The sequence below is a fragment of the Marivibrio sp. genome (genome assembly GCF_040218065.1).
Classification (GTDB): Bacteria; Pseudomonadota; Alphaproteobacteria; order UBA8366; family Aestuariispiraceae; genus Marivibrio.
The window spans coordinates 738901-794179 of record NZ_JAVJQE010000013.1 but is presented as its reverse complement, the minus strand read 5'-3'; the positions used below and the strand labels follow the sequence as shown (position 1 = coordinate 794179).

56 protein-coding genes, 1 tRNA gene and 1 pseudogene (2 of these 58 running past the window's edge) are annotated in these 55279 nt (G+C 69.4%); 38 read left to right on the top strand and 20 right to left on the bottom strand.

What is annotated here, in order from left to right; genetic code table 11:
* The 3 genes from putA to RIB45_RS15645 all read left to right on the top strand — a co-directional run.
* Window positions 1-3029, top strand: the 3' portion of a protein-coding gene (gene putA, locus RIB45_RS15655; protein ID WP_350051377.1) for a bifunctional proline dehydrogenase/L-glutamate gamma-semialdehyde dehydrogenase PutA. The gene continues 934 nt to the left of window position 1, outside the view; 3029 of the gene's 3963 nt are visible here — the last part of the coding sequence; its start codon lies beyond the left edge, outside the window; it ends in the stop codon at window positions 3027-3029.
* Window positions 3030-3155: 126 nt separating this feature from the next.
* A complete protein-coding gene (locus RIB45_RS15650; RefSeq protein ID WP_350051376.1) occupies window positions 3156-3728 on the top strand; it encodes a hypothetical protein in 573 nt (190 codons plus the stop codon).
* Window positions 3729-3755: 27 nt separating this feature from the next.
* Complete coding sequence (locus RIB45_RS15645; protein ID WP_350051374.1) at window positions 3756-4286, top strand: hypothetical protein; 531 nt, start codon at window positions 3756-3758, stop codon at window positions 4284-4286.
* Between the two features lies 1 nt (window position 4287).
* Here RIB45_RS15645 and RIB45_RS15640 read toward each other — a convergent pair whose 3' ends face one another.
* The gene (locus tag RIB45_RS15640; protein WP_350051373.1) at window positions 4288-5244 is read right to left on the bottom strand and encodes a response regulator; all 957 of its coding nucleotides are present in this window, start codon (window positions 5242-5244) and stop codon (window positions 4288-4290) included.
* Between the two features lie 133 nt (window positions 5245-5377).
* On the opposite strand from RIB45_RS15640, the gene RIB45_RS15635 reads away from it, so the two are divergent.
* The 5 genes from RIB45_RS15635 (at window position 5378) to RIB45_RS15615 (ending at window position 11607) form a co-directional block, all read left to right on the top strand.
* On the top strand, window positions 5378-6610 hold the full coding sequence (locus tag RIB45_RS15635; RefSeq protein WP_350051372.1) for an HDOD domain-containing protein: 1233 nt from the start codon (window positions 5378-5380) through the stop codon (window positions 6608-6610).
* Window positions 6607-8397 (top strand): ATP-binding protein, encoded by a 1791-nt coding sequence (locus tag RIB45_RS15630; RefSeq protein ID WP_350051370.1) that lies wholly within the window; start codon window positions 6607-6609, stop codon window positions 8395-8397. Before RIB45_RS15635 ends, RIB45_RS15630 begins: the two co-directional genes overlap by 4 nt.
* A 200-nt stretch (window positions 8398-8597) precedes the next feature.
* On the top strand, window positions 8598-9611 hold the full coding sequence (locus RIB45_RS15625) for a TRAP transporter substrate-binding protein (protein WP_350051369.1): 1014 nt from the start codon (window positions 8598-8600) through the stop codon (window positions 9609-9611).
* Between the two features lie 104 nt (window positions 9612-9715).
* A complete protein-coding gene (locus RIB45_RS15620) occupies window positions 9716-10309 on the top strand; it encodes a TRAP transporter small permease (RefSeq protein WP_350051368.1) in 594 nt (197 codons plus the stop codon).
* Window positions 10306-11607 (top strand): TRAP transporter large permease, encoded by a 1302-nt coding sequence (locus RIB45_RS15615; RefSeq protein WP_350051367.1) that lies wholly within the window; start codon window positions 10306-10308, stop codon window positions 11605-11607. Before RIB45_RS15620 ends, RIB45_RS15615 begins: the two co-directional genes overlap by 4 nt.
* Window positions 11608-11632: 25 nt before the next feature.
* On the opposite strand, the gene RIB45_RS15610 is transcribed toward RIB45_RS15615, so the two are convergent.
* Complete coding sequence (locus RIB45_RS15610; RefSeq protein WP_350051366.1) at window positions 11633-12853, bottom strand: threonine synthase; 1221 nt, start codon at window positions 12851-12853, stop codon at window positions 11633-11635.
* 225 nt (window positions 12854-13078) lie between these two features.
* On the opposite strand from RIB45_RS15610, the gene RIB45_RS15605 reads away from it, so the two are divergent.
* Window positions 13079-14020, top strand: a complete 942-nt coding sequence (locus RIB45_RS15605) for an NAD(P)H-dependent flavin oxidoreductase (RefSeq protein WP_350051364.1) — start codon at window positions 13079-13081, stop codon at window positions 14018-14020.
* A complete protein-coding gene (locus RIB45_RS15600) occupies window positions 14017-14820 on the top strand; it encodes an SDR family oxidoreductase (protein ID WP_350051363.1) in 804 nt (267 codons plus the stop codon). The genes RIB45_RS15605 and RIB45_RS15600 overlap by 4 nt, the downstream gene beginning before the upstream one ends.
* A gap of 273 nt (window positions 14821-15093) precedes the next feature.
* Here RIB45_RS15600 and RIB45_RS15595 read toward each other — a convergent pair.
* The 3 genes and pseudogenes from RIB45_RS15595 to RIB45_RS15585 all read right to left on the bottom strand — a co-directional run.
* Window positions 15094-15198 (bottom strand): annotated as a pseudogene (locus RIB45_RS15595) (TadE/TadG family type IV pilus assembly protein); the annotation flags it as partial.
* 42 nt (window positions 15199-15240) lie between these two features.
* Window positions 15241-16107, bottom strand: coding sequence for a hypothetical protein (locus RIB45_RS15590; protein WP_350051361.1), 867 nt, complete (start codon window positions 16105-16107; stop codon window positions 15241-15243).
* Complete coding sequence (locus RIB45_RS15585; RefSeq protein ID WP_350051360.1) at window positions 16104-16406, bottom strand: hypothetical protein; 303 nt, start codon at window positions 16404-16406, stop codon at window positions 16104-16106. The genes RIB45_RS15590 and RIB45_RS15585 overlap by 4 nt, the downstream gene beginning before the upstream one ends.
* 420 nt (window positions 16407-16826) lie before the next feature.
* On the opposite strand from RIB45_RS15585, the gene RIB45_RS15580 reads away from it, so the two are divergent.
* The 9 genes from RIB45_RS15580 (at window position 16827) to RIB45_RS15540 (ending at window position 25655) form a co-directional block, all read left to right on the top strand.
* Window positions 16827-17057 (top strand): Flp family type IVb pilin, encoded by a 231-nt coding sequence (locus tag RIB45_RS15580; RefSeq protein WP_350051358.1) that lies wholly within the window; start codon window positions 16827-16829, stop codon window positions 17055-17057.
* A 190-nt stretch (window positions 17058-17247) separates the two neighbouring features.
* Entirely contained in the window at window positions 17248-17766 is a 519-nt protein-coding gene (locus RIB45_RS15575) for an A24 family peptidase (RefSeq protein ID WP_350051357.1), read from the top strand.
* Window positions 17767-17784: 18 nt separating this feature from the next.
* Entirely contained in the window at window positions 17785-18747 is a 963-nt protein-coding gene (cpaB, locus tag RIB45_RS15570) for a Flp pilus assembly protein CpaB (RefSeq protein WP_350051355.1), read from the top strand.
* Entirely contained in the window at window positions 18744-20105 is a 1362-nt protein-coding gene (locus RIB45_RS15565; protein WP_350051354.1) for a type II and III secretion system protein family protein, read from the top strand. The genes cpaB and RIB45_RS15565 overlap by 4 nt, the downstream gene beginning before the upstream one ends.
* An 11-nt stretch (window positions 20106-20116) precedes the next feature.
* Window positions 20117-20728, top strand: a complete 612-nt coding sequence (locus tag RIB45_RS15560; protein ID WP_350051352.1) for a CpaD family pilus assembly lipoprotein — start codon at window positions 20117-20119, stop codon at window positions 20726-20728.
* A 16-nt stretch (window positions 20729-20744) separates the two neighbouring features.
* Window positions 20745-21968 carry a CpaE/TadZ family protein gene (locus RIB45_RS15555; RefSeq protein WP_350051351.1) on the top strand — a complete coding sequence of 408 codons (1224 nt, stop codon included), beginning with the start codon at window positions 20745-20747 and terminating at the stop codon, window positions 21966-21968.
* On the top strand, window positions 21956-23641 hold the full coding sequence (locus RIB45_RS15550; RefSeq protein ID WP_350051350.1) for a TadA family conjugal transfer-associated ATPase: 1686 nt from the start codon (window positions 21956-21958) through the stop codon (window positions 23639-23641). The genes RIB45_RS15555 and RIB45_RS15550 overlap by 13 nt, the downstream gene beginning before the upstream one ends.
* A gap of 15 nt (window positions 23642-23656) precedes the next feature.
* Window positions 23657-24670, top strand: coding sequence for a type II secretion system F family protein (locus RIB45_RS15545; protein WP_350051349.1), 1014 nt, complete (start codon window positions 23657-23659; stop codon window positions 24668-24670).
* 19 nt (window positions 24671-24689) lie between these two features.
* On the top strand, window positions 24690-25655 hold the full coding sequence (locus tag RIB45_RS15540; protein WP_350051348.1) for a type II secretion system F family protein: 966 nt from the start codon (window positions 24690-24692) through the stop codon (window positions 25653-25655).
* Between the two features lie 59 nt (window positions 25656-25714).
* Here RIB45_RS15540 and RIB45_RS15535 read toward each other — a convergent pair whose 3' ends face one another.
* The 3 genes from RIB45_RS15535 to RIB45_RS15525 form a co-directional block, all read right to left on the bottom strand.
* Window positions 25715-26503, bottom strand: a complete 789-nt coding sequence (locus RIB45_RS15535) for a tetratricopeptide repeat protein (protein ID WP_350051347.1) — start codon at window positions 26501-26503, stop codon at window positions 25715-25717.
* A 166-nt stretch (window positions 26504-26669) separates the two neighbouring features.
* Window positions 26670-27278 (bottom strand): YceI family protein, encoded by a 609-nt coding sequence (locus tag RIB45_RS15530; protein ID WP_350051346.1) that lies wholly within the window; start codon window positions 27276-27278, stop codon window positions 26670-26672.
* Window positions 27275-28090, bottom strand: coding sequence for a CDP-alcohol phosphatidyltransferase family protein (locus RIB45_RS15525; RefSeq protein WP_350051345.1), 816 nt, complete (start codon window positions 28088-28090; stop codon window positions 27275-27277). The genes RIB45_RS15530 and RIB45_RS15525 overlap by 4 nt, the downstream gene beginning before the upstream one ends.
* A gap of 99 nt (window positions 28091-28189) precedes the next feature.
* On the opposite strand from RIB45_RS15525, the gene RIB45_RS15520 reads away from it, so the two are divergent.
* Genes RIB45_RS15520 through RIB45_RS15500 form a run of 5 tightly spaced genes read left to right on the top strand, consistent with a single transcriptional unit; the run spans window position 28190 to window position 32104 of the window.
* Window positions 28190-29176: a zinc-dependent alcohol dehydrogenase gene (locus tag RIB45_RS15520; RefSeq protein WP_350051344.1), complete on the top strand. Its 987-nt coding sequence runs from the start codon at window positions 28190-28192 to the stop codon at window positions 29174-29176.
* 31 nt (window positions 29177-29207) lie between these two features.
* Window positions 29208-29621 carry a 6-pyruvoyl trahydropterin synthase family protein gene (locus RIB45_RS15515; RefSeq protein ID WP_350051343.1) on the top strand — a complete coding sequence of 138 codons (414 nt, stop codon included), beginning with the start codon at window positions 29208-29210 and terminating at the stop codon, window positions 29619-29621.
* Window positions 29618-30688, top strand: coding sequence for a glycosyltransferase family 4 protein (locus RIB45_RS15510; RefSeq protein WP_350051341.1), 1071 nt, complete (start codon window positions 29618-29620; stop codon window positions 30686-30688). The genes RIB45_RS15515 and RIB45_RS15510 overlap by 4 nt, the downstream gene beginning before the upstream one ends.
* On the top strand, window positions 30688-31515 hold the full coding sequence (locus RIB45_RS15505; RefSeq protein WP_350051340.1) for a hypothetical protein: 828 nt from the start codon (window positions 30688-30690) through the stop codon (window positions 31513-31515). The genes RIB45_RS15510 and RIB45_RS15505 overlap by 1 nt, the downstream gene beginning before the upstream one ends.
* 43 nt (window positions 31516-31558) lie before the next feature.
* Window positions 31559-32104 (top strand): GNAT family N-acetyltransferase, encoded by a 546-nt coding sequence (locus RIB45_RS15500; RefSeq protein WP_350051339.1) that lies wholly within the window; start codon window positions 31559-31561, stop codon window positions 32102-32104.
* 32 nt (window positions 32105-32136) lie between these two features.
* On the opposite strand, the gene RIB45_RS15495 is transcribed toward RIB45_RS15500, so the two are convergent.
* The 4 genes from RIB45_RS15495 to RIB45_RS15480 are packed head-to-tail and all read right to left on the bottom strand — an operon-like array spanning window position 32137 to window position 35661.
* On the bottom strand, window positions 32137-32856 hold the full coding sequence (locus RIB45_RS15495) for an endonuclease/exonuclease/phosphatase family protein (protein WP_350051337.1): 720 nt from the start codon (window positions 32854-32856) through the stop codon (window positions 32137-32139).
* On the bottom strand, window positions 32853-33629 hold the full coding sequence (locus RIB45_RS15490; RefSeq protein ID WP_350051336.1) for a RibD family protein: 777 nt from the start codon (window positions 33627-33629) through the stop codon (window positions 32853-32855). Before RIB45_RS15490 ends, RIB45_RS15495 begins: the two co-directional genes overlap by 4 nt.
* A complete protein-coding gene (locus tag RIB45_RS15485) occupies window positions 33626-34438 on the bottom strand; it encodes a creatininase family protein (RefSeq protein WP_350051335.1) in 813 nt (270 codons plus the stop codon). Before RIB45_RS15485 ends, RIB45_RS15490 begins: the two co-directional genes overlap by 4 nt.
* Complete coding sequence (locus RIB45_RS15480) at window positions 34435-35661, bottom strand: hypothetical protein (protein ID WP_350051333.1); 1227 nt, start codon at window positions 35659-35661, stop codon at window positions 34435-34437. The genes RIB45_RS15485 and RIB45_RS15480 overlap by 4 nt, the downstream gene beginning before the upstream one ends.
* Window positions 35662-35774: 113 nt before the next feature.
* Between RIB45_RS15480 and RIB45_RS15475 the strand changes: the two genes are divergently transcribed.
* From RIB45_RS15475 to RIB45_RS15430, 10 genes are all read left to right on the top strand, one after another.
* Window positions 35775-36731, top strand: a complete 957-nt coding sequence (locus RIB45_RS15475) for an aldo/keto reductase (protein ID WP_350051332.1) — start codon at window positions 35775-35777, stop codon at window positions 36729-36731.
* Between the two features lie 3 nt (window positions 36732-36734).
* Window positions 36735-37385 carry a DUF6064 family protein gene (locus RIB45_RS15470; RefSeq protein WP_350051331.1) on the top strand — a complete coding sequence of 217 codons (651 nt, stop codon included), beginning with the start codon at window positions 36735-36737 and terminating at the stop codon, window positions 37383-37385.
* 73 nt (window positions 37386-37458) lie between these two features.
* Window positions 37459-38013: a hemerythrin domain-containing protein gene (locus RIB45_RS15465; protein WP_350051330.1), complete on the top strand. Its 555-nt coding sequence runs from the start codon at window positions 37459-37461 to the stop codon at window positions 38011-38013.
* A gap of 350 nt (window positions 38014-38363) precedes the next feature.
* Window positions 38364-39224 (top strand): FAD binding domain-containing protein, encoded by an 861-nt coding sequence (locus RIB45_RS15460; protein ID WP_350051329.1) that lies wholly within the window; start codon window positions 38364-38366, stop codon window positions 39222-39224.
* Between the two features lie 2 nt (window positions 39225-39226).
* Entirely contained in the window at window positions 39227-39715 is a 489-nt protein-coding gene (locus tag RIB45_RS15455) for a (2Fe-2S)-binding protein (RefSeq protein ID WP_350051328.1), read from the top strand.
* Window positions 39705-41993, top strand: a complete 2289-nt coding sequence (locus tag RIB45_RS15450) for a xanthine dehydrogenase family protein molybdopterin-binding subunit (protein ID WP_350051327.1) — start codon at window positions 39705-39707, stop codon at window positions 41991-41993. The genes RIB45_RS15455 and RIB45_RS15450 overlap by 11 nt, the downstream gene beginning before the upstream one ends.
* Window positions 41994-41995: 2 nt before the next feature.
* Entirely contained in the window at window positions 41996-42241 is a 246-nt protein-coding gene (locus RIB45_RS15445; RefSeq protein WP_350051326.1) for a MoaD/ThiS family protein, read from the top strand.
* Between the two features lie 418 nt (window positions 42242-42659).
* Window positions 42660-42929 (top strand): hypothetical protein, encoded by a 270-nt coding sequence (locus tag RIB45_RS15440; RefSeq protein ID WP_350051324.1) that lies wholly within the window; start codon window positions 42660-42662, stop codon window positions 42927-42929.
* On the top strand, window positions 42926-44101 hold the full coding sequence (locus tag RIB45_RS15435) for a M24 family metallopeptidase (RefSeq protein ID WP_350051323.1): 1176 nt from the start codon (window positions 42926-42928) through the stop codon (window positions 44099-44101). Before RIB45_RS15440 ends, RIB45_RS15435 begins: the two co-directional genes overlap by 4 nt.
* Complete coding sequence (locus RIB45_RS15430) at window positions 44098-44934, top strand: carbon-nitrogen hydrolase family protein (protein WP_350051322.1); 837 nt, start codon at window positions 44098-44100, stop codon at window positions 44932-44934. Before RIB45_RS15435 ends, RIB45_RS15430 begins: the two co-directional genes overlap by 4 nt.
* On the opposite strand, the gene RIB45_RS15425 is transcribed toward RIB45_RS15430, so the two are convergent.
* From RIB45_RS15425 to RIB45_RS15410, 4 genes are all read right to left on the bottom strand, one after another.
* Entirely contained in the window at window positions 44931-45785 is an 855-nt protein-coding gene (locus tag RIB45_RS15425; protein ID WP_350051320.1) for a universal stress protein, read from the bottom strand. The two genes, RIB45_RS15430 and RIB45_RS15425, sit on opposite strands and share 4 nt — an antisense overlap.
* 9 nt (window positions 45786-45794) lie before the next feature.
* Window positions 45795-47279, bottom strand: coding sequence for a SulP family inorganic anion transporter (locus RIB45_RS15420; protein ID WP_350051318.1), 1485 nt, complete (start codon window positions 47277-47279; stop codon window positions 45795-45797).
* Window positions 47280-47493: 214 nt separating this feature from the next.
* Window positions 47494-48927: an aldehyde dehydrogenase family protein gene (locus tag RIB45_RS15415; protein ID WP_350051316.1), complete on the bottom strand. Its 1434-nt coding sequence runs from the start codon at window positions 48925-48927 to the stop codon at window positions 47494-47496.
* A gap of 350 nt (window positions 48928-49277) precedes the next feature.
* Window positions 49278-49547: a hypothetical protein gene (locus tag RIB45_RS15410; protein ID WP_350051315.1), complete on the bottom strand. Its 270-nt coding sequence runs from the start codon at window positions 49545-49547 to the stop codon at window positions 49278-49280.
* A 236-nt stretch (window positions 49548-49783) separates the two neighbouring features.
* Here RIB45_RS15410 and RIB45_RS15405 point away from each other — a divergent pair, with 236 nt between their 5' ends.
* Window positions 49784-50575, top strand: a complete 792-nt coding sequence (locus tag RIB45_RS15405) for a Crp/Fnr family transcriptional regulator (RefSeq protein WP_350051314.1) — start codon at window positions 49784-49786, stop codon at window positions 50573-50575.
* Window positions 50576-50615: 40 nt separating this feature from the next.
* Here the strand turns inward: RIB45_RS15405 and RIB45_RS15400 are convergent, their stop codons facing one another.
* Window positions 50616-51482 (bottom strand): transglutaminase family protein, encoded by an 867-nt coding sequence (locus RIB45_RS15400; RefSeq protein ID WP_350051312.1) that lies wholly within the window; start codon window positions 51480-51482, stop codon window positions 50616-50618.
* Window positions 51483-51878: 396 nt separating this feature from the next.
* On the opposite strand from RIB45_RS15400, the gene RIB45_RS15395 reads away from it, so the two are divergent.
* Complete coding sequence (locus tag RIB45_RS15395; RefSeq protein WP_350051311.1) at window positions 51879-52871, top strand: TauD/TfdA dioxygenase family protein; 993 nt, start codon at window positions 51879-51881, stop codon at window positions 52869-52871.
* A 21-nt stretch (window positions 52872-52892) separates the two neighbouring features.
* Here RIB45_RS15395 and tspO read toward each other — a convergent pair whose 3' ends face one another.
* Together tspO and RIB45_RS15385 are read right to left on the bottom strand one after the other, a co-directional pair.
* Complete coding sequence (gene tspO, locus RIB45_RS15390) at window positions 52893-53345, bottom strand: tryptophan-rich sensory protein TspO (protein ID WP_350051310.1); 453 nt, start codon at window positions 53343-53345, stop codon at window positions 52893-52895.
* A 174-nt stretch (window positions 53346-53519) separates the two neighbouring features.
* A tRNA-Pro gene (locus RIB45_RS15385) sits at window positions 53520-53596 on the bottom strand.
* A 246-nt stretch (window positions 53597-53842) separates the two neighbouring features.
* Between RIB45_RS15385 and RIB45_RS15380 the strand changes: the two genes are divergently transcribed.
* A complete protein-coding gene (locus RIB45_RS15380; protein WP_350051309.1) occupies window positions 53843-54505 on the top strand; it encodes a DUF924 family protein in 663 nt (220 codons plus the stop codon).
* A 135-nt stretch (window positions 54506-54640) separates the two neighbouring features.
* Complete coding sequence (locus tag RIB45_RS15375; protein ID WP_350051308.1) at window positions 54641-55069, top strand: CBS domain-containing protein; 429 nt, start codon at window positions 54641-54643, stop codon at window positions 55067-55069.
* 19 nt (window positions 55070-55088) lie between these two features.
* On the opposite strand, the gene RIB45_RS15370 is transcribed toward RIB45_RS15375, so the two are convergent.
* Window positions 55089-55279 carry the 3' portion of a polyprenyl synthetase family protein gene (locus tag RIB45_RS15370; protein ID WP_350051413.1) on the bottom strand. 841 nt of this gene lie beyond the right edge of the window, so only the last 191 of its 1032 coding nucleotides appear in the window; its start codon lies off the right edge, out of view; it ends in the stop codon at window positions 55089-55091.

The window sequence follows — 55279 nt, the reverse complement described above, 5'->3', positions numbered from 1 at the left end:
TCTCGGAGGATCCGGAGCTGAAGGACTGGCAGGGCTTCGGGGTTGTGGTTCAGGCCTATCAGAAGCGCGCGCCCTTCGTGCTCGATTATCTCGCCGACATGGCGGCGCGCCACGGTCGGCGCTTCATGGTGCGCCTGGTGAAAGGCGCCTACTGGGACATGGAGATCAAGCGCGCCCAGGAGATGGGCGTCGAGGGCTATCCGGTCTTCACGCGCAAGGCCAACACCGACGTCTCTTATCTCGCCTGCGCGCGCAAGCTGTTCGCCAACACCGACGCTTTCTTCCCGCAGCTCGCCACGCACAACGCGCATTCGATCGCCGCCGTGCTGGAGTTCGCGGGCAACAGCCGCGACTTCGAATTCCAGCGCCTGCACGGCATGGGCGAGGAGCTCTACGAGCAGGTCGTCGAGACCGACGAGGTCGGGGCCGGCTGCCGGATCTACGCGCCGGTCGGCCAGCACGAGGATCTGCTGGCCTATCTGGTGCGCCGCCTGTTGGAGAACGGGGCCAACAGCTCCTTTGTGAACCGCATGCAGGATGTGCAGACGCCGGTCGAGGAGATCATCGCCGATCCGATCAAGACCGTCGCCGCCTATCGCCGCAAGCCGCACCCGCGCATCCCGCTGCCGGTCGACATCTACGGATCCGACCGCCCGAACGCGATGGGCGTCGATTTGAGCGATCTCACAGTGCTCGACCGCCTGCGCGAGGCGATGACGCCGGTGGCTGAGGAAAGCCATCGCGCCCGGCCGATCGTCGCCGGCCAGGAGGCCGACGGGCAGGACGACAAGCAGGTCGTCGCGCCGCAGAACCATTCGCGCGCCATCGGCGAGACCAGCGAAGCCACGCCGGAGCAGATCGAAAAGGCGCTCGACACGGCGGCGAAGGCCGCGCCCGAATGGGCCGCCCGGCCGGCCGAAGAGCGCGCAGCCTGTCTTGAGGCGGCCGCCGATCTGATGGAACAGGACATGGCGCGCCTGATGGGCTTGTGCGTCGTGGAGGCCGGCAAGACGATGAACGACGCGGTCGCCGAGATTCGCGAGGCGATCGATTTCTGCCGCTACTACGCCCAACGCGCCCGGACCGATCTGGCCAAGGGCGTGCGTCTGCGCGCCCCGGACGGGCAGGGCGGGGACTTGGCGCTGAAGGGCGGCGGGGTCTTCACCTGCATCAGCCCCTGGAACTTCCCCTTCGCCATCTTCAACGGCCAAGTGACGGCGGCGCTGGTCGCCGGCAACGCCGTCATCGCCAAGCCGGCGGAACAGACGCCCCTGATCGCGGCCGAAGCCGTGCGCCTGCTGCACCGCGCGGGCGTGCCGGGCGAGGTGCTGCACCTGCTGCCCGGAGACGGCGCGCGGGTCGGCGGCGCGCTGGTGCAGGATCCGCGCGTGACCGGCGTCTGTTTCACCGGCTCGACCGAGGTGGCGAAGCTGATCAACCGAACGCTGGCCAAACGCCCGGGCGAAACGCCGCCGCTGATCGCCGAGACGGGCGGGCAGAATGCGATGATCGTGGATTCCACCGCGCTCACCGAACAGGTCACCCGCGACGTTGTGATCTCCGCCTTCCAGAGCGCGGGCCAGCGCTGTTCGGCCCTGCGCGTGCTCTACGTCCAGGACGACGTGGCCAAGCGCACGATGGAGATGATCGCCGGCGCGATGGAGGAGCTGACGATCAGCGACCCGGCCTTCGTGTCCACCGATATCGGCCCGGTGATCGACGAGGAAGCCCAGTCGATGCTGAACAGCCATATCAAGCGCATGATCGGCGAGGGCAATGAGATCAAGCGCGCCCGCCTGGGCGCCGGGACGGACGCCGGCAGCTTCGTCCCGCCGGCCGCCTTCGAGATCGACGATATCTCCGTCCTGCAGCGCGAGGTCTTCGGCCCGATCCTGCACGTGGTGCGCTACAAGGCCGACAAGCTGGACAAGGTCGTGGACGCGATCAACGCGACCGGCTACGGGCTGACGCTCGGGGTCCACACGCGCATCGACGAGACCTGGCGTCAGATCTTCGCCAAGGCGCGGGTCGGCAACACCTACGTCAACCGCAACCAGATCGGCGCCATCGTCGGCGTGCAGCCGTTCGGCGGTCAGGGGCTCTCCGGCACCGGCCCGAAAGCGGGCGGGCCGCACTATCTGCACCGCTTCTCGGCTGAGGTGAACGGCGGGGGCGAAGCGTCCGACGGCGGTTGGGAAGGGGGCCTCGATCCCTCCGCCAAGCTCGTCTCCGCGGACGGCCTGAAGGCGGCGATGACGCTGCTCCAACGCGAGGGCGGCGAGTGGCTGGAAGAGGTTGAAGACCGCGCGGAGACGCTTGAGGACGCCGCCGATGCGCTCGAGAAGAACGGCGGCGCCGTCAAGGCGCTCGCCGGCGCGAGCGAAGCGGAACTGACGCGCGCCGCCGGCTTCCTGCGCGCCTACGCCGCGCAGGTGACGGCCGAGTTCGCCGAGCCGATGGCGTTGCCCGGCCCGACCGGCGAGCGCAACGAGATGGACCTCTGGCCGCGCGGCCCGGTGGCCTGTCTGGCGGGCGAGGGGCCGCGGGCGGTCAGCGCGCTGATCGCGCAAGCCGGCGCGGCGCTTGCGGCCGGCAATGCGGCGCTGATCTGGCACCCGACCGACGGGGTGGCGGAAGCCGTTGCGGCGCTTTTCCAGAAGGCCGGCGCGCCGAAATCTGCGGCGATTGCGGTGGCGGCTGGAAAGGATCGCGCGCTGACCGACCTCGCCGCGGCCGGTCAGGTGGAGGCGGTCGCCTTCGCGGGGCCGTTTGACGCGGCCTGCGCGATCAACGCCGCTTTGGCCGAGGGCGACGGTCCGATCCGGCCGCTGATCTTGTTCCGCGAAAGCCCGACGGAAGCGCCGGGCGAAGAAGCAGGCCTCGGCCTGCCGCTGGCGGGCGGTCCGCACTACCTCCATCGCTTCGTGCACGAACGCTCGCTCAGCATCGATACGACCGCCTCCGGCGGCAATGCGTCGCTGCTGTCGATGGAGGAGGGCGGCGGTCGCTCGCTCCCCGGCGAACAGTAGATCCATCGCCGGATCGGCGCGTGAAAAACGCCCGCCCCCCCAAATGCGGGGGGCGGGCGTTTTCGTTTCGGCGCATATCCGTGTCCGCGAGCGTCAGCGCGCCGCCGATCTTGGAGACCTGCGACCATGAGCCTTTCGGAAATCGCCGCCGGCTATACGGCGGCCTCTCCCATCGCGCGAAGCGCCGCCCCGGTCGAGGCGGGGCGACTCGCCCCTCCGGCGGACGACCAGTTCGACGTTCAACTCGCCAAGAAGCGCCGGCCCGGCTTTGTCGAAGACACGCCCGCCCTGATCTTCGAGCCGCTGCGTCAGGGCTTGGCCGCTGAAACCGCTCTGGCCGCCGGCGCGCAGCAGCGGCGGCCGAGCGCGCAGACGCCCCCCGGCGCTCAAGCTCTGCAGGACGTCGCAAGCCAGGCGCTGCAAGCCCGGCGCGCCTACGGCGGGGGCGACGGCGGAGCGACCCCCGCGCGTGCGGACCGGTCCGAGGCCGTCGATCAGTCGGCGGCGGGCGGCTCCGTCGATCAGCCCGCCGGCGGGTCTGACGGAGGAGGCGCTCTCGCCGGCCCCGCGATCGGGCGCGCGACGGTCGCCGCGCTGTCGGACGGGACGGCGCCGGCCGGCGCCTCGGAGCCCGCGCGCGCAGCGAGCGGCGCGAGCGCGATCAGACCCTTGGGAAGCCAATTGGACCTCGCGGCGTAAGGGCGCCGCGCGCGAAGGAGAACGACTGTGCAGATTGACCTCCACGACGCGAGCTCGTTGGCGCAAATTTGGGAATACGGCCTACTCGGCGCATCCGCCGACGGCGCTGACGCGTTTGCGCGACGGGCGGTGCGGCTCGTCCCGGGCGTTAGCGCCGCGCTGGCCCTGACGACGGTCGGCGAGCGCCCGTGGATCGTCGCGGCGGCGGGACGGGCCGAGGCCCGCGTCCGCGAGGCCGCGCCGTTTATGACGCGGCTTGCCGAAGCGCGACGGGCGCTGGTCGTGCCGGATGTCGCGATCGCCTCAGCGTCGGTGTCGCGGACAACGGTGCGCCCACGCGCCGCTCTTCGGTTTCTGGCCGGCGCGCCGCTGTTCGACGAGCGCGCAGCGGTCGTCGGCGCGCTGTGTCTGTTCGACGAGAGGCCGGGCGCGCCTTTGGCCCCGGACACCGCGGACGCTCTGTGCGCCTTGGCCAAAGAGGCGGGCGACTGGCTGATCCGGCGGCGCGCCGAGCGTAGGGGCCTCGTCGACATCGGCGTCGCGCGCGCGGCGGCCTGACCTAACGCGCGGCCGCCGCGCTCAGCACCGCTTGGACCAACTCGGCTTGGCGGCTGACGCCGACCTTCATGAAGATCTGTTTCAGGTAGCTGCGCGCCGTGGTCTTCGTCACGCTGCAAGCCTCGGCCGCCTCAGTCAGGTCAAGCCCCCCCGCCAGCGCCGCGGTCAAGCGCGCCTCCGAGGGCGTCAGCCCGAACATCTGGGCGATCAACTCGGGCGACAGCGGCGCCGGCGCGTCCGGATCGGTGACGAAAAGCAAAATACGGCCCGCCTCGTCGAACGGCATCAGGACGAGCCGGAGCGGCGTCGCCGCCTCGGTCCGTTCGATCGACAATGCGACGCTCTCCTGCTGCGCGACAGCCTCGCGCCGGGCCGCCGCCAAAGCCTCCGAATCGGCGCGACGTTCGGCCCGGCAGACGCCGGCCGAATCCAGCATCAACCCGTCGCGTGCGGCCAGCAACGCGCCGCCGCGTTGGTTTGCGAAGACGACCGCGCCGCCCTGGTCGATGACGACCACGCCGACCGCCAAGCGGTCCAACGCCTGGTCCCCGACGCCGGCGGTCCCCTGGCCTGCCGGGCGGCTTTGCGCCAGCGCCTCCTCCACCCCCGCGATGAGATCGTCGGTCGGGCAGGGCTTCACATAATAGCGAAACGCCTTGGCCCGGTTGATCGCGGCCTGTGCGGCGGCGAAATCGTTGCAGCCTGAGAGGATGAGAATCGGACAATCGACGCCGGCCGCGCGCATCTTCTCCGCCAGCGCCAGCCCGTCGAGCTCGGGCATCAGCAGGTCCAGGACGGCCACCGCAGGCGGCGAGCGCGTCGCCTGCGCCAAGGCGGCGCGCGGGTCCTGCTGGAAGGCGGGAGTCCACGATATCTGGCGGCGACGGAGATTTCGAGCCAGCGCCTCGTGAACCGCCGGCTCGTCGTCAACGAATAGAACGGTGGGCGGATCGCTCATTAACCTTTCGCCCGCATTTTTGCGCTATGCCAGAATGGCAGACTAACGAAGGCGTGCGCCCCGCGAAAGCGCGGAGGCCGCGCGTCGCGCGTTTTCGGGCGCTCGGGGGCGGGATTTGATCGACATACTTTTTGTGGATGACGAAGAGAACGTTCTGCGGGGGCTGGCGCGCATGCTGCACGGCCAACGCGGGGTTTGGCGCATGCGCTTCGCCCCGGGGGCGAAAGAGGCGCTGGCCATGCTTGAGGAGACGCCCGCCGACGTGGTGGTCAGCGACATGCGCATGCCGGACGCCGACGGGGCTACCTTGCTGCACGTCGTCCGGCGGCGCTGGCCGGCGGCGGTGCGCATCGTTTTGTCCGGTCATGCGGAGGACTCGGCGATGATCCGCGCCCTCGGCGCGGCCCATCAGTATCTCGCGAAACCTTGCCCGAAGGAGACGTTGATCGCGGTGATCGAGCGGGCGGTCGCGCTCCGCCGGCGCCTTCCGGTCGACAAGGAGCCGCTGCTGCTTGCGGCTGCGGGCGATCTGTCGGGACCTGGGCCGGTCTACACGGCGCTCTTGGACGTGCTGGCGCGACCGTCCTTTCACAAGAACGCGCTGGTCGCCGTCGTCAAGCGGAGCGACAGTCTTTGCGTCAAGCTGCTGCACGCCGCGAACAGCGGCGTCGTCGCCGCGCGCTCGCCGGTCTCCACCGTGGAGCGCGCGGTGGATCTGCTGGGCGTCGTCACGCTTAAGGCTCTCGCGGCCGAGGATGCGGTGGAGAGCCGGCTGCCGCGCGGCCTTGCGGCGCGCGCCGGCCTCGCGGACGAGCAGGCCGTCGTGGCCTGCGCGCAGAGCCTGATCGGGGCTTGGAGCAAAGCGCCCGAGCTGTCGGCGCAGGATTGCGAGACGGCCTCGACCATCGTCATCCTGTCCGGCGTCGGCTACGCGGCCGCCTGCGCCGCCATGCCGCCGAACGCGGTGAGCGAGGCCCTGGCCCGCGCCGAACGCGACGGCGCGCCGCGCCCGCTCGCGCTCTCCGCGCTTCTGGGAACGTCCGTCGGCGCGTTCGGCGCCTTGCTGCTGGCGCTCTGGGGATTGCCGGACGTTCTGGTGGAGGGCGTTCTGGGCGTCGACGACCCCGGCGCGAACGACGCGCCCGACTTGCGGGCCGTCGGCCTCGCCCACCTCGCACTGGCCGCCGCCCGCGCGACCCGGGACGGGGCCTGCGCGACGGCTCCGTGCGAGGCCGAGCCGCTTTCGGCGCTGGGCGAAGGGCTCGACCGGGCGTATCTTGAGCGGCTCGGCCTCACCCCGTTGGCCGAAGCCGCCGCGCGCCAAGCGGCGAGCGCGGCGCCAGATGAGGAGCGCGGCCTCGCATGACGAATCGAACCGCCTCGCCCGCCGAAAGCGAACCCGAACTGCCAGAGGTCGGCGATCGATGGGTGGAAGGGGCCGTGGAGACCGCGCCCGTTCCGGAGAACGAAGCCGAGCGTCTGCACACGCTCGAGAGTCTCGACATCCTCGACACCCAGCCGGAGGAGGCTTACGACCGGGTCGTTCGCTTGGCGGCGCAGCTGTTCGGCGCGCCCACCGCGCTGCTGACCTTCATCGATCGCGATCGCCAATGGTTCAAGGCGCGCGTCGGCTTCGAAGCGCCTCAGTCCAAGCGCTGCATCTCGTTCTGCCAATTTGTGGCGGCCACGGGCGAGCCGTTGGTGGTCCCGGACGTGACCGGCGATCCGATCTTTAGGGACAACCCGTTCGTGGTGGGGGCGCCCGGCATCCGCTTTTACGCCGGCGCGCCGATCACGCTGGACGGCGATCATACGCTCGGGTCGCTCTGCGTCATCGATTACACGCCGCGCGAGCCGGTGCCCGAGGAGCTTCTGGCGCGGTTGAAGGATCTGGCGGCGATCGTGATCACGACGCTCGAGCGGCGGCGCGAGGAGCGCGAGACCGCACGCAACCGCGAACGGGAGTTGGCGATCCTCGGCGCGGCGCTCGACAAGGCGACGGACGGCGTCGCCGTCACCGACGAAGTCGGACAGTTCGTGTACATGAACGACGCGCACGCCCGCGTCTTCGGCTATCAGCACGGGGCGGAGCTGATCGGTGAATCATGGAGCCGCCTTTACGAACCGGCGGAGCGCCGGCGCATGCAGGACGGACCTTTGGCGGAGGTTTTCTCGAAGGGCGCCTGGACCGGATCGGCCGAAGGGCTGAAGAAAAACGGCGACACGTTTCCCCAGGAAATCAGCCTGACCTATCTCGAGACCACCGGCGGCCTGCTGTGCGTCACCCGCGACGTCACCGAACGCAAGGCGATGGAGGCGCGCACGCAGACGCTCGAGCGCGAACTGCTCGAGCGCGGACGCATGGAGGCGCTGGGCGCCCTGGCCGGCGGGCTTGCGCACGAGATCAACACGCCCGCGCAATATATCGGCGACAACATCGATTTCCTGCAGGACAGTCTCGGCGACGTGATGCCGCTGGTCGCAGACATTCGCGCCGCGCTGCAAGAGGCGGAGCCGGTCAAGGCGGCCGCGCTGGAGGAGCGCGCCCGGGCGATGGATTTCGACTATCTGGCCGACGAGGTGCTGCCCGCGGTCGCCCAATGCAAGCAAGGCGTCGGACGCATCCGCGACATCGTCACGGCGATCAAGCGCTACGCCCATCCCGGCGGGGCCGAGCTCGCCTATTGCGAGCTGAACGAGGCGGTGGAGCTCGCCGTCGCGATCTCCGTCAACCAATGGAAATACGCCGCCGCGTTGGAGAAGCGTCTGCCCCAGGACCTGCCGCACGTGCGCTGCAACAGCTCCGACGTTACGCAGGTGTTGCTCAATCTGATCGTCAACGCCGCCCATGCGATCGAGGATCAGCGCCGTGGGACGCGGGGCCTTATCGTGATCGAAGCGACGGTCGAGGGCGACGAGGTCGTCGTCGCCGTCAACGACGACGGCCCGGGCGTGCCGGAAGAGCTGCGCGCCAAGATCTTCGATCCGTTCTTCACCACCAAAGACGTCGGGCGCGGGATGGGGCAAGGGCTGGCGCTGTGCCGGTCGATCGTCGAAGTGCGCCATCAGGGCGCCCTGCTGGTGAAGGACGCGGAGCAGGGCGGTGCGCGCTTCGAGATCCGTCTGCCGATTGACGGCGCGCGGCAGGGCTGAGGCCGCACGTCCGGACCTGAGGTCCCATCCGCTCGCGCGTCCCGCCCTGCCGCGCCGATTGCGGTCCGGGGTTGCGCTCGCGCGCGTCGCCCCCACGTCCAACGGGATCGTCCGACGCCCGCGACCGCGCGTCGCGGGGTCGCCGTCCTCAATAAGATCGGCGGGCGCTCGGTGCGCCCCCCTCGAACAGGAGGCGTAGAATGTTTGAAGCCTTTAAACCCAAGATCGCCGGCGGCTGCGCCGCGCTGGCCGTGGCCGCGATGGCCGGCGGCGCGTTCGCCCCCGCCCCAGCCGGGGCCCAGACGTGGGACATGCCCACGCCCTATCCCGACGCCACCTTCCATACCCAAAACATCATGGAGTTCGCCGAGGACGTGAAGGCGGCGACCGACGGGGCGCTCGAGATTGAGGTGCACTCGGCGGGCTCGCTGTTCAAGCACCCGGAAATCAAGAACGCCGTGCGCAGCCGTCAGGTGCCGATCGGCGAGTTCTTCCTGTCGCTGTTGACCAACGAGAACGCCGCTTTCGGCATCGACAGCCAGCCGTTCCTCGCCACCACCTACGAGCAGGCGGAGGCGCTGTGGGCGGCCCAGAAGCCGGTGATCACCGAGCTTCTGGCCGAACAGGATCTGATGCCGCTTTACGCCGTTCCGTGGCCGCCGCAGGGTCTCTACACCCAGGAGCCGGTCGAGAGCGTCGAGGACCTGAAGGGCGTCAAGTTCCGCTCCTACAACGCCGCGCTGGAGCGTTTCGCACAGCTCGCCGGCGCCGCGCCGACGCAGGTCGAGGTGCCGGACATCCCGCAGGCCTTCGCGACCGGCCGGGTCGAGGCGATGATCACCTCGCCCTCCACCGGCGCCAACTCCAAGGCGTGGGATTTCGTCGACCACTATTACGACATCAAGGCGTGGGTTCCGAAGAACATCGTCGTGGTCAACAAGCGCAGCTTCGCGGCGCTGGACGAAAGCGTTCAGACCGCCATCCTCAACGCCGCCCAGCAGGCGCAGGGCCGCGGCTGGCAGATGAGCCAGGAGGAGACGGCCGAGAAGACGCAGGTTCTGGCCGATAACGGCATGGAGGTGCATCAGCCTTCCGACGCGCTGATGCAGGGCCTCAAGGAGATCGGCGACAAGATGATCGCCGAATGGAAGCAAGAGGCCGGCCCGGCCGGGGAGGAAATCCTTGAGGATTATCGCAGCCGGATTTCCGACTGAACGGCCGATCGGCCGCGAACGGGCCGCTTGACGGGTTCGGGCGGCGCGCGCCGCAGCGCGCCGCCCGACCGCCCGCTCGTTGGGCGGTCTTGAGGGGGACTCCCATGCGCAGAGCGCTTGATCGCCTGTATGAGGTGAGCGGCCTGATCGCCGCCTTCTTCCTCATTCTGATCTGCACGGTCGTCACCGCGCAGGTCGTCCTGAATACGATCGACCGGATCGCCGGCCTGCTGACGGGCTCGGCGATCGGTCTTGTGATCCCGTCCTATTCCACCTTCGCCGGCCTGTTCCTGGCGGCGTCGACCTTCTTCGCGCTGCCCTACGCCTTTCGGCGCGGCGCGCATATTCGGGTCTCGCTGGTGCTGCAGGCGCTGCCGCCGACGGCGCAGCGCGGCTGCGACGTCGCGGCCGCGCTGATCGCGACGCTCTTCAGCGCCTTTTTCACCTGGTACATGGGCGGGCTGGTGCAGGAATCGCTGCAGTTCGGCGACGTCACCTCCGGCATCGTGCCGGTGCCGCTCTGGATTCCGCAGAGCGCGATGACGCTGGGGCTCGCGATCCTGACGATCGCTTGCCTCGACGATTTCCTGACTCTTATGCGCGGCGGCGAGGCGGCGTTCAACGAAGGGGGGCAACAGCTGCTGAAACAGGCGGATGAGGGTGAGATACCGCGCGACGCGACGGATGACGGCCGATGACCGAAATTCTCCTGTCGCTGGCCGTCATGGCCTTGCTGTTCGGCCTGCTGGCTATGGGCGTGTGGGTCGCCTTCGCGCTGTTCCTCGTCGGCGCGGCCTCGCTGCTGATCTTCTCCAACGCGCCGCTAGGGACGGTGCTCGCCACCTCCAGCTGGGGGGCGAGCAACAGTTGGGCGCTCGCCGCCCTGCCGCTCTTCATCTGGATGGGCGAAATCCTGTTCCGATCGAAGCTCTCCGACAGCCTTTTCTCGGGCCTGGCGCCCTGGATGACGCGGCTGCCGGGGCGCCTGCTTCACGTCAACGTCTTCGCCTGCGCGGTGTTCGCGGCGGTCTCCGGCTCTTCGGCCGCGACGGCGGCGACGGTCGGCAAGATCTCGATCCCCGAACTCACCAAGCGCGGCTATTCGGAACGGATGATGATCGGGACGCTGGCGGGCTCCGCCACATTGGGGCTGCTGATCCCGCCCTCGATCATCCTCATCGTCTACGGCGTGGCGACGGAGCAGTCGATCGCGCGCCTATTCATCGCCGGGATTCTGCCGGGCGCGCTTCTGGTGGCGCTGTTCTCGGGCTTCATCATGCTCTGGGCGCTGTTCAACCGCGAGAAGACGCCCGGTCAGGCGGAACGCATCCCGCTGCGCGAAAAGCTGGCGGCTGGGCGCGATCTCATGCCGGTGCTGCTGCTGATCCTGGGCATCATCGGCTCGGTCTATCTCGGCGTCGCCTCGCCGACGGATGCGGCCGCAGTCGGCGTGGTGATCGCGCTGCTGCTGGCCTGGCGAGCCGGCGACCTGACCAAGGAAAGCTTCCGCGAAGGGCTGATGGGCGCCGTGCGCACCAGCTGCATGATCGCCTTCATCCTGGCGGGCGCCGCGTTCCTGACGACGGCGATGGGTTTCGCCGGCATCCCGCGGATGCTGGCCGCCTGGATCGGCGATATGGGGCTCAGCCATTACGAATTGCTGATCGCGTTGACGATCTTCTTCGTGGTGATGGGCTGCTTTCTCGACGGCATTTCAATCATCGTGCTGACGACCTCGATCATCATGCCGATCGTGGAGCAGGCGGGCGTCGACCCGATCTGGTTCGGAATCTATCTCGTTTTCGTAGTGGAGATGTCGCAGATCACGCCGCCGGTCGGCTTCAACCTCTTCGTGCTGCAGTCGCTGACGGGCCGGAACATCCTGCGGGTGGCCTGGGCGGCCTTGCCCTTCTTTCTGTTGATGGGGCTCGCGATCGCGCTGCTGGCGGCCTTCCCCGGCATCGCGCTTTATCTGCCGAGCTTGATGGGGTCGTGACGGGCTTGAGGCCGGCGCCGCGGCCTCAACCGAACGCCGCATAGTCGATCGGCTGATCCTTGTCGATCTCGGACGTCACCTCCGCCATCGGGTATTTGAGCCCCGTGGCGCAGTTGAAGAGGATCGCGCGCTCCTCCGCGCCGACCCACCCTTCGGCCAGCGCGCGTTGATAGGCGGCGGCGGTGGCGGCGCCCTCGGGGCAGAGCAGCAGGCCCTCGTCCGCGGCGATTCGGTCGCGCGTCGCCATGATCTCGGCGTCGGGGACGGCGACGGCCCGCCCGCCGGACTCCCTGACTGCGCGCAGGATCAGGAAGTCGCCGACCGCGACCGGCACGCGGATGCCGGCGGCGACCGTGGCGGCGTTCTCCCAAAGCGGGGCGTGCTCCTCCCCCGCCTCATAGGCCTTCACGATCGGCGCGCAGCCCTCCGCCTGCACGGCGATCATGCGCGGAAGCGGGCCGTCCAACCAGCCCATCGCCGTGAGTTCGTGAAACGCCTTCCACATGCCGATCAGGCCGGTGCCGCCGCCGGTGGGATAGAAGATCACCTCGGGCAGGCGCCAGGCGAACTGCTCGGCCAGCTCCAGGCCCATCGTCTTCTTGCCTTCGATCCGGTAGGGCTCCTTCAGGGTCGAGACGTCGAACCAGCCCACATGCTCCTTGCCGCCGCCGACGATCTTGCCGCAGTCGTTGATCAGGCCGTTCACCTTGTAGGTCGCGGCGCCCTGCTGGCGGATTTCGCGGATGTTGATGTCCGGCGTGTCCTCCGGGCAGAAGACGGTGGCGCGGATCCCGGCGCGCCGCGCGTAGGCGGCCAGCGCCGCACCGGCGTTGCCGTTGGTCGGGATCGCCATGTGATCGATCCCGAACTGCTTCGCCATCGAGACGGCGAGCGCCAGCCCCCGCGCCTTGAAGGAGCCGGTCGGAAGCCGTCCTTCGTCCTTCACGATCGCCGATCCGGCGGCGGCGCCGATCGACGCGCCCCAGCGGTCGATCCCGATCAGCGGGGTGACGACTTCGCCCAGCGAGATTCGATCTTCCGATCGCTCCACGGGAAGGAAATCGGCGTAGCGCCAGAAGCCCGCGGCGATCGAGGCGGCGAGCCTTTCCTTGGACAACTCCGCCGCCATCCGCTCCAGATCGTAGCGCACCAGCAGCGGCCGCCCGGCCGCCGACAGGCCGTGCACCTGGCCGGCGGGATAGGTCTCGCCCGTGAGCGAGCACTCAAGATGTGTCACGTAGGTCATGACGCGCATGGTTCACCGTCGGGGACGGCTTGGCAATCCGTTGCGGCGGAGATCCCGGCGCCCCCGCGAAGGCGGAGGCCTCTCAAAGCGTCGCTCCGCAACGGGAGCGCGATCGAAAAGGTCCCCGCGTGCGCGGGGACTCCGCGCTTGCACCGTTTTCCCTTTCAACGCCCCTCTCCCCTCCGCCATAGTGCGTTTGTCCGACAATCAGACGAGAGTGTGTTCATGCGCCCCGACGAGTTGCTGGCCCGACTGAGGCTTCCCGCGATCGCCGCTCCGATGTTCCTGGTCTCCGGGCCGGATCTGGTGGTGGAGGCGTGTCGCGGCGGAGTCTTGGGGAGCTTTCCCGCCCTCAATCAACGCACCAGCGAGGGCTTCGAGGCCTGGCTCGTCGAGATCGAGGAGAGGCTGGAGGCCGCCCGCGCTGCGGGGGAGGCGCCCGCCCCCTACGCCGTCAATCTGATCGTCCACAAGTCGAACGAGCGGGTGGAGCGCGACTTGGAGATCGCCGTCGCGCACAAGGTTCCGGTCATCATCACCTCGCTCGGCATCCGGCCGGAGGTGATCGAGGCGGTGCACGGCTATGGCGGCCTCGTCTTTCACGACGTCGTGCAGGCGCGCCACGCCCGCAAGGCGGCGGACGCCGGGGTCGACGGGCTGATCGCCGTCTCGGCCGGGGCGGGCGGGCATGCCGGGACGCTGAATCCCTTCGCCCTCGTCGACGAGATCCGCGGCTTCTACGACGGGCTGGTTATTCTGGCGGGCGCGATTTCGACCGGCGCGCAGATCGCGGCCGCCCGGCTGATGGGCGCCGATCTCGCCTATCTCGGCACCCGCTTTATCGCGACGGAGGAGAGCTTGGCCGATCCCGCCTACAAACAGATGATCCTTGAGGCGGCGGCCGGCGACATCGTCTATACGCCCGAGATCAGCGGCGTGCCGGCCAACTTCCTGAAGGCGAGCCTCGAGAGGAACGGTCTTGACGGCGCCGGCAAGCCGCCGGAGACGCTCGACTTCGGAGAGCGGGAAGCCAAGGCCTGGCGCGACGTTTGGTCGGCCGGGCAGGGCGTCGGCGCCGTCCGCGACGCGCCGGGGGCGCGCGCCCTGTGCGAGCGCTTGGCGCGGGAGTATGCGCAAGCGACCGAGCGCTTGCGGGCCGGCTCATGACGGGGAGCCCGTTCGACGGCGCGCGCTGTCTCGTCACCGGGGCGGGTCGCGGTATCGGCCGCGCGCTGGCCGACGAACTGCTGGCGCGCGGCGCCGCAGGCGTCCTGTTGATCGACCGCGATGAGACCGCCCTGGCGGAGGCGGCGGCGGCGTTGGACGGGAGGGCCCGGGTCTTCGCCTGCGATCTGACCGAGCCGAGCGCGCCCGGCTCGGCGGTCGACGCCGCGATCGAGGCCTTCGGCGGTCTTGATCTGGTCTGCTCCAACGCAGGCGTGCTGGTCGAGGATCCGGACTTTGCGAATGCGGCCAGCGCCGACGACGCGCTCTGGGCGCTCAGCTGGGATCTCAACGTCATGGCGCATGTGCGCCTCGCGCGCGCGGCGCTGCCGGCGTTTCGGGCGGCCGGCGGCGGTCGTTTCCTGATGACGGTGTCCGCCGCGGGCCTGCTGACCATGATCGGCCACGCGCCGTACGCTGCGACGAAGGCGGCGGCGCTGGCCTTCGCGCAGAACCTGGCGATCACGCACGCAGACGAGGGGGTGCAGGTCGCGGCGCTGTGCCCCCAGGCGGTGACGACGGACATGTTGCAGGCGACCCGCCGTCCGGAGGCGGCGATGGCCTCCGCCGCGCTGGGCGCGCAGGAGACGGCGGACGCGGCGCTCGACGGCCTCGCCGTCGGGCGATTCCTGATTCTGCCGCACCCCGAGGTCGCGGATTACGCGCGTCGTCGGGCCGAGGATATGGATCGCTGGATCGGCGGCATGCGCAAGCTGCGTCGCGGGCTGGCGGAGGGCGGCTGAGCGGCGGCCGCCTCGATGAATGGTCATGCCGGCCCGCTGCGCCAGGGTGAACTCGACGCGTTCCGCCATAGGGGCGATCATGTAGTCGAACGGACGCTGCGCCAACACGAAGACGGTGGAGCCCGAACTGGCGTTGGGGCTGTAAGTCACCGTCACGCTCACGTCAGGCCCGTCGAGCCATGTGGCCCGTTGACGTACGAATGTCTCAACCTCCGCCGCGGAGCGGGGGTTCAGGCTTTCCGCCCCGTGAACGGCGGCGAAGCGGGCGCCTTCGCGCACCGCATGGCCCAGCGTCGCGTTCATCGCCACCGCGCGCGCCACGTCCAAAGCGCCCAACAGCAGCAGCAGAATGATCGGCAGCGCCAGCGCGAACTCGGCAAGCGCCGATCCGTCGGAGGCGCGAAGAGCGGATCATCGGCGTCACTCCACCAGCCTGACCGAGACGAGGTCGGGGTTTGACTGCTCCACCGAGCCGGAAATATTCCCGACCGAGGTGTTGCCGGTGAAGGTGACCGTATCGGCGATGATCATCGTCTCGTTCAGCGACAGCGAGGCGCCGCCCGCCACCTTCGCGTTGTGGTTCGGGAAATAGACGATCCCCTCCAACGTCATGCCGACGCCGCCGGTCAGATCGTGGCTGACGTTGGTCGGGGCGTTGCGGTCGTGATAGAAAAGCACGCCCGGCGTCGGCCCGCCGGCGGGGGCCGTCAAGTCGACGCTCGCGCCGGCCGAGATGCTGACGTTGTCGGAGGTCCCGCTGCTCGGCGACAGATAGAAGCTGACGTCCGAGCCCTGGATCGTCGCCTGGGCGCCGATGTTGAGGCCGGCCCCGTCAAGCACGTAGACGTCGAGTTCGAAGATGACGGTTGCGTCTGAGGAGACCACGATCGACCCGCAATAGACGCCGGGCGAGAGAATATAGGCGCCGGACCCTGTGATCTTGGTCTTGCCCGTGTGATCGCAGCCGCCGTAGGAGGGGGCCTGCAGGTCCGCCAACGGGTCCGGCCGCGGCGCGACGTTCTCACGCGGCTGCGGATTGATGCAGGTTCCGTCGGCGCCGCCTGCGCTTTTCACCACGGCGGCGGTCAGGCGCGAACGTCCCGATTGGTCGACCGCCGAGGCGTTGGTCGAATTGGCGATCATGCCGCAGCCGATCGAAACGCTCGCCCCGCCCGCGACGGTGATCGCCCCCGAGACCGACGGGTTGAGCGCCCACACGCAATTTTGGGTCACGTCCGCCAGCGCCACGGCGCGCGCGCGCGCCGTCGTCGGGGCGCCGTCGATCATGCCGGAGAAGAAACTGGCGACCGGGCTTCGACCGCCACTTCAACGGCGTCGCCCGCGCCGACCATCGATCCGCTAGCCGGCGGATAGGCCACTGTGACGACGCCGCCCGCATCGGCGGCGTCTTGCAGCAACCGCTTCTCGGCGTACCAAACGGCTTGATCGACCGACAGCGCGGCCGCGCCCATCAGCACCGGCAAGGCCGGCGCGTTGAGCGCCATCACGCCGCCGGCGGTCTCCCGCGTGAACGCCTTAAGGCGCTGAAGCGCCGACGCCCCGACCCTGGCCGCGTCATAAGGCATGGAATGGGGCCTCCTCGTCCGGGCGGCGCGATCAGTCGACGGACGTCGACCGGGCGCGCGCGCCTTTTTGTCCGATGACGGCATTTTAGAGGCGACAGTCGGAAGGCGCCGTGATTATCGCGCGGGCTTCGTTCGGAAATCGAGTAAAATTATTGGTATAATTTGAAACAATCACCAAAAACTTTAACAATATATAGAGTGATCGGAACAAAATGCTCAGAGGGGTTGTGGATAAACTCCTTTAATTGAAATTTTTACAAAAATTATAATGACGAACACTTGAAAACTAAAACGTTTCCCGAACGAAACTTGTTGTGACGGACGTCACTTTGCCCCGATGGTCCGGCCAGGGCGACCGGCCCATCCGCGCGTCATCCGAGATCGAGAGCGCGCATCGCATAAAGAGAGGGAGTGTCAGTCATGTCCGTTCTTAAAACCTTCAAGTCCTTCCTGCGGGAAGAAGAGGGCGCCACCGCGATCGAGTACGGCCTGATCGCAGCGCTCGTCTCCGTGGCGGCCATCGCCGCGCTCGAAGCCATGGGCACGTCCCTGGTCAGCATCTTCGGCGTCGTCGACACCGAGCTTCAGAACGCCGCCGGGTCGGCGGGCGGTTCGACGGACACCACCACAACGACCAGCGGCGGAACCTGATCGCGCGTCTCCCGGACGGCGGGGGCGCGGACGGTCTCGAAGAATCGACCGCCGCCGCGCTCCCGCCGGCCCCCTGTTCCATCGGGTCGAGGATGGCGACCCTAAGGGGGGCATGCTTTAGGGGCGTTCGTTCCAGAAGGAGGGTCGAAGCGGCGCTGGGTCTGCGCCCCTTCGGCGGAGGACGCGAGCGATGGAGAGTTTCACCTGGATGAGCCCGCGCACGGCCGAGCTGATTATCGGCCCGGCCTTGCCGCTCTCGTTGCTGGCGGCGCTGCTGATCGCGGCGGCGGTAAGCGACCTCCGACGGTTTCTCATTCCCAATGCGATCGCGCTTGCAGTCGGCGCGCTCGGTCTGGTTTTCCAACTCCAGACCGGCGGGCCGATCGGCGCGGCTGCGCTCGTCGCAGGCGTACTGCTGCTCGTCGGCTTCGTCGCCTACGCCGTACGTCTGATCGGCGCCGGCGACGTCAAGTTGTTCGCGGCGCTCGCCTTGTGGGCGGGGCCCGGCGAGATCGCGCCGCTGCTGCTCCAGACGGCGCTCCTCGGGGGCGCGCTGTCGATCCTCTGGGTTCTGTCCGGGCCGCTGCGCCAAGGGCTGATGGTCGCCGGCTTCGATGTGGCGGTCGAGCCGCCGCGGCGCATTCCCTACGGCCTGGCCATCGCCGGCGGCGGCCTGCTGCTGATCGCGCGTCTTTGGCCCCCGCTTTGAGACGATAAGGAGCGCCCCATGTTGCGTCCCAAGACATTGCTGCTCGGCTTCCTGGCGCTCGCCGCGGCGATCGGCGCGGGGTTCCTGGCTCAGAACTGGCTGGCGGCCCAACGCGCGCACTTCGAAGCCGCGCTCGCCGCCCGGCAGACCGAGGCGCCCGAACCGCGCCCCGCCGTCGAAGTCCTGGTCGCGGCCGAGAGCCTGCCGACCGGATCCTTCCTCAAGCCGGAGCACGTCGACTGGGTCGCCTTCCCGGACGCGGCGGTCCCGGACAGCTACATCCTGCGCAACGCATTCGAGGAGGGGCAGTTGGACGGCGCCGTCGCCCGTCAGCCCTTGGCGGCCGGCGAGCCGATTACGCAACCCAAACTGGTGCGTCCCGGCGACCGCGGCTTCCTGGCCGCGGTGCTGGCGCCGGGCATGCGCGCAGTCTCCGTTCCGATCAACGCGACCACGGGCATCTCGGGTTTCGTCTTTCCCGGCGATTCCGTGGATCTGCTGGTGACCGTCTCCCTCGATGTCGCCGGCCGCGAGCGTCGCGCCTCCCAGACCGTGTTGCGCGCCGTGCGCGTGTTGGCCGTCGATCAACGGACCAATGATCAGGAGGGTGAGCCCGAGCTCGCCAAGACAGCGACGTTGGAAGTCGCGCCGAAAGAGGCGGAGGTGATCGCGGTCGCGATGACCATGGGCGTGTTGTCGCTGTCGCTGCGCGCGCTGGCCCAGGAGATCCCGGAGGAGGAGGAGGAGCTGGCGCCTGAGACCGCGATCGCCCGCCTCGCCGCGCTGGAGACCGCCGCGGGGCCGGGCGCCGCGGAGGAGACCGTCCCGAGCCTCACCTGGGACGACGAGGCGACGCTGTTCTTCCATCGCGGCCGCACGCCGCCCAAGGCCGACGCCCCGGCGCCCCCGCCGCCGATCGAAGTCAGCATCGTGCGGGGCGGCGCGCGCGAGGTCAAAAGCTTCAAGGGAGCCGGCTGGTGAGCCCCCGGTCGACCGTCCGCACGGCGCTCGCCGCGTTGGCGCTTGCGCTTGCCGATCCGATCGGGCCGAGCGCAGCGGCCCAGGAGGCGCTCTTCCTGGAGGTCGGCGGCGGCCGGATGGTCAGCCTTAGCCGTCCCGCCAGCGCCGTCTATGTCGCCAATCCCGAGATCGCCGACGTCGAGTTGAAGTCGCCGCGGCTCGTCTATCTGTTCGCCAAACGGACCGGCGAGACCGCGATCTACGCGGTCGATCGGGCGGAGGAGACGGTGGTCGATCGACGGGTGGTGGTGGAGCACGGGCTGACGCGTCTTCGCGAGTTGATCGCCCAGGTTCGTCCGGGCGCGCAGGTGCAGGTCGCCTCCCTCAACAATTCGCTGGTGCTGACGGGCCTGGTCGAGAGCGCGGAGGCGGCCGAGGACGTGACGTCGCTGGCCGAGCAGCTGATCGGCGAGGAGGGCGCGGTGCTGAACCGTCTGAAGATCGCCACGCCGCATCAGGTCAATCTTCGCGTGCGCATCGCGGAGGTCAGTCGCGACATCGCCAAACAGTTGGGCTTCAGCTGGGACGTGCTGCGCAATATCGGGGACTTCACGCTGGGCCTCAGCACCGGCGCGTTCATCGACGGGGCGACCTCCGGCTCGGCCGTGGGCAGCTTCGGCTATGACGGGTCGGGCCTCGACGTGAACAGCATCGTCGACGCGCTGGACGATCAGGGGCTGATCACGGTCCTGGCGGAGCCTAACCTGACCGCGTTGTCGGGCGAGACCGCGAACTTCCTGGCCGGCGGGGAGTTTCCGATCCCCGTGCCGCAGGACAACGAGACGCTCACCGTGGCCTACCGCGAATTCGGCGTCTCGCTCGGCTTCATGCCCGTCGTGCTCGACGACGGGCAACTCCAAATCACCGTGCGCAGCGAGGTGAGCCAGCTCTCGGCCGCGGGGGCGGTCGCCTTCGCCGGCTTCAACGTGCCGGCGTTGACGACCCGCCGGGCGGAGACGACGGTCACCCTCGGCTCCGGTCAGAGTTTTGCGATCGCGGGGTTGTTGCAGAACACCACGAACCAGAACGTAAGCCGCATCCCGGGCTTGGGCGACATCCCGGTGTTGGGGGCGCTGTTCCGCTCCAACGAGTTCCAACGTGAGGAAAGCGAACTCGTCGTGATTGTGACGCCCTACGTCGTGCGGCCCAGCAACGGGCGATTGGCGGCGCCGACCGACGGCTTCATCGCGCCCAGCGACGGCGTGCGCAACATGACCGGCGCCGCCTACGAGCAACGCCTCCCCGACGCGGCGGCGCAGCCGCTGGGCGTCGACGGCCGCGAAGGCGGCGTCGGCCCGGCCGGTTTCATCCTGCGATGAGGAGAAAGCGCATGCTCGCCGGCAAACCCGCTCTATTGTGCCTCGCATTCGCCGCCGCCGCGCTGGCCGGCTGCGGATCGACGAAGCTCGACCGCCAGCCCTCGGAAGAGTCGCGGGCGATAGAACTCGCCGCGCTGAAGACCGAACGGCGCGTCGGCGAGCTGTCGATCGAGCGCGCCGCGGTCGCGGCGGAGCGATTCCTGGCCGAGCGCCGGTTCGGATATGGGGACCGGCTGATCATCGAGGGCGGCGAGCCGGCTCAGCGCGCGCGCCTCGAACGACTGCTCGCCGCGCCGGGCCGGTCGATTGCGGCGCGCGCCGGGCTCGACGGGGGGCCGGAACTGCGGCTGACGCTGATCCGCACCGTCGCGACGCCGCCGACATGCGCCGACTGGTCGGACCCTCCGACCCAGGACTTTTCCAACCTGCCGGCGTCCAATTGGGGCTGCGCCACCCAGTCGAATCTCGCGCGCATGATCGCTGATCCGAACGACCTGGCGGGCGGGCGCGGGAGCGGACCGCTTGATTCCGACAAGCTCACCGTCGTCATCGACGCCAATCGACGGGGCGCGATCATCTTCACCGACTACACGGTGAGCGGGTCGACGTCCGGCGGTGAATAAGCAAGGAGGTCGCGGCATGGAGGGAGTGTTGAACCCTGTCGTCGACGCCCGCGCCAAGCGTCGAGGGGCGAGCGCGCTCAGCGTCGTCGCCTTCACGGACGATCCGGCGTTGGGCGACAGCCTCGGGCGCCTGGCTGACGGCGAGTCGATTCCCTGGGTGGAGGTTGCGCCGGGCGGGTTGGCGGGAGCGCTCGGCGAAACGCAAGTGACGGCTGACGTCGCGTTGATCGACGTCTCCGAACTGGCGGAGCGCGAAGCGGTCGAGGGGATCCGAGCGCTCGCGACCCGCACTCGGAGCGCCCTCATCGCGGTAGGGAGGGATAACGACGTCGGCCTCTACCGCGCGCTGATCGCCGCCGGGGCCCGCGACTATCTGGTATCGCCGCTGGACGAAAGAGTGCTGGCCGACGCCCTGAACCCGACCGCGGAGCCGCCGCCGTCTGCGCGTCCGGGTCCGGCGGAAGCGCGCGCCGCGCGCGTCAATCTGATGATCGGCGCGCGCGGCGGCGTGGGCGCCAGCGCGCTTGCGGTCGACGCCGCCTGGTGGGCGGCGGAGAAGCTCGGGGTGGAGACCGGCCTGATTGATCTGGACGTTCATTTCGGCTCTTGCGCGCTCGCGCTCGACCTGATGCCGGGACGCGGGTTGCGCGATGCGCTGGAGTCACCGGAGCGGATCGACAGCCTGTTCGTGGGCAGCGCCATGATGAACGTGGGCGACAAGCTCTTTGTGCTGGCCGCGGAGGAAGACCCCGAACAGCCGGTCTTCCCGTCCCCCGACGCGCCCGCGCGCCTGATCGAGGCGCTGGGAGAGAGCTTTCCGTGCCTCATCGTCGACCTTCCCCGGACGCTGGCTGGGCTTTATCCGGAGGTGCTGGCGCGCGCAGACAGCGTGACCCTCGTCTCGGACCTGACCCTGGCGGGCCTGCGCGACGCGCTGCGGCTCAAGCAGCTGTGCGAAAAGCGCTGCGAGGGCGCGTCGCTCGCCATCGCGCTGCATGAGGCGCCGGCCGGAAAACCCGCCGTCACCGTGAAGGAGTTCGAGAAAGGCTACGGCGACGCCGTCGATTGGATGATCCCGCATCAGCCGAAGCCGGCCGCAGAGGCGGCGGCGGCGGGCAAGCCGATCGTCTCGCTGATGCGCGCCGGCCATCCGGCCGCCAAGGCGGTGGCGTCGATCGCCGAACGCTGCGTCGATCCCGCCGGCCTTCCGACGAAGAAGAAGCGCGCATGGCTCTGGTAAGCGACATCGCGAACCGCGTGAACCGCAAGGATCGGGAGGATGATCCGCGCGACCCGGCGGCGCTGCGCCAACGGCTTCAGGAGGGCGTCGACGCCGCGCTGTCGGCCGAGCCGGAGGCGGGGCGGGGGCGCCAGGCGGAAATCGTGCGCAGCCTGTGCGCCGATTTCCTGGCGCGCGAACAGCTGACCCTTAATCCCCTGCAGCAGCGCGATCTCGTCACGCAGCTCTTGAACGCCCATCTGGCCGCAGGGCGCGCGGCCCCTGCGGGCGAAGCGTCGCCGTCTGCGCACTCGACGGCGCCCTCGAGGCCGCCGCCCGCCCGCACGCTGGACGAGCTGACCGACCGGCGCGAGCCGGAGCGCGGCGCGGATGACGATCGCGACAAGCGCCCGCGCGAAGGCCGCGCGAGCAGCCGCGCCAGCGTGGAGCAGGCGGCCGAAAGCCTGCGGCCGGTGCTGATGGATCAAATCGACGCGACCGCAGCCGCAAAGCTCGACCGGCCGGAGCTCGTGGCCGAGGTGGAGGCGCTGCTGCCCGAGCTGATGCGCGACCTGAGCCTGCGCCTCAACTCGTTGGAGCAGCGCGACCTGGTCACCATCCTGGTGAACGACATGCTGGGTCTCGGCCCGCTGGAGTCGCTGCTGGCGGATGAAAGCGTGACCGACATCCTGGTGAACGGTCCCGCCCAGGTCTATGTCGAGCGCGCCGGCAAGCTGGTGTTGACCGACGTCGTCTTCCGCGACGCCAAGCACCTGATGGCGATCGCGACGCGCATCGTCACCCGCATCGGCCGGCGGGTCGACGAAAGCTCGCCGATGTGCGACGCGCGCTTGGAAGACGGCAGCCGCGTCAACATCATCATTCCGCCGCTCGCGATCGACGGGGCGTCGATCTCGATCCGCAAGTTCTCGGAGAAGAAGATCACGCTGGAGGTGATGACCCGTCAGGGCAACATCTCGCCCGCGATGGAGCGGGTCTTGCAGATCGCCGCGCGCGCACGCCTCAACATCCTGATCTCCGGCGGTACGGGGTCGGGCAAGACGACGCTCCTGAACGCGCTCAGCCGCATGATCGACACGACGGAACGCATCGTCACCATCGAAGATGCGGCCGAGCTGCAGTTGCAGCAGCCCCACGTGGTGCGTCTTGAAACCCGCCCGCCGAACCTGGAGGGGGAGGGAGAGGTGACCATGCGCGGTCTGGTCAAGAACTCGCTGCGCATGCGCCCGGACCGCATCATCCTGGGCGAAGTGCGCGGCTCGGAGGCCGTCGACATGCTGCAGGCGATGAACACCGGCCATGACGGATCGATGTGCACCGTCCACGCCAACAATCCGCGCGAGGCGCTGACCCGGCTCGAGAACATGGTCGGCATGGCGGGGATCAACCTGCCGGCGAAGGCGGTGCGCACCCAGATCGCCTCGGCCATCGACCTGATCGTGCAGGTCAGCCGCATGCGCGACGGGGTGCGGCGCATCACCTCCGTCACCGAAGTGGTCGGCATGGAGGGCGACATCGTTACGACGCAGGAGCTGTTCCGCTTCCGCTACGAGGGCGAGGACCGCAACGGCAAGCTGATCGGAACCTTCGAGCCCGCGGGCGTGCGCCCGCACTTCTCTGAAAAGGCCGCCTATTTCGGGCTCGAGAAGCCGCTTCTCGACGCGGTCGGATGAGCGGAGGAAGAGCCCATGATCGCCGCCGCGCTGAACCGTCTGACCGCCGATCTGCCGCCGCAGTTCCTGGAGACCATGATCGCGCTGCTGGTTGCGATCGCGGTGCTGGTGGGCGCGGCGCTGCTGCAGGGCGCGCTCGCGCGGGCCCGGCGCAGACGCGCCGCGCGGCTGGCGCGGGTCGGCCAGCAGGCGGCGCCCCGGCCGAGCGACCAGGGCAAGCGGGCCAGCCTGCGCGCCGCCCATCACCGGCCCGTCCGCGGTCTGATGCGCCTGTTGCCGCGGCGCGAGCTGTTGCGCACGCGCCTGCAACGCGCAGGGTTCCCGGGCGGCGTCGGCGTCTATCTGGCGGTCAGCGTCGCGTTGGCGGTCTTCACCGTGACGGCGCTCCTGATCCTGCGCGTCGGCCCGCCGGCGGCGGCGCTGATCGGCGGGCTCGGCGTCGGGATCGCGCTCCCGCACGCCTTCCTCGGCTGGCGGGCGGGACGGCGCGAAGCGGCGTTCCTCAAGAACCTGCCGGAAGGCGTCGACATCATCGTGCGCGGCCTAAAGGCGGGCCTGCCGGTCTCGGAATCGATGGCCGCCGTCGGGCGGGAGGCGCATGAGCCGGTCGGCGGACTGTTCCGGGAGATCGGCGATCTGGTGCGCATCGGCCACCCGCTGGAGGCGGCGATCGAGCGCACGGCGCGCCGCATGGCGGTGCCGGAGTTGCGTTTCCTCGCCATCACCCTCTCGGTCCAGAAGGAGACCGGCGGCAATCTGACGGAGACGCTGGAGAATCTCTCGGAAATCCTGCGAAAACGCCGTCAGATGAAGCTCAAGATCCGCGCCGTCTCCTCGGAAGCGCGAGCCAGCGCCTACATCATCGGGTCGCTGCCGTTCGTGATGTTCTGCATCATCTGGCTGGTGAACCAGCCTTATGTGATGGAGCTGTTCACCGATCCCCGGGGCCACATCATGATCGGCGTCGGCCTCGGCTCGATCCTCTTCGGGGCGCTGGTGATGGCGAAGATGGTTCGGTTCGACATTTGAGGGCGCGAGGGCGCAGACGATGTTTGATTTTCTTTGGGCGTTGAGCGTCGATCAGATCGCGATCCTCTCCGCCGGACTGTCGGCGGCGCTGGGAACGGGAGCGGTCTGGCTCGGCCTTACCGAACGGGGGCCGTCGGCGCGCCGGGCGCGCGCGATCCTCGACCGACGCGAGGATTTGCGCCGCCAGCTGCGCCAGCCGAAGCGGCGCGACCTGACGGTCGCGGGCGTCTCCATCGCCAAACGGGTGGCGCGCCGGATGCGGCTGCTCGGCGGGGCGAAGGCGAAGGAGGCCCAGGTCAAGCTGAACCGCGCCGGCGTTCGCTCGCGCGATGCGGTGCCGGTCTATCTCTTCTTGAAGCTGGCCGCCCCCTTCGCAGCGGGCGCGCTGGCTGCGCTTCTGACGTACGGTCTCGATCTCTGGGCGCTGTCGCCGAACGGCAAGCTGCTGGTGTCCGCCGGGGCGGTCTTGGGCGGTTTCGCCGCGCCGGACCTCTACCTGAAGAACGCCGCCGACAAGCGCCGCCAGAAGATGAGCCGCGCCTTGCCCGACGCGCTCGACCTTCTGGTGATCTGCACCGAGGCCGGTCTCAATCTTGATTCCGCGTTGGTCCGCGTCGCGCGGGAGATCGGCGCCAACAGCCCCGATCTGGCGGAGGAGCTTGAGCTGACCGCGGTCGAGCTCGGCTTCCTCGCCGATCGGCGCCAAGCGTTGCAGAACTTGGAGGCGCGTACCGGGATCCCGTCGGTCGGGGCGCTCGTCTCGACCCTCGCCCAGGCCGAGAAATACGGCACGCCGCTGGCTCAGAGCCTGCGCGTGCTGGCGCGCGAGATGCGTGACGAACGCCTGATGAAGGCGGAGGAGAAGGCGGCCCGCCTGCCCGCGACCCTGACCGTACCGATGGTCGTGTTCATCCTGCCGAGCCTCTTCATCGTGCTGATCGGCCCGGGAATCCTGCGCACCATCGACGCGCTGACGAACCTTTAACCGCTAGGCGTCGCGCGCCGCGATCGCGGCCTCGGTCGTCGGAACGGGCGGGCGTCGGCTTACTGAGCGGTGCGGGCGCGGATCGCGCGCAGGCGGCGGGTCGGGTCTTCGAAGCCGCGCAGGGTTTCGTAGAAGTCCAAATTTTGCTCGACCTCGCGCGGGGTCAGGTCGATTTCGGCGAGGCGGCGCGCGGCCTCGCGTTCTCCGGCCAAGCCGTAGATCAGGGACAACGTCTGGCGGTGACGCGCGGCCGCGTCGGTGCGCTCCGCGATCGGGCGCATCCGCGTGATCGCCTCGTCGGCCTCGCCCGTCAGCGCCAACGACAGGGCGAGGTTGCTGATCAGATCCGGCTGATCGGGCGCCTTGGCGAGGCCTGCGCGATAGACGGCCTGCGCCGCCGCATGCTCGCCCATCAGGTCGAGCGCCGCGCCCTGGCCCAGATCGATGCGCCAATCCTCCGGCGCGACGGCGCGCGCCTGTTCGAAATAGCCCGACGCCAGCGCCGGCTGGCCCGTCGCGACCAGCGCGTTGCCGAGGCCGCGCAGCGCCTCCGGCTGATCGTCGTCGATGGAGAGCGCCTTGCGATAGGCCTCCGCCGCGTCCTGGGGGGCGCCCAGCGCCGACAGGCTCCGGCCGAGACCGACCAGCGGCGCAACGCGTTCGTCCGGATCGGCCTCGTGCGCGCTGCGATAGAGGGTGGCGGCGGCGCGATGGTCGCCTTCGGCGCTCTTGGCGTCGGCGGCGCGCATCAGCGCCGTCACCGTTTCACCCTGCTGCCCGCCGGCGCCGTAATCGGCCAAGCGATCCTGCGCGCAGCCGGCGAGCGCGAGCGCGCCGGCGAGCGCCAAGACGGGCATCCTTAAAGGGTTCGCCAGGGTCTTCATAGCGAAGACTATACGAGATCGGACGAGCGCCGCCATCACCTTTTATATAGCATGCGAACTATTACGGGCGGCCGAAAAGAACGGCCGATAACCGGCGGCGCTCGTCTTCTCGATTACTCAAGCTTTCCCCTCAGTCGTCCTGACGGATCAGCTCGGCTTCGATGATGATCTCGACCGTATCGCCGACCAGGCCGTTGTCGACCGCGTAAGTCATGCCCCACTGGCTGCGCTGCAATTCGCCGCGCGCCGAGACGCCGACGACATACTGCTCGTCGCCGAAGGGATAGCGCCCGGACTTGTTCCAGACGACGTCGAGCGAGACGGGGTGCGTCTCGCCGCGCATGGTCAGGTCGCCGGTGACGACGCCGGTGCGCTCGCCCGTCTGCTCGGCCCCGGTGAGGGTGAAGGTCATCTCCGGGTGATCGTCGGCGGCGAGGAAGTCGTCGCTGCGCAGATGGCCGTCGCGTCGGTCGTGACCGGTGTGGACGCTCTCGGTCTGGACCGTGACGTCGATCGACTGCAGGGCCGGGGCCGCTTCGTCGAAGACGACCGTCCCTTCGACCTCTGTGAAGACGCCCAGCGTCTTGGCGAAGCCGATATGCTCGACCAGGAAGCCGACGTGCAGGTGCGCGGGGTCCAGGGTGAAGGTTCGCGGCTCCGCGACGGCGTCGCGCGGGCCGGCGGAAAGGCCGACGGCGAGCGCGCCGGCGGCGATCAGGGCGGTGACTGTACGCTTCATGTCTCGAAGCCTCCATCCGTCGAAGGGGTGCGCGGCGAGCCCGCGTCTTTCGATGTTCTCGCTAACCAGATGATGTCGCGCAGGAAAGAAGTCGAGACCAAGCCGACCGCAAGGGCTGCGAGGCCGGTTTGCAGCCAACCCGGAAAGATCGGCCCCAACGCCGCGATCAACAGCCCGACCGACCAACCGCAGGCGATTCGCCGGAAGCGCGAAAAGGGCAACGCCCCGCGCAGCGCCGGGACGAGGGCCTGGCCTGCGAGGAACAGGCGCCGCCACAGACCCGCCGCCAGCACCCAGACGCCTGCGACCCCCGTCGACCAGAGCAACGCGGCCAGCAGCAGCGTGGTCAGTGCGTCCAGCTCCTGATCGATGCGCGCGCCGAAGGGGCTGGCGCGGCCAAAGCGGCGGGCGGCCCAGCCGTCGACCCCGTCGAGCGAGAGCGCGGTCGTCGACAGCGCGATCGCGCACCAGCCGGCGGCCGCCGTCCATTGCGCGCCGACGCCGAGCGCCACCGGAAGAAGGCCTGCGAGGCAGGCGACCAGGGCCGCGCGGGTGATCGTGACGGCGTTCGCCGCGCCAAGCCGCCGGTTCGGCAGGTGCTGGGCGAGCCAGCGCCATCCGACGCCGGCCGCCGCGAGATAGATTGCGGCCGCGCTCGCCGCGACCGGCGTCGGCGCGCCCAGCAACAGCCCGACCCCGCCCGCGATCGCCAGCGTCGCCAGCAGCCCCAGCGCGACGGCGCCGCCTGCGGCCCGTTTCAAAGCGCCGAGCGCCGCGCTATCGTCGCTCGAATAGGGGATCGGGTTCGGCACGAAGAAGGTCTCCTGAAAGCCTTATGTAATACGGGCGGCGCCGATCGCCGGACCAACCGACCGGAAACCGAGCCCAAATCGAACCACAGCGGAGTCCGCATGAGCGACCCAGCCCGCGCCTTTTGGTGCACAGGCCCGTTCCAGGGCGAAATCCGCGCGCAGCCGCTTGGCCCTCTCGGCCCGGATATGGTGCGCGTTCGCACGCATTACAGCGCGATCAGCCGCGGCACGGAATCGCTGGTCTGGCGCGGCGGCGTGCCGGACAGCCAGCGTCAGGCCATGCGCGCCCCGTTCCAGGAGGGCGCGTTTCCCTTTCCCGTGAAGTACGGCTACAGCGCCGTCGGCGTCGTGGAAGCCGGACCCGACGAGCTTGTCGGCCGTCGCGTCTTCTGTTTGCACCCTCATCAGGACCTGTTCGACGTTCCGGCCGATGCGGTCAATCCGCTGCCCGACGACCTGCCGGCGGAGCGTGCGACCCTCGCCGCCAACATGGAGACCGCAGTGAACGGGTGCTGGGACGCGCAACCCTTGGCGGGGGAGCGCATCGCGGTGATCGGGGCCGGCGTCGTCGGATGCCTCGTCGCGCGGTTGCTGGCGCAGATTCCCGGCGCGACGGTGGAGCTGATCGACGTCGATCCCGCGAAACGTCGGATCGCGGAGGCGCTGGGCGTGGCGTTCCGAGGGCCGGACGAGGCGGCGCGGGACTGCGATCTGATCGTCCACGTCTCCGGCGCGCCGTCAGGACTGGCGACCGCGTTGGAGCTCGCCGGCGTCGAGGCGCGGATCGTCGAGATGTCCTGGTACGGCGACCAGACGGTCTCGCTGCCGCTCGGAGAGGCGTTCCATTCCCGTCGCCTCGCCCTAATCTCCTCTCAGGTCGGGCGCTTGCCGGCCCATCGTCGGGCGCGCTGGGACTACGGGCGCCGTATGGCGGTAGCGCTCGATCTGCTGCGCGATCCCGTCTTCGATGCGTTGTTGAGCCGCCGCTCGACGTTCGAGGAGTTGCCCGCGCGGATGCGGGAGATCGCCGAAACGCCCGGCGTCTTGTGCTGGCGTCTTGCCTATCCGGGGGTCGGCGCCGGCTGATCGCTCACGATGAAAGGACTGCGGAGGATCTATGTTCTCGCTCACCGTTCGCGACCATTTCATGATCGCCCACAGTTTCAAGGGCGCGACGTTTGGCCCGGCGCAGGCGCTGCACGGCGCCACCTACGTCGTCGACGTCGAGTTCCTGCGCCCGGAACTCGACGCCGACGGGCTGGTCGTCGATATCGGCCTCGCCTCTGACGTGCTGAAAGAGACGCTCGGCCGCTATAACTATAAGAACCTCGACGAGATGGCTGAGTTCGAGGGCGCCAACACCACCACGGAATTCATGGCCAAGACGATCTTCGACCGGCTGGCGGAGCGCGTCGCGGCCGGCGATCTCGGCGCCGGGGCGGCCGGCCTGTCGCGCCTAAAGGTCACGCTGGGCGAAAGCCACGTCGCCTGGGCGTCCTATGAAGGCGCGTTGCCGTTGGACGGGGCGTGAACGACGCCGATCTCTTCTTCGTCGCGCCCGGCCGGTTGGACAGCCGCACCGGCGGGTCGATCTACGACCGTCGCATGGTGGAGGGGTTGCGTGCGTTGGGGCGCACGATCGAGGTCGTGGAGGCGCCCGGCGGCTGGCCTTTTCCCGACCTGTCGGCGCACGAAGCGGCGAGCCGCGCGCTGGCCGACCTGCCGGACGGCGCCGCGGTCGTGCTCGACGGGCTCCTGTTCGGTGCAGTCCCGGATCTGGCGGAGCGCGAGGCGGCGCGGCTTCGCCTGATCGCCTTAGTGCATCATCCGCTGTGCGACGAGGCCGGGCTCACGCCGAGCGCCGTCGAGCGCTTGATGGAGAGCGAGCGGCGCGCGCTGGCCGTCGCGGCCGGCGTGCTGGCGACCAGCCGCTTCACCGCGCGCGGCCTTGCGCGGTTCGGCCTGGACCCGGAAGCCGTCGCGGTGGTCGAACCGGGCGTTGAGCCTGCGCCGCCGGCCCGGGGATCGGCCGGCGAGGGACCCGCCCGGCTGCTGTGCGCGGCGACCCTGATCCCGCGCAAGGGGCACGACGTTCTGCTGCGCGCCCTGTCGCAGACGCGCGATCTGGAGTGGCGGCTGGACTGCGCAGGCAAGGCGGATCTCGATCCTGACTGGGCGGCGCAGATGAAAAGCCTCGCCCGTGAGCTCGACCTCTGCGAGCGCATCGTCTTTCACGGAGAGCTCAGCGAGCAGGCGTTGGCCGACCTGTTCGCCGAAAGCGACCTGTTCGTGCTCGCCTCGCGCTATGAAGGCTACGGCATGGCGGTCGCGGAGGCGCTGGCCCGCGCGCTGCCGGTGGTGACCACAACCGGCGGCGCGTTGGCGGACACCTTGCCTGACGGGGCGGGCGTCGCCGTCCCGCCCGACGATCCGGCTGCCTTCGCCGCCGCGATTCGCACCGCGTTGGCGGACGACGCCGCGCGATCCCATCTTGTGCGAGGCGCGCGAAGCGCCCGGGCGCGGCTGGCGGATTGGCCGATGCAGAGCCGGGCCTTCGCGGACGCTCTCGATCGACTGTTGAAGAGGGATGCCGGTTGATGAGCGACTTCACGCAAGACTGGCTGAGCCTGCGCGCCGCAGCGGACGAGCGCGCCAGAGAGGCCGCCGATCTCGACGGCCAGGTGATCGAGACGCTCGGGCGGCGCGGCGGCGAGACGCTGCGCGTCGTGGACCTCGGCGCCGGGCAGGGAAACAATCTGCGCTATCTCGCCCCGCGGCTCGACCGCGGCCTCGGCCGCCCGCAAGCCTGGACGCTGGTCGATTCCGACGGCGCTCTGCTGGCGGCGGCCGAGGCGCCGGCGTCGCCCGGGATGCGTCTGGCGACCCAACGCTGCGATCTGGCGGCGGATTTGAGCGCAGCGCCGCTCGCCGAGGCCGATCTGATAACGGCGAGTGCGTTGTTCGACCTCGTTTCGGCCGCATGGACGCAGCGCTTCGCCGAAGCCTGCGCGGCCGCGCGCGTTCCGTGCGGCCTGTTCGCCTTGACCGTGGACGGGCGCTTGGATTGGTCGCCTGAGGTTCCGGAAGACGACGAGGTCGCGCAGCTTTTCCTGCAGCATCTGCAAGGCGACAAAGGCTTCGGCCCCGCGCTCGGAGCGGACGCGCCGCAGGCCCTGGCGGACGCGTTCGAGGCCGTCGGCTACGAGGTCGAGCGCCGCGACAGCGCCTGGCGGCTCGACCCCCGCGACGCCGATCTGCAGCGCGCCTTGGTCGAGGGCTATCGCGAGGCGGCGCAGGAGCTCGCTCCCGCCCGCGCGGCCGAGATCGACGCCTGGGCGGAGCAGCGTCTGCATCACATCGGGGCCGGTCTCTCCGCCCATACGGTCGGGCACGAGGATCTGCTGGCGATCCGACGGGCCGACTAGCGGGCCGTCTGGCGAGCGGGCGACCGGTGCGGGAGATCGGAAAATGAGCGGTGAGACGGACTTGGCCCCGGTGCTGCAGACTGACCGGTTGCTCCTGCGCGAGCATCGCCGTGAGGACTTTCCCCACAGCGCCGCGATGTGGGCCGATCCGCAGGTGGTCGCGCGGATTTCCGGCGCGCCGTCGAGCGAGGAGGAGTCCTGGTCGCGGTTTCTGCGATACGCCGGGCACTGGCGTCATCTCGGGTACGGATATTGGGTGGTGCGGCGCCGATCCGACGGCGCGTTCCTCGGGGAAGTCGGTTTTGCGAATTACCGTCGCGACACCGATCCGGATCTGCAGGGGAATCCGGAGGCGGGATGGGTTCTCGTCGCCAGCGCGCACGGCCAAGGGTACGCGACGGAGGCGGTGACGGCGATGCTGGGCTGGGCGGACGCGACCCTCGATTATCCGCATACGTTCGCGATGTTCGATCCGACGCACCAGGCGTCGATCGCTGTCGCGAAGAAGGTTGGATACGCACACGAAGTCACGGGCCGTTATCGCGATCGAGACGCCCTTTTCATGCAGCGGGCGCGCCGCGCGCTTTAAGCGCTTCGCCTGGGCCGGGGACCGCAAGGGGGTTAGTCAAGGCGCAGTTCGGCGACCACCGGCAAATGGTCGGAGGCGAGCGGCGCAGGATCCTCCTGGTGCACCCAAACCCGCTCGACCGCCCGGGCGGGACGGGCGACGATCCGGTCGAGCGGCAGCATCGGCCGACCCGCCGGGAAACTGGCGGGCCGGGCGTGACCGCGAAATTCCCGACGCAGCCGACGATCGACGGGACCCCACGGCAGGAAGGCGTTCAGGTCGCCCATCAACGCGAACAGCTGGCCTTCGCGCCCTCCGCATTGCTCGAGGATTCGATCGAGCTGTCGGCGCCGAGCCGCCGGCGTCAGCCCCAGATGGGTGCAAACGAGGTGCAGCGTTCGGCCGTGCGCGTCGACCTCCGCGCAGATCGCGCCGCGCGGTTCCGCCCGGCGGTGGCGCAGGTCCAACAGATGCGTGTGGCGCACCGGCAGGCGGCTCAGCAGCAGGTTGGCCTGGTAGTTGCCGGTGACGCGGCGCACCGGCTGCTGGATCACCTGATAGCCCGCGCGCTCTGCGAACTTTTCCGCGTCCAGCGGACCCAGGCCGGCCTTTTCGGGCATGAACTCCTGGACCGCTACGACATCGGCGTCCACGGCGTGCAGGACGCGGAGGATTCGATCGACGCTGCGCTTCATGTCGGCGCCGACGAACTTGTGGATATTGTAGGTGGCCAGCCGAACGGTCGTCGCGGGGTGCGGGCGCAGGTCGCTCATGCCGGCCCGCCCTTGGCCCCCCTGAGATCCAGGTCGAAGAGAACGTCAGCGCCCATCGCGTAGGTGCGTGCGGGCGGGCGCAGCGCCCCTCTAAGATCCGCGACGCCGGGCAGGGCGAGACCCGGCCGCCCCTTGCCGGTGATCAGCGGCGCCACCGCCACATGCAGCCGGTCCAAAGCCCCGGCGGCCACAAAGGCGGACACCAGGCTGCCGCCCCCTTCGACCAGGACCCGGCGCAGCCCGCGCGCGGCCAGCGCTTCGAGGATCGCAGCCGGGGCGATGCGCCCGTCGGGATCGAGCGGCAGGACGACGCTTTCCACCCTCGCCAGCGCCGGCGCGCCCGGCCCCGTGACGCGCAAGGCGCCCGGCGCAGGGCCGGTGAACAGGCGCAGCGCCCCCGGCAGCCGCCCGTCTCGGTCCAGCACCACGCGCCGCGGGTTCGGCCCGTCGACGTTGCGCACGGTGAGCTGCGGATCGTCCGCTGCGGCCGTGCGCCAGCCGACCAGCACCGCGTCGGCGAGCGCGCGAAGGCGATGCAGGTTCACCAGACTTTCCGGGCCGGTCACATAGTGCGACGCGCCGCTGTCGGTGGCGATATGGCCGTCCAGACTCTGTCCCAACTGCCCGATCGCGAAGGCGGGCGCGAGGAGCGGGCCGTAGAGCGCGCGCATCGGCGCGGTCGCCGACTCGGCGCGTCCGGCCAACAGCGCGCGCCAGCTTTCCGCCGTCTCCGCCGCGTTGGGATCGAACAGGCTGGCGCGCGGATCGTTCACGACGCAGGGCCGGCTTTGAGCGCGTCCAGGGGAAACGCCGCAACCTCCTGCAGCGCGTCGGACAAGGCGCGGGCCATGTGATCCAACGTGGCCGCGCCGCGCCCGGCGTCGGCGTCGGCGGCGTTCCCCATCGCGCCGGCTTCGTTCAAATCCTGAGCGGCCCAGGCGAAGCCGGCCGCGCCCTCGGCGTGGAAGCGCGCGTTGGTCCTCGCCATGCGTCGGGCCAGCGTGTCGAAGTCGGCGGCTTTGTCCATCGCCACCAGATCCGGGCGGATCGCCAGCATGAGGGAGGTTTCCATCTCCCCGCCATGGTAGCCGAAGGCCAGCTCGTCGGTCGCGAACAGCCCCTCCGGCGCTTTGAAGCGGTAGCTGTTGATGCGGGCGGCCAGGACGCGTCGGCGTGCGCGCAAGCGCTGGGCGACAATGTCGACGATCTGCGGCTGCCCGCCGTGACTGTTGACGATCGCGATCTTCCGGGCGCCGGCGTCGACCGCCTTTTCGCAGAGCGCGGTCCACGCCGCGATCAGCGTCTCGGCGTCATGCGTCAAGGTGCCGGGGAAGTCGCCGTGCTCAAGGCTGTCGCCCACCTGCTGCAACGGCAGGACGAGAAGGCGTGCGCCCGCCGGGGGATGCGCGGCGGCCATACGCTCGATCACCGCTTCGAGGATCAGGCTGTCCGTACCGAGCGGCAGGTGCGGCCCGTGCTGCTCCACCGCGCCGACCGGCAGCAGGGCGATCGTGCGCGCCGGATCGGAGATGGGAAAATCGGTCGTCTTCAGGTCGGCCCAGCGGGCCACGGCGTCGCTCACGGTGCTCCTCCATCCGGCGGGCGGCGCGGGACCTCTCCAAGATGGCGCGCCGCGAGGGATGCGGCAACCGGCAGCAGGGCGACGAGCGCGCCGGCGGTCATGATCGCCAGATGCCCGGCGTAATAGCGCGTCGAGTACCAGGGGAAGATCAGGAAGTGCAGCGCCGCCGCGGCCAGGGCCAATCCGGCCGCCTGCGCCGCGCGTCGGCGCGCCGGGTCGTCCTCGGCGCGCGTCGCGAGCAACGCCGCCGCCGTCAAGAGAATGAGGATCGGCAGCTTCGCGCCGCGCTCGAGCACCTCGAGACTGCGGGCGCCGAGCACGTCTAGATAGGTCGAGAAGGCCAGCGGGGGATCGGCCGAGGCCAGCATCGGGATATTGGCGATGAAGCTGTGGACGAAGACGGCGCGATAGCCGGGCGGCTCGATCCAGGCCCCGATCGCGGCGTAGAGCGCAAGCCCGAGCGCCGCGAACCCGGCGAGCGGGGCGATCACCCGCGCCTGCGCCCGGAAGCCCGCCCGCCCTCGAAGCGCCCCGCCCCCCGCGATTGCTAGATAGGCGCCCAAATAGACGATCGCGTCCATGCGCACCAGAAGCGCGGCCGTCAGGATCGCTGCGCCCAGCCTAACGCGCCCCTCGGCGTAGGCGATCAGCCCGCCGATCAGCAGCAACGCCAGCATCGCGTCGGGCGTTGCGTAGCGTGCGGTCTGATAAAGTCCGGCCATTGCCGCGACGATCAGCACCGGCGGTCCGAGCGCGCCGATGCGCCGGCCGAGCCACAGTCCAAGCAACAAGACGGCCGCCGCGGCTGCGCTCGCGCTCACCAGAAAGGCCGCGGTCGGCGGCGCGACCCCAAACGCGCTCACGCCCGCGATCGCAGCGACGTAGGCGAGCTTGTAGCAATAGACCGGCAACGTCTCGGCGAACGCACGGGGGTCGGAGGCGAGGGTCTTGCGATAGGTGTTCGCCCATCCGATCGGGTCGGTGAGCTCGCGGTAGGTCTCCGGCGGGACGGCGGCGCGAACGGCGCGGTAGGCCGCGGACTGCAGCGCGGCCGGGTCCTTCTCGGCGTCCGCCAGCCCGTCGGCGCAGGCGATGTAGGGGATCATGTCCCAATTGTGCTTCGGGCCGGCGGCCAGAATCGCCGCAAACAGCGCCGCCGCCAGGACGGCGGCCCCGATCGCCCCGAGGGCGGCGCCACGCGGGCGCTTCGGCTTGGCGATCATGGGTTCATGCTCCGACCTGGACGCCTTTGCGAGAGCGGCGCGCCGTTGCGCTTGCGCCGATCGCCCCTATCTCGTCCCCTAGCACGAGCGTCATCCGATCGAAAGAGACTGGCATGAAGCGCGCTTCTCACCAATGCGGGCGCCGCGCCCGCCGCGGCCTTGACCGCCGGTCGGTGCTGACCGGACTCGGGGCGGCGGCTGCGGCGGCCGGCTTTACGCCGGGCCGCGCGTCGGCTGAGGACGTGATCGATCGCCGCCCGATCCCCTCCACCGGCGAGCGCATCCCCGCCGTCGGCATGGGCACCTGGATCACCTTCAACGTCGGCGAGGACGAAGCGCTGCGCCGCGATCGCGCGGCTGTGCTGCAGAAATTTTTCGACGAAGGCGGCGGGATGGTCGACAGCTCGCCGATGTACGGCAGTTCGGAAGACGTGATCGGCTGGTGCCTGGAGCGGGTCTCGGGATCGGACGGCCTGTTTTCCGCCACCAAGGTCTGGACGCCGGTCTTCGAGTCCGGGCCCGAACAGATGAACGAGAGCCGGCGTCTGTGGGGCCTGTCGACCTTCGATCTCATGCAGGTGCACAATCTGGTCGACTGGAAGGAGCATCTGGCGACCCTAAAGGAGGACAAGGCGGAGGGCCGCATCCGCTATCTCGGCGTCACCACCAGCCACGGCCGGCGCCACGAGGAGTTGGAGCGGGTGATGCGCGAGGAGCCGTTGGATTTCGTCCAGTTCACTTATAACATCCTCGACCGCGAGGCGGAGGCGCGTCTGCTGCCGCTGGCGGCTGATCGCGGAATCGCGGTCATCGTCAACCGACCTTACCGCCGCAAGGCGCTGATCCGAATGGTCCAGGACAAGCCGCTGCCGGACTGGGCGAGCGAGGCGGGGGCGGCGAACTGGCCGCAGTTCCTGCTGAAATTCATCCTGGGCCACCCGGCCGTAACCTGCGCGATCCCGGCGACGACGCAGGTCGAACATATGGCCGAGAACATGGGGGCTCTGCACGGTCCGTCGCCCGATCAGACGCTGCGGCGGCGGATGATCGACTATGTGGAGAGCCTGTAGCCCATGTTTCCCTACACCGCCGAGGTGTTGGCGAGCGTGATCGCCAATTTCAATCACGATTGGTGGCCGCTGCCCGCCGCGGCGGCGGGGCTGATGCTGGGCGCGGTGCTGCTGGCGGTGCGCCCTCAGCCGGGCGGCGGCAAGGTTGTCGGCGCGGCGTTGGCCGCGGCCTGGGCCTGGGTTGCGGTCGGCTGGCATTTTCTGACCTTCGCCGAGATCAATTTCGCGGCCCCGATCTACGGACTCTTCTTCCTGCTCCAGGCGGCGCTGCTGCTTTGGATCGCGGTCTCGCGCGGCGCGCTTCGCTTCGCCCCGGGGATCGACGGCTTCCGGTTGGCGGGGGTCGCGCTGGCCGCTTACGCGCTCTTCGGCTACCCGATGCTGACCGCGGCGCTCGGCGGGGACCTCGCCGCCGTTCGTCTGGCCGGCATGGCCCCGGGTCCGACCGCCTTGCTGACCTTGGGACTGCTGTTGGCGGCGAGCGGCCGCGCGCCGATTTCGCTCGCCGTCGTCCCGCTGCTTTGGTGCGCGGCCGCCGGGGCGACCGCTTGGCTGATCGCGGTGCCGGAGGATCTCGTCCTGCCGATCTTCGGCGTGCTGGCGGCGCTGCTGCTGGCGCTAAAGAACCTCCGGGCGAAACACGCCGCGCCTTGACCTGGATCATGGTTTCGGGCCGCGCCGCCGCGCAGGCTGACTTGCGGATGCGGGAGCAGACGGGAGACCGGCGATGACGGCGGCGCGAGAGCCGGGCGCGAGCGGCGCCTTCAGAACCTTCGACGCCGATCAGGCGGGGGCGATCGCCGATCCGCTCGACTATCTGCGCTTGGAGCATGAGCGTCAGCGCGCGGTGTGCGAGGCGCTGGAGCGGTTGGTGGAGACGATGGACGAAGGGGCCGTCGCCGGCGCCGCCCAAGAGATTCTGGACTTCCTGACGGAGGATCTCAGCCGTCACATCGCGGATGAGGAGCGCGACCTGTTCCCGCTTCTGGAGGCGCGTTGTCCGCCGGAGGACGGCCTCAAGGGGCTGCTCAAACGGCTGCGGCGCGAACATGAGATGGACGAGGATCTGGTGGAGTTCCTGCGCGCGGACCTCGAATTCCTGGCGCTCGGTCGCAGTCTCGCCAATCCGACGCGTCTGTTGATCAATCTGCGCGAATTCGCCAGCACCCAGCGTCGCCACCTCGCCTGGGAGGACGAAACGGTGCTGCCGCTCGCCGAGACGCGCCTTTCGGACGCGGATCGCGCCGCGATGGCGGAGCGGATGCGGCTGCGTCGGCGCTGAACGGTCGGACTAGGCCTTTTCCCGACCGCTCGCGCCCCCTACACTCGGGATCTAGAGGGTCGGCGCGTTTCGGCGGATGGATGACGGATTTGGACCGGATCGCCGACGGGGGAGCGCTAGCCTGCGCGAAGCGCCGGCGGCCTCGTCCCGGCGCCGCCCCTCGGGGCCTTCGCTTTGAGCTCGACGGCTCGGGACCGTCGCGCATGGGGCGTCGCCTGGAGGCCTTGTCCTTGACGGGGGCGCCGCGGGCGGGCACAGTTCGCTGAACGGTTGATCAATCAAAAACATCGGCTCGACCGCGCCGTTTTCGGGAGTCGGGCCGCCTACAGCAAAAGAGGGACCGAGAGATCATGCGCTACGAAGCGCCGACGACGGTGGAGGATGCGGTCAAGCTGCTCGCCGCCGAACAGGGCATGGCCAAGGTGCTGGCCGGTGGAACGGATCTGCTGGTCGCGATTCGGTCCGGCCGGATCGAGCCGGATCTGGTGGTCGATCTCAAGCGGATCGAAGAGATGACCGGCATCGAACCGGAGGATGGCGGCTTCCGCATCGGCGCGGCCGTGCCCAGCGCCGAGATGGGCGCCCACGCCAATCTGGTCGCGATGTGGCCGGGCGTCGTCGAGTCGGCGGGCCTGATCGGGTCGACGCAGATCCAGAGCCGGGCGACCGTCGCCGGCAATCTCTGCAACGCCTCGCCGGCCGCGGACAGCGTGCCGGCGCTGGCGGCCGCGCGGGCCAAGGCTTCGATCGTCGGGCCGAACGGCCGGCGCGACGTTCCCGTTGAGGACGTGCCCGCCGGGCCGGGCAAGACCAGCCTTGAGAAAGGCGAATTCGTCGCCTCCATCCTGCTGCCGAAACAGGCGGCGCGCGGCGGCGACGCCTATCTGCGCTTCATTCCGCGCACCGAGATGGACATCGCCGTCGTCGGCGTCGGCGTCAATCTGACGCTGGACGAGAGCGCGTCGATTTCCGAGGCGCGGGTGGTTCTCGGCGCCGTCGGCCCCCGCGTGATCGTTGCCGAGGAGGCGGCGGAGGCGCTGGTCGGCACGTCGGGCGACGAGGCCGCAATGAAGGCCTTCTCGGAGGCGGTCTCCGCCGCCTGCGCGCCGATCGACGACAAGCGCGGGACGCGGGAATACCGAATCGAGGTTGCGGGCGTGCTGGCCAAGCGCGCCGTCGCGATCGCCATGGACCGGGCGAAGGGACGCTGACGATGTCGAAACACCACGTCACCACCACCATAAACGGCGACGACGTCGAGTTTCTGTGCGATCCGCAGGAGACCCTGCTGGACGTGCTGCGCGACCGCCTCGGCATGACCGGGTCGAAGGAAGGCTGCGGGACCGGCGACTGCGGCGCCTGCACCGTCAATGTGGACGGCAAGATCGTCTGCGCCTGCCTGATGCTGGGCGCAGAGGCCGAAGGCCGCGCGATCAGCACCATCGAAGGCATGGCGCAGGGCGAATTGCTGCACCCGCTGCAGCGCAAGTTCCTGGAGCACGCCGCGCTTCAGTGCGGGATCTGCACGCCGGGCATCCTGGTCGCCGCCAAGGCGCTTCTGGAGGAGAATCCCGATCCGAGCGAGACCGAGGTTCGCTATTGGCTGGCCGGCAATCTGTGCCGCTGCACCGGCTACGATAAGATCGTGCGCGCCGTCATGGACGCCGCCGAGGAAATGAGAGGGCGCAACTATGCCGCTTGAGACCGATTTCCCGCAGAATTTCGAGGCGCGTGAGTTCAAGGTCGTCGGCAAGCGCCCGGTGCGCCCCGACGGCGTGGACAAGGTGACGGGCCGGGCCAAGTTCGGCGCCGACGCCGTCGCGCCGGGCATGCTGCACGCCAAGATCCTGCGCAGCCCCCACGCCCACGCCAAGATCGTCAGCATCGACACGTCGAAGGCCGAGGCGCTGGCCGGCGTTAAGGCGGTGGTCACCCGCGACGACTTCCCCGTCCACGAGGCGGTGAAGGAGGATCAGGAGCTGATGAGCGTGCTGACCAACGTCATGGCGCGCGAGAAGGCGCTCTATGACGGGCACGCCGTCGCCGCGGTCGCCGCGACCGATCCGCGCATCGCCGCCCAGGCCCTCAAGCTGATCGAGGTCGAGTATGAGGTTCTGGACCACGTGATCGACGAGGATCTGGCGATGCAACCCGACGCGCCGATCCTGCATGAGCATCTCGGCCACGAGTACGGCGGCGGCAAGCCGTCGAACGTCGCCGGCGTCACCGAGATCGGCCACGGCGACGTGGAGAAGGGCTTTGCGGAGGCCGAGGTGATCGTCGAGCGCTCGTTCAAGACCGGCGCCGCGCACCAGGGCTATATCGAGCCGCACGCCTGCCTCGCCAATATCGGCTCAGACGGGCGGGGCGAGTTGTGGTGCTGCACGCAGGGCCAGTTCATGGTTCGCGACACCTGCACCCAGCTGCTCGGCATGGACGTCTCGAACCTGCGCGTCACGCCGAGCGAGATCGGCGGCGGCTTCGGCGGCAAGACCACCGTCTTCATCGAACCGGTTGCGGTCGCGCTCTCGCGCAAGGCCGGCAAGCCGGTCAAGATCGTGATGAGCCGGGACGAGGTCTTCCGCGCCACCGGCCCGACCGCCTCCGCCAGTCTCTGGATCAAGGTCGGCGCGAAGAAGGACGGGACGATCACCGCGGCCGACGCGATCCTGAAGTATCAGGGCGGCGCCTTCCCGGGCAGCCCGGTCGACATGGGCGCGATGGCGTCCTTCGCCTGCTACGCGTTGGAGAACGTCCGCGCGGTCGGCTACGACGTCGTCACCAACCGCCCGAAGCAGGCGGCCTATCGCGCGCCGGGCGCGCCGATGGCGGCCTTCGCCGTCGAAAGCGTGATCAGCGAACTGGCGGGCGAATTGGGCATGGACCCGATCGACTTCCGCCTGAAGAACGCCGCCGGCGACGGGACGAAATCCAGCTTCGGGCCGACCTACGACGAGATCGGGCTGATCGAGACGCTGGAGGCCGCGAAGAAAACCGAGCATTACAACAGCCCGCTCGGCCCCAACCAGGGCCGCGGCGTGGCGTCGGGCTTCTGGTTCAATTTCGGCGGCCAGACGGCGGTGTCGCTGAACCTCAACGTCGACGGCACGGTCGCGCTGTCGGTCGGCACGCCGGACATCGGCGGCAGCCGCGCGTCGATGTGCGCCATGGCGGCGGAGGAGCTGGGCTGCGACTACGACGACGTCTACTGCATCGTCGCGGACACCGCCTCGCTCGGCTTCAACGACGTGACCGACGGCAGCCGGGTGACCTTCGCCTCCGGTCTCGCCACCATCCAGGCGGCGCGTCAGGCGAAGCAGCGCATGATCGACCGGGCCGCCAAGATCTGGGGCATACCGTCGGACGCGGTGAAGTGGGAGAACGGCGCGGCCCATCCCTCCGGCCCCAACGCCGGCGAGCATGAGCCGCTCTCCATCAAGGACATCGCCGCGATGGCGGGCGAGACAGGGGGGCCGATCGCCGGCCACCACGAGATCGCCGCCGAAGGCGCGGGGCCCAGCTTCGCGACCCACATCGTCGACGCCGAGATCGATCGGGATACGGGCCGCATCGACATCAAGCGCTACACGGTCGTCCAGGACGCCGGCAAGGCGGTGCACCCGGCTTATGTCGAAGGCCAGTTCCAGGGCGGCGCCGTGCAGGGCATCGGCTGGGCCTTGAACGAGGAGTACATCTACAACGACAAGGGCTTGCTCGAGAATCCGGGTTTCCTGGATTACCGCGTGCCGGTGGCCTCGGACCTGCCGATGATTGAGACGGTGATTGTCGAGAAGCCGAATCCGGGCCACCCCTACGGGGTGCGCGGGGTCGGCGAGACCTCGATCGTGCCCCCGATGGGCGCGATCGCCAACGCCGTCTCGGCCGCCGCGAAGGTGCGCGCGACGGAGATCCCGATGTCGCCGCCGCGGATGCTGAAGCTCCTGCGCGACAGCGAGGCGACGGCGAAAGCGGCGGAGTAGGGATGGTCCAGGTCACGCTCTGGGGAAGTCTGCGCGACTACGCCGACGGCGCCGAGACGCTGGAGGCGGAGGGCGAGAACATCTATCAGGTGCTGCAGGATTTGGGCAAAAAACACCCAAACCTGCAGCCCATCCTGAAGAAGGGCGTGACCGTCTCCCTTGACGGGCAGATCTACCGGCAGAACCTGATGCAGGAGGTGAAGCCGGATTCGGAGGTCTTTCTCCTGCCGAAGATGGCGGGGGGGTAGGCGGCGCCGGGCCTCTCGGAATGCGATGTCGTCAAGTCAGTCCATGCAGAAGGACGATCCGCGAGCCGCGGGCCTCCCGCCTCGTCAGCCCGGACTAGTTCCGGGCCAACCGCCTCTCGCGTCCGCCGGCGCGCACCGCTATTCCCCCGGCGCAAGGCCGGGGTGACGGAGGACGGCCTTTGGCGAGTCCTCGGATTTTCAGAAGGGATGTCATCCCGGGCGGACGTCAGGTCGACCCGGGATCTCGCGACAGGCGCGCCCGTCGATATCCCGGCTCTCCGCGTCGCTGCGGCCGGGACGGCGCCGCTTGGAGCTTGCGGCCGGAAGGAATTCCCGCCGCGCCGTCGCCCCGCCTTCCAAGGCCGCGCAAATCGGCGCACAGTGCTCCTGTCGATAAAGCGTCCAGGGAGGTCCGCCGATGACCCATTATCTCGTCTCAGAAGAAAATCCGACCGGGCTGAAGCTCGAACTCGTGCTGATGGCGCTGCGCCGCGAGGTGCTGACGCGCTGCACCAAGATCACCGACGACATGCGCCCGGAGGCGCAGCAGGTGCTGGCCAACAACATCAAGATTCTCGAGCACCTGTCGGAGGCCATCAAGCTGGCCGAGAACTCGACCCACATCCTCGACAAGGCCTTCGGCCCCAGCCAGGCCGACAAGGGCGGCCCGCCGCGGATCGGCACGTGACGCGTCCGCCGCTGCTGGCCGAGGCCGAGGAGCGGACGCGCCGCCTGCAGGCCGCCATGCGGGCGCGCGCGATCCCGCAGGCCCTCTTCACGGACGAGAGCTCGATCGCCTATCTCGGCGGCTTCTGGGGCTATCTGGGCGTGGAGTTCGGCCGCCCGACGCTGCTGCTGGTTCCGGCGGAGGGCGAGCCGGCCGTGGTCACGCCCTTGATGGAAAGCCGGATGGTGGAGGCGATGACCTGGATCGCCGACGTCCGGCCGTGGGAGGATTCCGGCCCGCGCGGCTGGGCGGCGGTCCTGGCCGACCTGCTGGGGCCGGAGACCGGCGAGGTGCTTTGGGTGGAGCGCGGCGCGCTGCCGGCGCTGGTGCGCGGCTGGTTCGACGAGGCGCGTCCGGCGACCCCGCTCAAGGATGTCGGCCCGATCCTGGGCGGGCAGCGCATGATCAAGTCGCCGCTGGAGATCGACGTGATGCGCCAGGCGGGACGGATCGCGGGCGCCATGATGGCGGCGGCGCACGCCTCGCTCCAGCCCGGCGCGCCGGAATACCGCTCGGCGCTGGCGGTGATCGAGGCGGGCACGGAGGCCGCCGCCGGCTTCCTGACCGCCGAGGGGTGGGAGCGCTTCGTCTCCCCCCTGATCCACAATCTGGCGATCCTGCAGAGCGGGGCGGACACGGCGATGGTTCACCGCCGCGCCAGCGTGAAGCCCTATGAGGTCGGCGATCCGGTCTATTTCTGCTTCTGCACCATGGCGCAGTTCAAGCAGTACAAGCTGGGATTCGATCGGCTGTTCCACATCGCCCGCGTCTCACGCGAGGCGGAGCGCGCGCAGCAGACCGCGATCGACGCGCAGCGCGCCGCGCTGGACGCGATCCGCCCCGGCGTCGCGGCCGAGGATGTCGCGGCGGCGGCTGACGCCGTCTACCGCGCGCGCGGCTTCGAGGCGGGCTACCGCACCGGCCGGTCGATCGGCGTCGCCTATCTGGAGGCGCCGGAGCTGAAGGCGGGCGACCGCACGGCGCTGGCGCCCGGCATGACCTTTGCGGTCGACGGCGGCGTGTCGCTGGGCGACGATCTGGGCGGCCGGATCGGGGATTCGATCGTCGTGACGGAAGACGGCTTCGAGTTTCTGACCGACTATCCGCGCGAGATCATGGTGACGCCGGCATGACCATCCGCGTCGTCCGGCGGACGGGGCCGCGACCCCTCTCGCTCGCCGTGCTGCAGAGCGACGGCGCCCTGGGAAGTCCGGCCGCCCGCCTCGCCTGGCTGGAGGCGCAGCTGGAGGATCTGGTCTCGCGCGATGAGCGCCCGGACCTTGTGCTGACGCCGGAGCTGTTCGCCCACGGTTACAACGCCGGCGCGGCGTTCAAGGATCTGGCGGAGCCTGCGGACGGCCCGTTGTCGGCCGCCGTCACCGTCCTCGCCCGCAAGAGCGGGGCCGCGATCCTCTACGGCTTCGCCGAGCGCGCGCAAGGCCGCCTCTACAACTCGGTCCAGGCCGTCGACGCCGCCGGCGAGCGGCTGACGCTGGTGCGCAAGCGCGTGCTGCCGCCGGGACCGGAGCGCGATCTGTTCGCGCCCGGCGGCGGCGGGCCGCTCTTCACCCTGAACGGCCTGACGATCGCAACCCTGATCTGCTATGAGGCGGAGTTTCCTGAGGCCGTGCGCCTGGCCGCGCGGGCGGGCGCGCAGCTGGTGCTGGTCCCCACCGCGCTCAGCGCCGATTGGCCGGTCGTCGCGCGCAAGCTGATCCCCACCCGCGCGTTCGAGAACGGCGTCTATGTCGCCTACGCCAACCATGCGGGGGCGGAGCGGGGCCTGCGCTATCTTGGCGAAAGCTGCATCGTCGGCCCCGACGGGGAGGATGTCGCGCGGGCGGGGGAGGCGCCGACGGCGCTGGCCGCGACGATCGCGCCGCACGCCGTCGCGGCGGCGCAGGCGCGGTTGCCCTACCTGCGCGATCTGGCCGGACTCGGACCGGAGGACGGCCCCGGGTCCTAACGGAACAGCATCACCGGGATGCGGCAGGAACGCAGCATCTCCGAGGTGGTGGAGCCGATGATCAGCGTGCGGATGCGCGAATGGCCGTAGGCGCCCATCGCCAGCAGGTCGGCGCCGCCAGCCTCGACGATCGCGGCGATGGCCTCCTCCGGCTGGCCGGGGACGATCTCGACGCTGGTCTCAAGATCGGAATGGCGCAGCTGATAGGCGGCTTCATCCAATTTCCGGCGCAACTCGGGCGTCTCGCGGCCCGCGGCCATCACTCGGCACGTCAGACCGCGGAACAAGGGGCTGTTGGCGATGTGGTCGACGGCCTTGCGGCAGCTCTGGCCGCCGTCGAAGGCGATCAAAACCGTCTCGATCGGCTTGAAGGCGCGCGCGGCGACCAGCAGCGGCTTGCGGCTCGCCCGCGCGATCCGCTCAAGATTGGAGCCGAGATGCCCGGCGGCGAAATCGGCCGCCTCGCCGCGTTTGCCGACCACGATCAGGTCCGCCTCGCGCTCCGCCTCGGCCAGCGCCTCGAGCAGATCGCCGAGGCGCAGGCTGCGCGTGACCTGCGTGACGCCGTCGCGGCTCAGAACGGCCTCGGCGTCCTCTAGGATCGCGCGGCCGCGCTTCTGGGCCAGTTTCGCGCGTTCGGCGTCGAGCGCGGCCAGCTCTTCCAGCAACGCCGTGCGCGCGCCGAGCTTGATGGCGCCGCTGATGTCCTGCGGCGCGCCCTCGCCTTCGCGCCGGCCGATGACGTGCAGCAGGGTCACCGTCGCGTTCAGGCGCTCGGCCGCCCAGGCGGCGTGGTCGCAGACGCTTTCGGCGTAGATCGAGGCGTCGACCAAAGCGATCAGTCGTGTCATCGAACGCTCCTAATGGCCCGTCAGGCGGTCCAGCGCGCCCGGCTCGTCATGGATCGCCAGGCGGTCGACGATGGTCTCGCTCGCCGCGTTCATGCCGACGATCTGCACCTCGGCGCCGTCGCGGCGGAATTTCAACACCGCCATGTCCAGCGCTGCGACGCTGGAGATGTCCCAGATGTGCGCGCGGCTGACGTCGATCACCACGCGCTCCAACGCCTCCTTGAAGTCGAAGGCGCGGGCGAAGGCGTCGGCGGAGGCGAAGAAGATCTGCCCTTCGATGCGATAGACGCGCTCGGTCCCGTCGTCGGACAGGGTGGAGGTGACGCGCAACAGCTGCGCGATCTTGGCCGCGAAGAAGATGCCGGACAGCAGCACGCCCGTGAGCACCCCGATCGCCAGATTGTGCGTCGCGACCACCGCGACGACGGTCGCCAGCATGACGATAGAGGAACTGCGCGGATGCCGGCGCAGATCCTTGATCGACGACCAGCTGAAGGTGCCGATCGACACCATGATCATGATCGCCACCAGCGCCGGCATCGGGATTTGGCGCACCCAATCGCCGAGCGCCACGATCATGAACAGCAGAAAGACGCCGGCGCACAGGCATGACAGCCGACCGCGCCCGCCCGACTTCACGTTGATGATGGACTGGCCGATCATGGCGCAGCCCGCCATGCCGCCGATGAAGCCGGTCGCCGTGTTGGCCAGGCCTTGGCCGACGCATTCCTGGTTCTTGTCGCTGGGGGTGTCGGTCAGCTCGTCGACGATCGAGGCCGTCATGAGCGATTCCAGCAGTCCCACGGCGGCGACCGCGGCCGAGTAGGGCAGGATGATCTGCAACGTCTCCCACGTCAGCGGTATGTCGGGCAGCAGAAAGATCGGCAGCGTGTCCGGCAGCGCGCCCATGTCGCCGACCGTGCGGACGTCCAGATCGAAGGCGATCGCGACCGCCGTCAGCGCCAGAATGCAAATCAGCGGCGAGGGGATCTTCCTCGTGACGTAGGGGAAGAGATAGATGATGGCCAGACCGCCCGCGACCATAACATAAGTTAGGTTTGGCACGCCGATCAGCTCCGGCAGCTGCGCCATCAGGATCAGAATCGCCAACGCGTTGACGAACCCCGTCATGACCGAGCGCGAGACGAAGCGCATCAGATCGCCGAGGCGCAGGAAGCCGGCGGCGATCTGAAGCAGGCCCGCCAATACGGTCGCCGCCAGCAGATATTGCAGCCCGTGCTCCTTCACCAGCGTGACCATTAGGACCGCGGTCGCCGCGGTGGCGGCCGAAATCATGCCCGGCCGCCCGCCCGCGATCGCCGTGACCACGGCGATCGAGAAGGAAGCGTAGAGCCCGACCTTCGGGTCTACCCCGGCGATGATCGAGAAGGCGATCGCCTCCGGAATGAGCGCCAGCGCGACCACGAGCCCCGCCAGCACGTCGCCGCGAAGACTTCCGACCCATTGGTCGCGATAGGCGGCGAGGGAGGGCATGGGCCAAGACCTAAAAAAAGGGCGGCGTCCGGCGACGGATGCTGCGGGCCGTCGTCCGATGACGCGTTGCGCGAACGGGTGAGAGCGCGGCGCGCGCGGCGGCCGCCGACAAGGAATGCGCCGGTTCTATAGCGTCCTATGCTGCATCGCAATAAAAAAGCCCCCGACGCGGTACGGCGTCGGGGGCTTGCGATTGCGCGTCAGCCGTGCAGGCCTACTTCCAGCCGCTGATCGCCTTCACCTCCAGATAGTCTTCGATGCCCCAGCGCCCGCCTTCGCGGCCGTTGCCGGACATCTTGTAGCCGCCGAAGGGGCTGCCGCCGGGCCGGGAGGCGCCGTTCATCTGCACCATGCCGGCGCGCAGTTGGCGCGAGACGCGGCGCATGCGCTCCACGTCGTCGGTCTGCAGATAGGAGGTCAGGCCGTAGGGCGTGTCGTTGGCGATGGCGATCGCCTCCTCCTCGCTGTCGAACGGCATGATGGACAGCACGGGGCCGAAGATCTCCTCGCGCGCGATGGTCATCTCGTTGTTTACGTCGGCGAAGACCGTCGGCCGTGCGTAATAGCCGCGGTTGAAACCCTCGGGTCGGCCGACGCCGCCGGCGACGAGGCGCGCGCCCTCGTCAATGCCGGCCTGGATCAGCGTCTGCACTTTGTCGAACTGTTGGGCGGAGGAGAGCGGGCCGATGTGGTTTCCGTCCTCGGCCGGGTCGCCGACGGCGCATTTGCCGGCGGCCTCGACCGCCGCGCCGACGGCGTCGTCATAGACGCTGCGCTCCACCAGCATCCGGGTGGGGGCGTTGCAGCTCTGGCCGGAATTCATGAAACAGCCGATCGCGCCGCGCTTGACGGCCTTGGCGACGTCAGTGTCGGCGAAGATCAGGTTCGGACCCTTGCCGCCGAGTTCCAGCGTCACCCGCTTGACCGTGTCGGCCGCCGCCTTCTGGACCGCCACGCCCGCGCGGGTCGAGCCGGTGAAGGACATCATATCGACGTTCGGGTGGCTCGAGAGCGCGGCGCCGACCGTCGGCCCGTCGCCGTTGACCAGATTGAAGACGCCCTTGGGGAAGCCCGCTTCGTCCACCATCTCGGCGAACAGCATGGCCGAAAGCGGCGCGATCTCGGAGGGCTTCAGGACCACGGTGCAGCCGACGCCCAACGCCGGGATGACCTTCAGCGTCACCTGGTTCATCGGCCAGTTCCACGGCGTGATCAGCCCGCAGACGCCGATCGGCTCGTGCGCGATATGCTCCTCAGGCTGGTCGGGATAGAGCGGGCGCTCGAACTCGAACTCTTTAAGGTCGCGCAGGAAGGCCTTGATGTGGCCGAGGCCGGCCGCGGCCTGCGCCTGGGTCGCCAGCTTGATCGGCGCGCCCATCTCCTTCGAGATGGTCTCCGCCATCTCGCCCATGCGGCGCTTGTAGATTTCGTAAAGCTTCTCCAACAGCGCGATGCGCTCGCCATGCGGCGTGGCGGCGTAGCCGGGGAAGGCGCGCTTGGCCGCGGCGACGGCCCGATCGACATCGCTCTGGGCGCCGAGCGAGATGGTGGCGAAGGCCTGCTCGTCTGCCGGGTTGATGACGTCGAAGTCATTGGGCGCGCCGGGCGCGACCCAGGCGCCGTCGATGTAGAAGTCGGTCTTACGCACGATTATCTGCTCCCGTTTTTTGTCCATCCGCGCCGCGCGGAAAGGATGATCGCCGCGCGGCCGCCTCGGATATATCGGCCATGGGCCGGGCCGGCGCAACCGCGGCGCACGCGCGCGGTCGTGCGAAGGCGGCGCGCCCGCGAGCGGGCGCGCCAGAACAGGCCGGCGCAAAAAAAGAGCCGCCCCGGAGGGCGGCCCAGTTCGGCGGAAGAAAGGAGGGGCCGCCCGGAGCGTGGCGGCGGGCGGCCCCTCTGGACCGGCGCGGTGCGGCGCTTGGGTGGGTCCTTGCGGTTAGGGGGAGGCGCGAAGGACCCGCCGCACCGGCCGGAAGGCCGGCGCTCACGGCGCGCTTACGTCTTGGCGACGCTCGGCGCCTCGGGCGCGGGAGAGGGCGCCTCGGGCGCGGCGCCGTCCACCAAATGATCGGCGATGCGCCGCTCCAGCCGACGCATCGCGTCCGGATCGTCCCCCGGGTTGGCGATCAAGTCGGCGTAATCCTCAAGCGCCTCGCGATAGGCGCCCGTTTCCCGGCCCGCCGCCTCAGGGGCGTCAGGCGTCGGGACGGCGGAAGTCCGGGCGGCCGGCTCGCCGTTTCGCGTCGCGTCCGTTCTGTCGGCCATGCTCGGCTCCTTTCGGCGGGCGGACCGCCTGTTCGGTTAGCGTAGGCTTAGCTTAGGAGCGCGGCGGGTCTACGTGATATCACATAGGTTAGGTATTCAGGAAAACGAAATAATCTTGTGCGGGCCGCTTGCCTTCGTGCATTCCCGCGCGCTTCGGGCTACGCTCCCCCGCGGGGCGCACGGGCCGGCGCCCGCGGCGGCGCCGTAACAGCAAGAGGTCCTAAAGGATGGATGTATTGTCTGGGACGCGAGGCGGCGGGGGCGGGGGCGTTCGACTGGACCGCCCGCTTGAGACCAAGCTCGGCCTTGTCATGACGTTGAGCGACGACGATCGCGCGCGTCTGCGTTCGCTCTCCGAGACGGAGCTGCGTTTTCGTCGCGGGGCCGCGCTATTATCTGAAGGGGCCGAACAGGATGCGGTTTACGTTCTGAAGGCCGGCTGGGTCGGCTGCGCCCGGCATCTAAGCGACGGCCGGCGGCAAATCACCCGCTTTGCGCTGCCGGGCGATGTTGTCGGGTTCGACGCGCTGGTTCAACATGTCTCCACCCAGGACGCCAGCGCGCTGAGCGACGTCACCGTTGTGGTGCTGCGCCCGGCCGAGTTGATCGACCTCGCTGCGTCGGCGCCGCATCTCGGCATGGCGCTCTTGTGGGCGACGGCCAAGGACGAGTCGGCGCTGGCCGAACGCCTGGCCAGCATCGGGCGCCGCTTCGCATTGGAGCGTCTCGCCCACCTCTTCGTCGAAACCCGGCTGCGGCTTGAGGCGCTGGGGCTCGCCGAGGAAGATCGGCTGCATTTCCCCGTCACCAAGGAACAGCTGGCCGACGCGATGGGGCTCACCACGATCCACATCTACCGCACGCTTCGTCGGCTGACGGAAAGCGGGTTGGTGCGGCTCGACGGCGCATGGCTCGAAATCCTCGACCTCGAGGCGCTGAAGCGTCTGGGCAAATTCGACGATCTCTACATCGTGCCGGGGCGCATTCCGGAGGCCTCGCGTCGGGCGGTTCGCCGCGCGAAAGACTGAGCGACGCGCCGCTCGGCGTGAGCCGAACGGGGGCGTCGGCCTAGACGGGCGTTACGGACACGGAGACCTCCAACGCCTCGAACATGTCGGGGTCGCCGATGAAACTGCCCGACACCGGCATCGTCTGGCGGATGTGTCGGGCCGCGGCGACCGGGATCAGGTTGAAGCCGCCGACGCTGCGATTGGTCGGATCGAAGACGATCCAGCCGGCCCCTGGGAGATAGACTTCCGCCCACGCGTGGGTCGAGCCGGCGCCGGCGGATCCGATCGCGTCGCTGTCCCGGTCGTACAGATAGCCTGAGGCGATGCGCGCCCCGAAGCCGAGACTGCGCACCGCATCGACGAACAGGACCGCGAAATCGCGACAGGAGCCTCGGCCGCGCGACAGCGTTTCGACGGGCGTCTGGGCCGCGTCGTCCTCGCGCACCTCATAGGCGATCTGCGCGGCGACGCCGTTGCTGAGATCCTTGAGCAGCGAGAGCGTGTCCGTCCCTGGCCCGGCCACGAAGCTCTGGGCCCAGGCGTGGAGCGCCCCGGTCGGGTCGAGATACGCCTGCAGGCGCAACGCGCCGAGGTCGGTCGCCTCATCTTCGCTCAACAGGAAAGGATAGGCGGCGGCAGAGGCCGCGATGTCGAACACCGGCCATTCTTCGGCGTCCAGCGTCAACTCGGCGCGGCTGTCGATCGCCAGCGTGCGGGATTGGCCGGAGAAGAGAGCGGTCGCGACGGCGTTGCCGGCCACGTCGTGCGCCCAGGTCACCTGCGCGGGCGGGTCCGTCTCCAGCTCGTAGGCGTGGAGCCGCAGGGTGCGGCTCTCCCGCGGACGCAGGATGAGCCGGTGCGGGCCGAAGGCGGTCGGCGCGGCGTAGCGGTAGGTGGTCCGGTGACGGACCGTCAGTCTGGTCAAGAGGGCGTCTGGCCTCGTTCGGTCGTCTCGCCCGTCAGGCGCGTGTCGCCTGGCGAGCTTGCGCCGCCTGTCGCATATGGGGACGCTGGCGGGCGGGCGCGAGAGCAAGGCCGCCAGATATAAATCCTGATATAAATACGGCCGCCCGGCCTCGTTCACCGGTCGCCCGCAACGCGTCGACGCCTCCTAGGCTCCTCGGCTCCGGCCGGGATCATGCGCCGGCTTGCGGCGCGAGGACGGGGGCCGGCGTCCGCGCGGCGTCGGATCCGCGCCGCGTCGCCGCGAAGAGGCGGCCTTGCGCCGATCTCGCCAAAGCCTGGTCTTGTCCTGTAGCGTGCGTCAGGGACGCACGATGCGGCCCGGCCGCGACGGAGACGACGCAGAAGGAGCGCGATCATGCAGGAAAGCGTGCGAACGCTGAACGGCGACTTCGGCGTGCTGATCGAGGACGTGGCGCCGGCGCGGCTCACGGACCCCGCCTTTCAGGCCGAGGCGTCGGCCTTGTGGGCCGAGCACGGTGTGCTTGCGGTTCGGGGCGAGGCGCTGGCCGACCTCTCGCCGGACGAAATGATGGACTGGGGCGACGTCTTCGGGACCGTCGATCGCACGGTCGCTTCGGCCCGCGACGCCCTCTCGGTCCCGGGCACGCCGATCCTTCGCATCGGCAATGCGCGCGACGAGACGGGCGCCTTCATCGCCCAGTATGTCGACGCGCCGCTGGTCGAGGACGACGCCGACATCCGCTACGACCCGATCACGCAGCGCCCGGTCTGGCACACCGATTCGGTGTTCAATCCGAACCCGCCGATCGGCTCGCTCCTGCATTGCAAGGCCGCGCCCGAACGGGGCGGGCAAACGCTTTTCGCGGATACGCGGCGCGCCTATGCGGCGCTGAACGCGGCGACGCAGGACGCGCTATCACGGCTTGAGGCGGTCTGCTCGCTCGCCCACCACGACCGAAAAATCAACCGCTACACGCCGACCTATCCCGTGCTGAGCGAGGCGCAGCGCGCCGCGAATCCGCCAAACCGCGTTCCCGTCGTCCTGACCCATCCGGTGAGCGGCGAGCCCGCGATATACGGGCTGAACAGCTCGACCTGCGCGCTGCTGCCGAAGGGGACGCCGGTCGCCCCCGCCCAACAGGATTATTGGGACCTGGAAGGGATCGAGGATGAAAGCGTTTCGATCCTGCGCGACTTGCTGCCGTTTCTGACCGGACCGGCCTTCACGATCAAATGGGACTGGCGGCCGGGCGACCTCGTGGTTTGGGACAACCGCTGCACCATGCACGCCGGAACAGGTTTCGACCCGGTCCGCCATTTCCGCGACATGTGGCGCGTCATCCTGCTCGCCCCGGAGGACGCGACGGGCGGGCGGGCGCCGACCTAGGGCGGACGCGACGCGAGCGGCTCACGCAGGCTGCGGATTGCGTTTCATGATCCAAAGGTTGAGCGCCAGCGCGACGGCGCCCCAGGCGAGGTAGGGGACCATCATCAGCGCCGCGATCCGGTCGTGCGCCAGGAAGGCGGCCGTGGTCGCCGCCACCGCCAGCCAGAGAATGACGATGATCGCCGCCCCCGCGGCGATGCGGCGGAGCCCGAAGAAGACCGCGGACCAAAGCGTGCTGACGGTGATCTGAAGCGACCAGAGGCCGAGCGCCAGATCGTTGTCCGGCAAGCTCGCCACTCGCGCCGCCGCCCAGGACATCAGCAGGTAAAGCGCGGCCCAGACGATCGGAAACACCCAGTCCGGCGGCGTCCAGCTCGGTTTGTCGAGCGTGCGATACCACTCCCCCGGCTTGAAGAACAAACCCGCCGCCGCCGGGACGGCGCAAATCGCCAAGAACAGAACGAACATGAGCATGGGGGCGCTCTACCCTCGGTGTCTTGATCCGGCGCGCCGGGCGTCTCGCCCAGTGTAGAAGGAACGCGGGCCGGCCGCACCTTAAAGCCGAACACGCTCCCCAGCGATGCGCAATCACGCCGGCGCTCCTGACAAGAAAAGCCCCGCGATCCATTGGATCGCGGGGCTTTTCTGTGGTCGGAGCGGCTGGATTTGAACCAACGACCCCTGCCTCCCGAAGACAGTGCTCTACCAGGCTGAGCTACGCTCCGTTCCGACCGGCCGACGGGGCTTTCGCCTCGCCGCGGCGGATCGGCTTATAGCTGTTCGGCTGGAGCGGCGCAAGCCTATCGGGCGGCGCTTTTCTCGCCCGCGGCGCGTCCGCCCCCGGCGGCGATTGCGCCCGCGCTTTCAAGGCCATAGGCTTGATCGCCGGCAACGGCGGCGGCGGTGGCGGAGCCAGCGGCGGAGCGGGTCGCTTTCGATCCGACTCCCGCCCCCTCAGGGAGAGCGTCGGGATGGACGAGAGCGACGAGGCGGCGGCGACGGACGCGGCGCAAAGCTCCCAAGAGGGCGGCGATCAGACTGTCGAGCGGCCGGTCGGATCGGACGTCGGGACGCTTGGCGTCGAGGGACCGGACGACGATGCGCAGTCCGTCCTCGATTTTTGGTTCGGGGAACTGACGCCCAGGCAATGGTTCGCCAAAGACGACCGCGTCGACGCCGCGATCGCCGAGCGTTTCGCCACCTTGACCGCGCGAGTCGCGACCGGCGCCATGCCGCACTGGGCGGGAAGCCCGGGCGGGCTGCTGGCCGCCGTCATCGTGCTGGACCAGTTCCCCCGCAATCTCTATCGCGACGATCCGCGAGCCTACGCGACCGACGATCAGGCGCGCGCGCTGGCCGACGAGGCGATCGAGCGCGGGCTCGACCGCGGCATGAGCGCGCGCGCCCGCCAATTCCTCTACATGCCCTTCATGCATTCGGAGGCGCCGGAGGATCAGGCGCGCTGCGTCGATCTGTTCGCGACCTTGGAGGACCCCGACGCCCTTTGGTTCGCCGAGCGCCACAAGGAGATCGTCGATCGCTTCGGCCGCTTTCCCCACCGCAACAAGGTCCTCGGCCGCGAGACGACCGCGGAAGAGGCCGCCTTCCTCAAGGAGCCGAACAGCGCGTTCTGAGGAGCCGCGCCCCCGCCGGTCGGTGCGGTTATCACTGAGGCTCGAATGGGTTATACTGCCCCGGCAAGAAGACGGGCGGGGCCGCCTACCATGTCTCCGTCCGCCCTGGGAGGGAACAAGGAGGCGAAAGCAGCCATGAGCGTAGCGTCAATCTTGGCGTCCAAGGAAAACGGCGACGTCCTGACCGTGACCGCCGATTTGCCGATCTCGAAAGCGGTGGCCGTTCTGGCCGAGAAGAAGGTCGGCGCGCTGGTCGTCGTCGACGGCGAGAGCGTGTGCGGCATCCTCTCCGAGCGCGACGTGGTCCGCGGCCTGGGGGCCGCCGGCCCCGCGGTGATGACCCAGACTGTGGCCAGCCTGATGACGGCGGAGGTCTCGACCGTCACCCGCTCGGAGACCATCGACAGCGTCATGCGCAAGATGACCGAGGGCCGCTTCCGCCACATGCCGGTCGTCGAGGGCGGCAAGCTGGTCGGCGTGATCTCGATCGGCGACGTCGTGAAGCATCGCATCGCCGCTCTGCAGCACGAGGCCGAGGCGCTGCGCGATTACGTGATGAGTTGAGGGAAGCGCGGCGACGCGCTCAATAGGCCCGATCGATCACGAAGTCGACGGCCTCCAGCATCGCGCTTTTCACCTCGCCGTCGGGGAAGATGCCGAGTGAATCGCGGGCGATCGCGCCGTAGTGCCGCGCCCGCTCCAGCGTGTCGGTCAGCGTCGTGTGGCGCGCCATGATCTCCATCGCGCGCTCCAGGTCGCCGCCCTCCTGCTCGG

Bases quoted from the DNA above. Each gene is read 5' to 3' on its own strand.
- RIB45_RS15650 (WP_350051376.1), top strand. From the start codon at position 3,156: ATGAGCCTTTCGGAAATCGCCGCCGGCTATACGGCGGCCTCTCCCATC.
- RIB45_RS15640 (WP_350051373.1), bottom strand. From the start codon at position 5,244: ATGAGCGATCCGCCCACCGTTCTATTCGTTGACGACGAGCCGGCGGTT.
- RIB45_RS15630 (WP_350051370.1), top strand. From the start codon at position 6,607: ATGACGAATCGAACCGCCTCGCCCGCCGAAAGCGAACCCGAACTGCCA.
- RIB45_RS15625 (WP_350051369.1), top strand. From the start codon at position 8,598: ATGTTTGAAGCCTTTAAACCCAAGATCGCCGGCGGCTGCGCCGCGCTG.
- RIB45_RS15620 (WP_350051368.1), top strand. From the start codon at position 9,716: ATGCGCAGAGCGCTTGATCGCCTGTATGAGGTGAGCGGCCTGATCGCC.
- RIB45_RS15615 (WP_350051367.1), top strand. From the start codon at position 10,306: ATGACCGAAATTCTCCTGTCGCTGGCCGTCATGGCCTTGCTGTTCGGC.
- RIB45_RS15610 (WP_350051366.1), bottom strand. From the start codon at position 12,853: ATGACCTACGTGACACATCTTGAGTGCTCGCTCACGGGCGAGACCTAT.
- RIB45_RS15605 (WP_350051364.1), top strand. From the start codon at position 13,079: ATGCGCCCCGACGAGTTGCTGGCCCGACTGAGGCTTCCCGCGATCGCC.
- RIB45_RS15600 (WP_350051363.1), top strand. From the start codon at position 14,017: ATGACGGGGAGCCCGTTCGACGGCGCGCGCTGTCTCGTCACCGGGGCG.
- RIB45_RS15590 (WP_350051361.1), bottom strand. From the start codon at position 16,107: ATGATCGACGGCGCCCCGACGACGGCGCGCGCGCGCGCCGTGGCGCTG.
- RIB45_RS15585 (WP_350051360.1), bottom strand. From the start codon at position 16,406: ATGCCTTATGACGCGGCCAGGGTCGGGGCGTCGGCGCTTCAGCGCCTT.
- RIB45_RS15580 (WP_350051358.1), top strand. From the start codon at position 16,827: ATGTCCGTTCTTAAAACCTTCAAGTCCTTCCTGCGGGAAGAAGAGGGC.
- RIB45_RS15575 (WP_350051357.1), top strand. From the start codon at position 17,248: ATGGAGAGTTTCACCTGGATGAGCCCGCGCACGGCCGAGCTGATTATC.
- cpaB (WP_350051355.1), top strand. From the start codon at position 17,785: ATGTTGCGTCCCAAGACATTGCTGCTCGGCTTCCTGGCGCTCGCCGCG.
- RIB45_RS15560 (WP_350051352.1), top strand. From the start codon at position 20,117: ATGCTCGCCGGCAAACCCGCTCTATTGTGCCTCGCATTCGCCGCCGCC.
- RIB45_RS15555 (WP_350051351.1), top strand. From the start codon at position 20,745: ATGGAGGGAGTGTTGAACCCTGTCGTCGACGCCCGCGCCAAGCGTCGA.
- RIB45_RS15550 (WP_350051350.1), top strand. From the start codon at position 21,956: ATGGCTCTGGTAAGCGACATCGCGAACCGCGTGAACCGCAAGGATCGG.
- RIB45_RS15545 (WP_350051349.1), top strand. From the start codon at position 23,657: ATGATCGCCGCCGCGCTGAACCGTCTGACCGCCGATCTGCCGCCGCAG.
- RIB45_RS15540 (WP_350051348.1), top strand. From the start codon at position 24,690: ATGTTTGATTTTCTTTGGGCGTTGAGCGTCGATCAGATCGCGATCCTC.
- RIB45_RS15530 (WP_350051346.1), bottom strand. From the start codon at position 27,278: ATGAAGCGTACAGTCACCGCCCTGATCGCCGCCGGCGCGCTCGCCGTC.
- RIB45_RS15520 (WP_350051344.1), top strand. From the start codon at position 28,190: ATGAGCGACCCAGCCCGCGCCTTTTGGTGCACAGGCCCGTTCCAGGGC.
- RIB45_RS15515 (WP_350051343.1), top strand. From the start codon at position 29,208: ATGTTCTCGCTCACCGTTCGCGACCATTTCATGATCGCCCACAGTTTC.
- RIB45_RS15505 (WP_350051340.1), top strand. From the start codon at position 30,688: ATGAGCGACTTCACGCAAGACTGGCTGAGCCTGCGCGCCGCAGCGGAC.
- RIB45_RS15500 (WP_350051339.1), top strand. From the start codon at position 31,559: ATGAGCGGTGAGACGGACTTGGCCCCGGTGCTGCAGACTGACCGGTTG.
- RIB45_RS15495 (WP_350051337.1), bottom strand. From the start codon at position 32,856: ATGAGCGACCTGCGCCCGCACCCCGCGACGACCGTTCGGCTGGCCACC.
- RIB45_RS15480 (WP_350051333.1), bottom strand. From the start codon at position 35,661: ATGATCGCCAAGCCGAAGCGCCCGCGTGGCGCCGCCCTCGGGGCGATC.
- RIB45_RS15475 (WP_350051332.1), top strand. From the start codon at position 35,775: ATGAAGCGCGCTTCTCACCAATGCGGGCGCCGCGCCCGCCGCGGCCTT.
- RIB45_RS15470 (WP_350051331.1), top strand. From the start codon at position 36,735: ATGTTTCCCTACACCGCCGAGGTGTTGGCGAGCGTGATCGCCAATTTC.
- RIB45_RS15465 (WP_350051330.1), top strand. From the start codon at position 37,459: ATGACGGCGGCGCGAGAGCCGGGCGCGAGCGGCGCCTTCAGAACCTTC.
- RIB45_RS15460 (WP_350051329.1), top strand. From the start codon at position 38,364: ATGCGCTACGAAGCGCCGACGACGGTGGAGGATGCGGTCAAGCTGCTC.
- RIB45_RS15455 (WP_350051328.1), top strand. From the start codon at position 39,227: ATGTCGAAACACCACGTCACCACCACCATAAACGGCGACGACGTCGAG.
- RIB45_RS15450 (WP_350051327.1), top strand. From the start codon at position 39,705: ATGCCGCTTGAGACCGATTTCCCGCAGAATTTCGAGGCGCGTGAGTTC.
- RIB45_RS15445 (WP_350051326.1), top strand. From the start codon at position 41,996: ATGGTCCAGGTCACGCTCTGGGGAAGTCTGCGCGACTACGCCGACGGC.
- RIB45_RS15440 (WP_350051324.1), top strand. From the start codon at position 42,660: ATGACCCATTATCTCGTCTCAGAAGAAAATCCGACCGGGCTGAAGCTC.
- RIB45_RS15430 (WP_350051322.1), top strand. From the start codon at position 44,098: ATGACCATCCGCGTCGTCCGGCGGACGGGGCCGCGACCCCTCTCGCTC.
- RIB45_RS15425 (WP_350051320.1), bottom strand. From the start codon at position 45,785: ATGACACGACTGATCGCTTTGGTCGACGCCTCGATCTACGCCGAAAGC.
- RIB45_RS15420 (WP_350051318.1), bottom strand. From the start codon at position 47,279: ATGCCCTCCCTCGCCGCCTATCGCGACCAATGGGTCGGAAGTCTTCGC.
- RIB45_RS15410 (WP_350051315.1), bottom strand. From the start codon at position 49,547: ATGGCCGACAGAACGGACGCGACGCGAAACGGCGAGCCGGCCGCCCGG.
- RIB45_RS15395 (WP_350051311.1), top strand. From the start codon at position 51,879: ATGCAGGAAAGCGTGCGAACGCTGAACGGCGACTTCGGCGTGCTGATC.
- tspO (WP_350051310.1), bottom strand. From the start codon at position 53,345: ATGCTCATGTTCGTTCTGTTCTTGGCGATTTGCGCCGTCCCGGCGGCG.
- RIB45_RS15380 (WP_350051309.1), top strand. From the start codon at position 53,843: ATGGACGAGAGCGACGAGGCGGCGGCGACGGACGCGGCGCAAAGCTCC.
- RIB45_RS15375 (WP_350051308.1), top strand. From the start codon at position 54,641: ATGAGCGTAGCGTCAATCTTGGCGTCCAAGGAAAACGGCGACGTCCTG.